Below are 57671 nucleotides of genomic sequence, written 5' to 3'. Positions count from 1 at the left end.
CCGTCGGTTCCGGCGGCACGATGACCGGCGGGTTGTGACGGAACTCCGGATCGCCATCGCTCTGCGGAACGCTGTAGGTCTGCGCCGTCAGCCCGCTGAGCATGGCGTTGCCTGCGGTATCGGTGATCAGCGTGCCGGTGGTGTTCAGGCCGAGGCTGAGAGTGCCAGCACCTGCGACGTTGCTGACCGTGACCAGGAAAGTACGGCTATCCACCTGCACCAGCGATTGCAGGGTGCCGGTGACATTGCCGGTGGTCACCAGGTTGAAGTCGCCGATGTCGATGCCGCTAACGTTCTCGTCGAAGGTCACGGTGTACTGCACGCTGCCGGGTGTGGGCAGCGGCGTGACTGTCGCGCTGGCATTCGGCGCCGTGGTATCGACGATCACACCGCTGGTGTTGCCGACGCCGTTCAGCGTCAGGTTCATCGAGTTGCCGATGGCATCGCGCAGGGTCGCACCGTTGGCCACCAGGCCAGTGACGGCAATGCCGTTGGCATCGTTGTCGCCGGCGCGAACCGTGTACTGGAACACCAGCGTGTTGCTACCCGAGCCCGCCACGTAATCGGCGAAGACCGTAGTGCCGCCCATGTCGATGGCCAGGCGCGGAACGCCGTTGACGATCACCGCTTCGCTGGCGTTGACCACGAAAGTCAGGGTGTCACCGGCGTTGTAGGACACGCCGACCGGCACGCTGACACCGGTGACGGTGGGCACATCGCGGTCGACGCTGTACACAGCGCCGACCAGGCCGCCGCCGACGGCGTTGCCGGCAACGTCGACGATGCCGGTACCGAAACCGTTGAGGTTGAGCCCCAGGGTACCGGTGCCACTCACGCCGCTGACAGTGAGCTGATAGGTGCGGGCGTCGATCTGCACCAGGCCGGTCAGGCTGCCGCCTGCGCTGCCGGTGGTCACCAGGGTGAAGTCGCCGAGGTCCACACCGCTGACGTCTTCGCTGAAGGTCACGGTGTAGCGCACGCTGCCGGCATTGGTCGGCGACGGATCGACGCTGACGATGCCGCTCGGGTTGGGTGCAACGGTGTCGACGATCACGCCACTGGTGTCGCCAACGCTGTTCAGCGTCAGCGTCATGGCGTTGCCAGCGGCGTCCAGCAGGCTGCCGCCATTGCTGGCCAGACCGGTCACGGCGATGCCGTTGGCGTCGTTGTCGCCCGCCTGGATGGTGTACTGGAACACCAGGGTGCTGGTACCGGAACCGGCCACGTAGTTGGCGAAGACCGTGGTACCGCCCATGTCGATGGCCAGGCGCGGAACGCCATTGACGATCACCGCTTCGCTGGCGTTGACCACGAAGGTCAGGGTATCGCCAGCGTTGTAGGGAATGCCCACCGGCACGCTGACGCTGCCCACCACCGGCACTACGGCATCCACCCGCACACCCGTGGTGCTGGCGACATTGTTGAGGGTGGTGTTGGCGTCATTGCCCACGCCATCGCGCAGGGTGCCGCCGTTGGCCTGGATGGCGCCGCCGACGCTGATGCCATTGGTATCCAGCTGGCCGCTGCTGACGGTCAGGCGGAACACCAGGGCGGAGGTGCCGGAACCGCTGAGGTAGTTGGCGAAGACCGTACCCCCGCCGTCCAGGGTGATGGCGATGCGCGGCGTGCCGCCAATGGTGTCAACGATCACCGCTTCGCTGAGGTTGACGGTGAAGTCGAGGTTCTGCCCCGCCACATAGGTGCCGTTGGCCGGCACGCTGACGCTGGTGACTTGCGGCGCCACACCGTCGATGACGATGCCGTGCTGCCCGGCGATGGAATCGGCGCCGCCAGTGGTCGGCAGCGTCAGGATGGCGGTGGCGTTACCGGCATTGCGGATGCTGCCACCGTTCAGCGCCAGGGCGCCGGTGGACTGGTAGTCCAGGTCAGCGCTGAGGTCACCCGCCTGCACGGTGTAGCTGAAGGTCAGGGTGTTGCTGCCCGAGCCGGAAACGTAAGTGGCGGCGCGGTCCAGCAGGCCGGTTTCCAACAGCAGCGAGGGCACGCCGCCGGACGTATCGACGATCACCGTCTGGTCGAAGCTGATGGTGACGGTAATGACGTCGCCTACCTTGTAGCCGCCATCCGGGTTGCTGACGCCGATGTCGGTGATCACCGGGTTGATCGGGTTGACGGTGATGGCGAGGGTGTCGGTGTCGGCCTGGGCCCCGCCGCTGCCTATGCCCCCCAGGTCGCTGGTGCTGATCTGGATACTGGCCGGCCCGTTGTAGCCGGTGGTTGGGCTGAAGGTCAGGCCGTTCAGGGCGTTGTTGATATCCGCCAATGTGCCGGTGAAGGTCATGCTGCCGTCGGCGGTACCGTCGCCGTTGCTGAAGCTGAGACCACTGATACCGCTCAAGGAAATCAGGCCGTTGGTCGCAGTCAGGGTGACCTGCAGGGTGCTACCTCCGACGTCCACATCGCTGATGCTGATCAGGTTGCCATTACCCGCGCTGAACACCAGGTTCGCATCCTGGTTGACGCCCTGCCCCACCGGCAGGCTGTTGACCGGTGCATCGTTAACCGCACTTACCGCCAGGGTGACGGTGGTGCTGCTGGCTTCCGAGGTGCCGGTGCCGGAGTTGCCTGGATCGGTACCCGTATTGCCGCCATCGTCGATGCCAATGGTCAGGGTCACGTTGGCCGTGGCATTGGCTGCGGCGGTGAAGCTCACGCCATTGGCTGCGATGAAGGCATTGATATCGCTGATGCTGCCCACGAGGGTCAGGGTACCGGTGCCGGAACCGGCCACGGTCACACCGCTGCCGCTGATGGCGCCCAGGCTGCCGCTGGCCACGCTGAAGGTCACGGTGAGGCTGCCAGTGCTGGCATCCACGTCGCTGAAGGAGATGCCGGTCAGGGCCTGGGCAACATCTTCGGTGACGCCGATGGAGCCCGGTGCAGTGATGACCGGCGCATCGTTGACCGCCACCACGTTCACGGTGGCCGCAATCGCGAGGCTGCTGGTATCCACCCCGCCATTGCTGGTGCCGCCGTCGTCGCGAATGCTGGTCAGGGTGACCACGCGGCTGCCGGCAGCAGGCGCTTCGCTGCTATTGCGATAGGTCATGCCATCGATCACGCCTTGGGCACTTGCAGTGCTCAGACCGGCATGGGTCAGGGTGATGGTAGCGGTGCCGCCCACCAGACTGACGCTGTAGCCGATGCCATTACTGGCGGTCGTGCCACTGGCGCCGTTGACCAGTAGGACGTCGGTACCGTCGATGCTCAGGATCTCGCTGGCGCCATTGGCGAGGTTGCTGACGGTCAGGGTAAGGCCGGTGATGCTCTGGCCCGCTTCGACCGTGCCGATGCTGATGCCGCTGAACAGATCGACGGCGGCGCCATTCTCGGTATAGGTGGGGTTGCCACCGGTGGCGGTGGCGGTTGGTGCGTTGTTGACCGCCACCAGGTTGACCAGCGTACTGCCGACAGCAGTGGCGCCCAGTTCATCGGCGAAGGTCCAGCTCAGGGCGACGCTGGCGACCGGGTCGTTGGAGCTGTTGGCATAGGTCAGTTGCTGGAGGATGTGGTTCACGTCCGCCGTGGTCGGAATCTGGCCGCTCGCGTCGGTGAAGGTCAGGGTCAGTTGGCCGCTCGTGCTGGTGTCGAAGCTGCCGATCACCTGGCCGTTCTTGACCAGGTTGCTGCCCACCAGGGTGATGCCGTTGCCATCGAGGAAGCCGAACAGGTCGCTGGCATTGGCGCCGCCATTGCGCACCACGACCAGGGAGGCACCGTCGTAGTTGCCGCTGCCACCGTTGAGCAGGTCCAGGTCCGCATCGGACAGGCTGGCATCGGCATCGATCACGATGGCCGCACCACCCTCGGTGTAGCTGCCGCCACCATTGACGTTGCCCAGCACCGGCGGTGCATTGGCTTCCACTGCACCGATATCGACTGCGCTGCCAGTGGCCCGCACGTTGCCTATGGCGTCGATCGGCAGCACCTCGGTGGTATTGCCATCGTCATCCAGGTCGTAGGTGTCGAGCGGCAGGCCGGCATTGCTGCCAGCGTCGAGCAATGCACTGCCCGCCTGGGGCTTGTGGGTCTGCACCGATCCGCCGTTATTGGCCAGGTTACCCAGCAGCAGGTTGGCGGCGCCCTGGTTGTTCAGTACACCGCTGGCAGTGGTGATGCTGACGTTGCTGCCGAAGTAGCTGTTGGTGGCGGTCTCGACTGTCGAGGCCACGTCGTCTGCGATACCGCCCGTAGCCAGCGGCGAACCGCCAATTGCCGCGGCGGCACCGGCACCGGAGGTGTTGCCGGCGACCACGGTGTTGACCAGCGTGTCGGTGCCATTGGCATGAATACCGCCACCGCTGCCGGACGCGGCGTTGCCGACCACTGTGGTGTTGTAAATGAAGGACGTACCGCTGGTGACACGGATACCTCCCCCCAGCGAGCCGGCGCCAAGGGCGGCGTTGCCGCTGAAGGTGCTGTTGATGATCGTCAAACCGCCAGTACCCCCGAACTGGAGGCCGCCGCCGTGGGCGCCAGCGCCGGTGGTGGTGTTGCCGGTGACGGTGCTGTTGAGCATCGTCAGCGTGCCGCCAGCCCCCACCACACGAATACCGCCGCCGAACGTATTGCTGGTATTGCCACTGACGGTGCTGTTGACCATCGTCAGGTTCGCGCTACTCCCAAAGATGCCGCCACCGCCGAGGCCACTATCCGAGCTGTTGCTGACTACCGAATCACGAAGGGTCACGCTGGAGCCGAAGCCGATATTGAGACCAGCGCCGCCCCCGCCCGTATTGCCCTGTGTCAGCACCAGGCCGGAAATCTCGACGCCGGCGAGGCTGTTACCGACTTGCATCACCCGACTGGCGCCGTTGGCGGAGAGGGTCACGTCGGCGACGCCGTCATCGTTCAGGTCACCGTCCAGGCGCAGGTTGCTGTAGTTGATGTCGAGCTGGCTGCCGCCAAGGACGATAGTGCCGCCTTGGTTGCCGGCCAGCGCGCCATTCAGGTCGAAGGTAATGGTGTCGCCCGCGCGCGCCCAGAACAGCGCTTCGCGAATGCTCAGGCCACCGCCGTCAGCCTGATCGGCCGCCATGTTGCTGGACGCGGTCTGGTCGTCACCGGAATCCAGGTTGGACGTCACCAGCAGGGTGCTGTTGTTCACGGTCACGGCGACGCTGTCGCTGTCGATGTTGCCGGCGGCATCGGTGGACTGGATGCTGATGCTGGTAGCACCGGCCGCTGCCGGGGTGTAGACCAGTCCCTCCAGCGCTGTGTTGATATCTGCTGCCGTGCCGCTGATGGTCACGGCGCCGGTGCCATTGTTGCTGATGATCGCGCCGCCACCGGTGGTGGCACTGAGGGTGCCGCTGGCCACCGAAACGACGGTGGTCAGGTTGCCACCCTCGGTCACGGTCAGGGCATTGCCGTTACCGCTGCTGAACACGATCGGAGTCACGGTGTTGGTGACCTGCGCGCCCGGCACTGCGTTCAACGGAGCCTGGGTATCGACGGCATAGTTGTTGGAGTCGGTGCTGCCGGTGCCGATATTGCCAGCGACGTCGATCACACCGGTGTTGTCCAGGCTGATGAGATTGCCGCTGTCTTCGACGTTGGCGCTCGGGGTCAGGGTGGCAGTCCAGGTGGTGCCGCCATCCGCCGAACTCAGGTTGCTCAGGCTGCCATTGGCGACGGTGAAATCGGCCAGATCCAGCCCCGTCACCGCTTCGTTGAAGGTGATGGTGACGGTGGTGGTTTCTCCAACGATCAGCGAGGTGTCGGCCACCACGATGGTCGCGGTAGGACGCAGGGTATCAATGGCGTAGTTGTTGGAATCGGTGGTGCCGGAACCCGTGTTGCCGGCCTGATCGGTGTAGCCGGTGTTGTCCAAGTTGACCAGGTTGCCAGCGTCTTCGACATCGGCCGTCGGCGTCAGGGTGGCGGTCCAGGTGACGCCGCCATTGGACGAACTCAGGCTGCTGAGCGTGCCATTGGCGACAGTGAAGTCGGCGGTGGTGAGGCCCGTCACCGCCTCGCTGAAGGTAATGGTGACGGTGCTGGTTTCGCCTGCGTTCAGTGCGGTGTCGGCCACCACGATGGTGGCTGTTGGGCGCTGAGTGTCGATGGCGTAGTTGTTGGAATCTGTGGTGCCGGCACCGGCGTTGCCAGCCTGATCGGTGTAGCCGGTGTTGTTCAGGGTGATCACGTTGCCGGCGTCCTGGACATTGCTATCCGGCGTCAGGGTGGCGGTCCAGGTGATGCCGCCGTCCGAGGTGCTGAGGTTGCTGAGTGCGCCGTTGGCCACGGTGAAGTCGGCGGTGGTGAGGCCCGTCACCGCCTCACTGAAGATGATGGTGACGGTGCTGGTTTCGCCAGCCCTCAGTGCTGTGTCGGCAACCACGATGCTGACGGTAGCCGGCGCGACGGTCTCGACCACCGCGACCGTTACATCGGCATTGCTGGACGTGGCGCCATCGCCGTCATTGACGGTGATGCGGACCGTACGGTCGGCCTGGCCGATGCCGTTGGTGGCGTTGGTGTTGTTGTAGTTGAGGTTGCGAATCAACGCCTGGACGGCCACTGCATCGGCCGAGCTGTTCAGGCTGATGACCAGATCTGCCCCGGCGCTGCCGCCGGTGAAGCTGCCGATGATGGTCCCCTGGTACGTCACGTTGCTGCCGGAGACGCCGATCTGCCCCGCGCCGGTGCCCTGGTTGCGAATGCCGAGCACATCCTCGCCGGCTACGCCGTTGGTGACGATGGACACGGTGACGTTGCCGCCATCGAAATCGGGTGAATCGGAGTCAGTGACGGTGGCGTTGCTGCCGCCGTCGAGCACGACAGTGCCACTGCCCTGGGTGAAGGTGACGCTGTCGCCGTTGAGGCTGCCGACAACAGGCGCTGCGTTGATCGGCGCCGTCAAGGTGAAGTCGTTCCCGGTGCCGCCGATGTAGCTGGCGGTCAGTACCGTGCTATTGCCACCCGCGGTGGTGGTAGCGCCCTCGGCCAAGCCGCTGAAGGTACCGGTGACGGCATCGGCGGCATCGTTGGCGATGATGGTGTAGGTGTCGCCGTTGCCAGGTGCATAGCCGTGATTGACAGCCAAGGTCGCGCCGGAAACGTCCACTGCGCCAGTGACCACCAGTTGATCGAAGCCGGTACCGGCAGTGGTGCCGTTGATATCCACTGCCAGGGTGCTGCCGGTGGCCATGCCCAGGTTGCCGTTGATGGTCAGCGCGCCTGTGCCGGAATTGCCGGGAGACAGAATGCCGCCGCTCTGGATGGTCACGGCGCCGCCCAGGGTGCCGCTGCCGGCCAGGGTTCCACCGCTGGCTACGGTGGTGGCGCTGGTGGTGCTGCCATTCACGGCAAGCGTGCCCGCCGACACCGTCGTGGCACCGGTGTAGTTATTGGTTCCCGACAGGGTCAGTGTGCCGGTGCCCGTTTTGGTCAGGCCGCCCGAGCCGCTGATGGCGCCGGAGAGGGTGGCCGCCGCGCTGGACGCCAGGCTGGCCGTACCGGCCAGGCCGATGGCGTTGTCGATCGTGGTGTTGCCCGTGATGCTCAGCGTGGTCCCGCCGAGCAGGCTCACGGCGCCGCTGCCCAGGTTCTGGTCACCGGTAATGCTCAGGGTGCCGGCTCTCACTTCGGTAGTGCCGGTGTAAGTGTTTGTGCCACTGAGCGTCAGGGTGCCCGCCCCGAACTTGCTGAAATTGTCACCGCCGCTGATCACACCCGACAGGGTGACCGCGCTGGTGTTGGTGAACGAGATATTGTCCCCCAGGACAATGTTGTTATCGATGGTGGTCGCACCGGTCACCGTCAGCGCCCCGCCGCTGTTCAGGTTCACCACACCACTGCCCAGGTTGGCATCACCGGCAACACTCAGGGTGCCCAAACTCACCGTTGTGGAGCCCAGGTAGCTGTTGGTTCCCGACAGAGTCAGCGTACCGGCGCCTGATTTGTTCAAGTCGCCGCCACCACTGATGGCGCCAGACAGCGTTGCCGCTCCGCTGTTGTTGATGGTGGCGAAGCCATTGAGCGTGATGGCGTTGTCGATGGTAGTGGGGGCCGTGACCGCTAGCGTGGCGATGTTGTTCAGGACGACGCCGCCGCTTCCCAGATTGCCATCGCCACTGATAGACAGAGTGCCCCCATTGACCGTGGTCGTCCCGGCGTAGTTGTTGCTACCGCTGAGCCGCAGGATGGCCGCCGCGGTTTTGGTCAAGCTGCCGGAACCGGAAATCACGCCGCTGAAGTCGGCAATATTGGCGCCGCCGCCACCGCCGACGCTGATCGTGCCGCCGCCCGCCCCCAAGGTGACCGCGTTGGCGACCGTGGTGGTCGTCCCTGCCGCGCCCGTCACAGTCATGGCCAGGGTGCCGCCGTCCAGGGTCAGGCTCCCACTCGACAAGCGCGAGCCGGTATCGGCATTGAGGGTACCGCCGGTTACCGACATGGCACCGGACCAACCACCGTTATTGCTGGTGGAGCCAAGCACCAGCGTGCCCGCGCCGGCCTTGGCCAACGCGCCAGTGCCTGCCAGGGTGCTGTTGAGAGTGACGCTGCCACTGGCGTTGGTGAAACCTGTGGTGGTGCCGCCGCCCAGGGTGATGGTGCTGCCAGTGATGATCAGGCCGGTGGCCGAATCGCCATTGAAGCTCAGGCTCTCGCCCAGGCTCAGGCCACTGCCAAGCGTGATGGTCTGGCCCGCCACGCCGCTACCGAGAATGATGGTCTGCGTACCCGTTGCATCAGCTGCCGCAATGGCTACCGCCTCACGCAGGCCCACGCCATCGCTGGCGCCGATGGTGGCGGTATCACTGGTGTTGGTGACGTAGATAGTGTCGCTGGTGACCGTGACGTTCGCCGTGGCGGTGGAGGCGCCATCGCTCAGGGCGAACTGGACGGTCGCGTCGCCGGCCGGCGTATCGCTTCGGTAGGTGACGCGCTGGGCCACATTATTGATCAGGGCGGTCGTGGCAGTGGTGCCGCTGCTGGTGAAGGTGATCGTCAGCACGCCGCCAGCGGAGGTGAAGGTGGCGAAGGTCTGGCCACCCGACTGCAAGTTGCTGCCGCTGACCGTGAACAACGCACCCGCAGTGTTGAAGTCGAAGGTATCCGTAGTAACGGCTGTACCCGAGCGCTGCACAGTCAGGCTCCCGCCCGCCCAGTTGCCGTTGCCGCTATTGAGCGCGCCCTTCTCGATATCGCTGAATGCAGCGTCGCTGCCCGAATCCAGCGTGACCGTGCTGCCGACTCCTGCCCAGGCGACACTGTCACCGTTGACGTTGCTGATGCCAGGAGCCGAGTCGATCACGATGTTCTTGTTGGCGCCCAGCGAGCCGGCAGCGCCCGGTGACGCCAGGGTCAGGGTGGCATTGTTGGCGGCGGCATCACGAATGGTGCCGCCATTGAGGGCCAGGGCGCCGGTGCTGAGATAGTCCAGGTCGGTGTTGGTATCGCCCGCCTGTACCGTGTAGTTGAAGGTCAGGGTGTTGGACCCGGAGCCGCTGCTGTAGTTGATGACCCGATCGATGGCGCCAGTTTCCAGGGTGAGCCGGGGCGTACCGGAGACCGTGACCACCTCGCTGAAGGTCACGGTGATAGAGATCACGTCTCCCGCTTTGTAAGTACCATTGGCCGTACTGGAACTGACGGACGTCACCGTTGGCGGCGTGGTATCGGGGATAACAGCGTCGCTGAAATCGATGTCGTCGATGTCGACGTCGAGGTCAGCTCCGGTGATCCTGACTTCGTCGATGTACTCCCAATTGCTGTCGCCGCTGACATTGAAGGTCGCGGTGCCCGACGATACATCGACGACTTTGGTATCGATCAGCAGACCATTGCGATAGGCGCTGATGGTGAACGAGTTGTCCGTGCCAAAACCTCGGTCCACGACAAAACCGTTCAGTTTGAATTCCGACCCATCCTGGGTCTTGAATCCGACTTCCGTAGAGGTGTTGGGGCCCGTGCTCCTGTATGCGAGGACATGGTCTGCGCCGCCCGCGATGAAACCGTTATTGACGATCGAAATGTGAATGCTGTCGTTATTGAAGTAGGTGACCCCGCCGATCGTGACGCTGTTGCTCCCCTGGCCCGCGAGAGGAAGCGCGTCGAAATTCTGGTCCGCGGGCGTCGCCAGCAACCCGTTGTAGGTCTCCAGACCAAGCAGCGCGCTGGCTTCGACAGTGCCCTGGCTTCGCTCCAGGGTCCAATCACCGCCCAATCCGGCCGCGCCCGTCATATTGTCCGAGGCGGCGACATCCGCGCCAGTTGAGCTGGCCAGGGTCTGGACAAAATCGATGCCCGCGCCGCCATCTCCCACTCGGCAGCCATAGACCAGGATGTCGCCATCCTGGTCGAGGGATTGGCCAATGGCATCGAGCAACTCGCTACGAGCGGCCAAATCGCCACTGTCCAGCCAGTCGTTACCCAGCTGGATCTTGCCCACATCACCGTGACTTAGGATGTGAATGGCATCGATGCCGCTGCGACCGTCGAGGTAGTCAGCAATCTGCTGCAGCCCGTCCTTGTTCGCATCCAGCACCACGACTTCGGTGCCCGGTTTCAGGCCGCTGACGAGCTGCTGGTAATTCCTGACATTGCTGTCGACGAAGACCACTTCCTGGCGATTGTCGGAGGTGCCCGACGGCGTCGCGGCCAGGTTCTCGCCAGCGCTGTCGTGCTGGGTGGCATCCGCCTGGGAACCCTGGTCACTGGAGGCATCGGCAGCAGGTGCAGCATCCGCCGCTTCCACCGCTTCCACCGCGGTAGCAGCGACTGCGCCGTCGAACATCATTCGGGCTTCGAGCGCCAAGGCAAGCGCCGAGCGAGCCGGCTGAGCGGCCACTTGCTCGCGAGCAGTCTTCTTCCGCCACATGGAACACCTCCTACTGCCATTCAACTAGGGGGGAAGACGAGCCTCGCCTTCCCCCCTGTACTGTTACAACTCCAGCAAGCCGCCTGGGCGGGCCGGGGTCAGTTGCGCGACGGGAAGATGCCCTCGAGCGCGATTACGAAATTGGTGCCCAGGAACGGGTTGCGGATCGCCAGGGGCTGGCTGCCGCCGCTGATGCCGATGTTGATGCCCGGCATGTCGCCCAGCACGCTGACATTGAACGGTGCCAGGGTGGTATCCGGGGTACCGGTGGCGTACAGGCTGCCAGCACGGCCGGCAGCCGCGATCGGGCCCAGGACAGTGGTCGGCCCTGGATTGGCCTGGGTGGTGCCGGTGGTCGCAGCAGGAATGGAGGCCTGACCGGACGCACTGATGGAGTTGCTGACGGGCGTCGCGGTGTGGGTGTGGGCCGGCATCTGGTTGGAGAGAATGGTCACGTTCTCCGTCCCGCTCACTTCACCGATGTCGATCGGGCTCAAGCCTGGGCCCTGCCCCTGCCCCACCGGGCTGCGGCCGCGATAGTCCGGCAGGCCGAAGGTGACCTGGCCATTGCCGCCGTACAGTGTGCCGAGCAGCGAGAACAGGGCGGAGTTCTGCGCGATGGACATCACTTGGCCCTGGCATAAGGCCCACCCACGGGGGGCGAAGTTGAAGCCGACCATACGGATTTCGCCGAGGAAGGGATCACTCATTGCTGTTGCTCCTTGTTGATGCCGCCCAGGCGGCAGGGTGCGCATCGATGCGCGGACAACTCTTTGATCCGGACTGCCCTACAGGGCCTTGCGGCAGTGGAACACTGCCTGCAACAAATGGTGTTCACCGTCCTCGTCCGGCCCGATGGGACTCAGCATCACCGTCCATTCGGCATTGCTGGGGCTACGCAACCGATAGCTGTGTTGTGGCATCTGGATGCCCACCGGCTGCGCGAAGATGGCGCTGTAGCATTCATGGCGCGAGTTCATCGCCTGGCCCTCGCTGACCTCGATCAGCGTCACGGCGACGCCTTCGCCGCTCTCCCAGCTCAGCTGCCATGGCTGATGAAGCTGCTGTTCGAAATCCTGGCGAGTCGGGATCAGGCTCATGCGGAAGCTTCCTGTGCGAGTGAGGTCCTGGCGCTGCGCTGCATCTGCAGATACACGCGGTTATTGCCCGTGACGACGAAGCCGAAACGGCTGTACAGACGCGTGGCCGGGTTACCAGGCTCAACGAAAAGGCGGATCGCCTTGCCGGTCTCATCCGCCTCTTTGGTCAGGGCCTGTAGATAGCGCGTGCCGATACCTTGCCCGCGCCAGTCGGGCAAAAGGGCGATATCGATCAGATTGAGAGTGTTCGGTCCACGGAAGACGTACAGCCGGCCGATGGCCTGACTCCGATGGCAGATCAGCGAGAACTGCGCATCGTGGTAGTGCTCCTGGTAATAACGGTGCTGGGCGTCGAATTGCTGGGCGAGGAAGGCATCGATGGCGGGCTGGCTCCATCCAGTGGAGGCCATTTCATCGGCACGGGTCGTCGAGTAAAGCTCCCGCAGGAACGCCATGTCGGCATTCGCTATGGGGCGAAGATTCAACTCCAGAGTTGGCATGAGACCGTGCGTCCTTGCTGACTGCCCCCAGCAGGGCAAGCCGGCATCCTGTTATTTTGCTATCACGCGAGATCAACGTCGGAAGAGTATCTCAAGGTGCAGGCCACTAGCCACCGTTTAGTTAATAATCAATAGGACTAATTTCTAACCTCTGTATGAAGTGTCTGCTCTATACACCGAATACGCTCCAATCCTTCGTATGAATCCCCCGACCATCGCTCTACAGCCGCGCGCACGTCGTCGCTGGCCTCTTCACGCTTGCGCTGACTGTCAGCGGTGAACCACATGGCCGGCTGCTTGGCATCGAAGGCCGCGATATCCCGCAGCTTCGGCGTATCGGCTTCGCCGAGGCAAAACACGGGAGCCAGGCGGTCCCAGAGCGCGTCAGGCAGCTCGTTGTAGTTCACCGGAATGCCTCCCTGGGCTCGGCACAGCTCGAGCCCTTGCTCGAGAATGCGTCCGATCGTGCGGCTGGTGTATTCCAGGGGCGACATGGCCGCGATGTCCTCCCCGGCGAAATCCAGAGCTGACGGCCCGAGCAGCCCCGGCACCCGATGCATGCCGGGCTGGCGCAGTTGGGAAACGACGATTTCCAGCGGATCGCGGTACAGAAAGATGCGCGGCGTATTCGGGTAAAGGTCCCGTAGCAGCGGCGCTTCGAACACGTTCCAGGCATCCAGCTTGACCATCAGACGCTGCTCGCCCCCGCAACGCCGCTGGCCATAGGCCGACATCAGCGCTGCGATCCATGCTGGCTGCTGCGACGAAGCCGCAGGATCGTGGAAATGCGCGCGCAACAGGCTATCCAGCGGCGGCGGTTCGGACAGCACGACATGCCGCTCAAGGCTCGCCAGCATCTGGGCCATCAGGGTCGAGCCGCAGCGGGAGGCATGAAAGATCAGGGCACTCGGCGCAAATCCCGGACTGGAGATTTGCCAGTCCAGCAGCACATCCAGTCCTGTTTCGCGGCGGAATGCCTGGTTGAAAGGCAACCGCAAAGCCAGGTCAACGTCGTCACGAAAGAAAGGCCGAGTAAGCCGCTGCTCGCCGAACCAGCACCAGTCCAGGCGCCACTCGCCGTCGCGTTGCCAGGCGCGGACCGGCAGCCAGCCGTGAAGATCACCGTGTGAATTCATGCTTTCCATTGCTCACTCCACGCCTGCTTGCCCAGGCGCATGGCGGCACGGACGTCCGCCTCGGAAAAATGCAGGCCGCACGCGGCGGCCAGTTCGACGGTTTCCCGCAAGAAGTCGCGAACCTCGGTCAACGACCGCAGTCGCTGGGCAAGGCTCGCGTCCTGCTCCACCAACTGGCGGAATCGTGCAAAGTCCTGCCCCGCCCTACCCTGTTGCAGCGTGGGAGTGGTGGGCAGCCCCTGGTCGATGGCAGCAACCATCCAGTCATTGGGCTGGCAGTCCAGCACCATATGGATGCGCTCCCCTGGCCCCGGGTTATCCACCCGATGCGGGCGTGACAGGTCAAGAAACCAGCACTCGCCAGGCTGCATGGGCACCTGCAGGCCATCGACGAGGAACTCCACGCCGACCGGGCTCAGCAAGGGGACGTGCAGGCGCACGTCACTGCCTGGCTGGCCCAGATCCAGGTCGCGATGCTCATGGATGCGCGACCCCGGTCCCAGGCGAAGCAGGCGCGCGCTGCGCACTGTGGTGTGGAAGGTGCCGAGCAGTTCATTCCAGGCCAACTCGCGCTGCCACCAGGCGCTGCGGACGGGTGAGCCCAGACCTGGCGCCAACGGCAGGGGCGAATCCTCGGGGGTAATCAGTGCGACGCCACTCCAGTCGCCTTCGTAGTAACCGGTATTGAAGTGGCTCTGCCACGCGTCAGACTCGATGCGCGCCAGGGCTTCCAGCAGCGGGGCCAGTTCGAACCTCAGCGGCAGGCGCGAGCAAATTGGCAATGGGGGGATTGGCATGGAACCGTCCTTGCTCCTTGGAAATCAGAAACCGCTTTCCCTCACACCCAGCGCCGCCAGCCTTCTCCAGGCGAAGCCCAGCAGGGACTGGCCCTCCCCATCCAGCACCACGACGCCACGCAGGGGTTGTGCCGGATGGATGGAATCGTCCAGCAGGCTGAGGCGCACACCGTACTGGGCCTGCACTGGCTCCGCCCGGTGCTGGGCGTCGCGGCGCACGGCAATGGGGCCGTGGTGATCGGAACTCAGGGCTTCCAGTTCCAGATAGGCCACGCCCGTGGCATCCACCTCGTCCAGGCGCACCGACAACGCCGGCCGCGCCGGATCGTCGGCGATGAAGCGGCCTTCGGCACCGACCTGTACCCGCCAGAGTTCTTCTTCGGCCAGATATCCGCGCAGACGCAGGCCCGCTTCAACCACGCGCGCCATGGGTTCACGTGGGCTGAGCCAGCGACCTGGCGTGAGGTCCGGCAGCAGGTCGCGCACCACGCCAGTCTGGGGCGCACGCAATTGCAGGCGTTCGCGCTGCGCGGCCAGCCCGCGGTATTCGGCCACCGCTTCAGCCAAGCGCTGCTCAAGAATGCCGGCATCCGCGGCCGTCTCGCTGCGTCCCGCCTGGCGGCGCAGTTGCAACTGGAGAATCTCGATCTCGCGGCGGACGATCGCCTGGCGGGAGTCCAGGTCTGGGGACTCCAGTTCAAGCAGGAGGTCGCCCTGCTCCACCGCCTGACCATCCTCCACATGCAGCGCCTTCAGCCGCGCCGCCACGGGGGCGTGCAGGGCGGTTGCCCGCGAGGCCTCCAGCAACGCCGGAACCTCCACCGAACTGCGCCAAGGCAACGCCAGCAGGATCAGTACCAGCAACAGGCTGGCAGCGGTCAGCAAGGCCTTGCGAGGCTCGGCCTGATCGCGGCGCTGCCACCACTCGGTCCACTCGCGCCAGATTGGCAGACCGATGAACCAGACCAGTTCCACCAGCATCAGGAAAATGCCCAGCACCTTGAAGAACAGGTGATAGACCGCCAAGGCGATACCGAAGAACAGCACCGCGCGCCACAGCCAGGAGCCATAGCCCCACACGATCAGGCGTCGCGCCATGGCCGGCTGCCAGGGTTCGGGCGCCGGCTCGCCATAACCGAACAGGGCCTCGCGCAGGCGCCAGCGGCACAGGGCAAAAGCTCGCGCCTGGAGGTTTTCCACTCCCCAGAGATCGCTGAGCAGGAAATAGCCGTCGAAGCGCATGAACGGATTGAGGTTGATGATCACCGTAGTGATCCAGGTGGCGCTGGCGAGCATGAATGCCGAGGTGCGCGCCGGTCCGTCCGGCAGTAGCGACCAGGCCAACAGCGCGAGCACCGCCAGCACCAGTTCGGCGAGCACGCCGCCGGCACCGATCAGCAACCGCGAGCGGCGGTCATTGACCCGCCAGGCGTCACTGACGTCGGTGTAGAACATCGGCAGCAGAACCATGAACGCCAGGCCCATGCTCTGCACCCGGCAGCCGGCGCGCTTGGCCATGAAGGCATGGCCGAACTCGTGACAGAGCTTGGCGAAGGTCAAGGCGACGCCAAAGGCCAGGGCGCCGCCAAGGCTGAATAGATGGGGGAAGGTCGCGATGAAGCGCTGCCAGTCCCGCGCCACCAGGAACAGGCCGAGGGCGAACACCAGCGGCAGGCCCCAACGCATCAGCCAATGGCCGTTACGCTCGAGTACGGGCCAGGCGCGGTTGAGGAAGGCGTCGGGCCGCCATAGCGGAATACGGAAGAACAGATACTGGTGCAGCACGCGGTTCCACAGGCTCTGCTTTGCGGCAACAGCCTTCATCCCATAGCTGGCGCGCTGCTCCTCGTCCAGGGCCGCGATCAGATCGTGGCCTCGCAAGAACCGCAACAACTCCTCCACCTCCGGCGAACCCAGGGGCAGACCGGGTTCGGCGTTGGCCGCGTCCAGCACCCGTTGCGGGTCGCCCAGGGCCCAGTGACGCAGCAGGCGCACGGCGGCCGCACCGAGCTTGAAGTAGCGACCGCGCAGGGGGTCGGCCAGGGTCCACTGCGGCGCGCCATCCAGCCCGGGGGCGGCCGGCGACAACTGCAGGTCGGAGCGCAGTGCGGGCAGCATCAGAAGCCCAGGCTCTGTCGAGCCGCGGCCAGGGGCCGACGCAACAGGTAATAGGCAAGCGGCGCGCGATCACCGAAGAGTTTGGCCGTGCCGCGCAGGCCGATGCGCGGCGGGGCGTCAATGAAGGCAGCATCGAGGCGGTAGGCCAGTTGGCCGGCGGCGGTGGTCTGGGCCTCGTAGGCGGCACGTTCCAGACGAGCGCTGTGGCGGTTGAGCGGATCGCTGTCGAGGAACAGCGCCACTTCGGCCCCCGGTTGCAGGGCGATGGCGTCGCCCACTGGCAGCTCGATGCGCAGTTCGGCCTGGGCCGGATCGGCAATCTGCATCAACCGTTCACCGGTCTGCACCGGCTTGCCGGTGAGGCGCTCGGCATCAGCGAAAACCGCAATTCCGCCGCGCTCGGCGCGTACTTCACTACGTGCCAGCAACTGACGGGCATAGTCGCGCTCGGATCTCTTCTGCTCCACCCGCGCCGCCAGCAGGTCGATGCGTGCGCTGGACTCCGCATCGGCAAAGGCACGCTGCGTGTTGGCCTTGAGCTCGGCTTCGGCGACACCAAGGGCGCGCTCGGCAACGTCCGCCTGGGCCTTGAGGCTGGTGGCATCGAAGCGCACCAGCAGGTCGCCTGCGGCCACGCTCTGGTTGGGCTTGACCAGGAACTCGGCGATCACGCCATCCAGCGGTGCTGCCACCACCCGGCCCCCCTGGGGCACCACTTCGGCGGGCGCCAGCACTGACTGACGTACCGGCACCAGGAGCAGCAGGCAGAGCCCGCCGGCGATGGCCATCAGCTTCTTCTTCGGCCAGCGCAGGCGCCAGGGTTTGCGCGGTTGCAGGGCCAGCCAGGCATGGGCGTAGGTGTCGCCGAGCTGGGTCAGGAGGGCCAGTTCGGCTTCATTGAATGGATGCTCGCGAGCCAGCCAGAGTCCACCGAAAACCTCACCCTGACGATCTTTCAGTGGAACCCAGCCAGCATGGGCGGCGGACAGCGCCTGCCAGTCGACGCGAGACTGTTGGTCGAGGGCTTCGGCATCGATGGCGGCGGTTTCATCGAGTCGTTCCTGACGGAGTAACTGCGCGGCGGCACGTTCGACGAATGCCACGAAAGGCGCGTTGGGCTCCACCAGGCTGATACCGGTCAGTGCCCGCACCTTGCCGGCAATCAGCAAAGCGGCATGACGGAATCCGAACAGGGCCTGGCCATCGTTGACCATGGCGAAGGCCAACTGCTCGGTAGTGGCCTTCTGACGGGCCTGTTGCTGCAGCCCGAGAAAGAGCGCGAACACGCGCTCGGCCGCACCCGGCGCGGCTGCGTTCATGGTTTCTCCGGGAAGCGCGCGGTGCCGCTCATGCCAGCCAGCAGGCCCGGTGCGTCGGCTGGCAGACCACCGATCAACAGGAGGGTCTGGCTGCCTTCGTCGATGCGCGCGCCCAGGCGCTTGACCACCGCGTGCAGCGGCTGGCCGGTTTCGTCGGGCACGAATTCGAAGGCCTGATCAGGCTTGAGCTTGTTCAGCCAGCGGGAAGGCACCAGCAGATGGATCTCCAGGGTGCGGTTGTCCACTACGTCCAGCAGCGGCGCGCCACTGGCGACGCTTTCATGGGGTTGGACCTTGCGCGCCACCACCTGGCCGTCGAACGGTGCCTTGACCTGGCAGCGCTGCACCTGCACCTGGTAGACCTGCGCCTCGGCCTGGGACTGAGCCTGGCGTGCTTCGGCCAGGGCGACCTCGAAGCGGCCCACCGAGTTGAGGGCGGCCAACTGCTGTTTGTTCTTCAGCTCCTCGCGGGCGGCGCGCACGGCGGAATTGGCGGCATTCAGTTGGGCCTGGTACGCGCTGCAGTCGAAGCGCACCAGTACCTCTCCCTTCTTGAATGCCTGGCCTTCGGCGTAAGGCATCTCGACGATGCGCCCGGCCAGTTCACTGGCCAGGACTGCCTGGTTGCGGGCCCGCAGGACGCCACGGGCTTCGCCGCCGGGGGACGTGGCCGTGGCCGTGGCGGGCGCATCGAGCAACGGGTCCTGCACGGGCGGTTCCTCGGCCCAGGAAACCGCGACCAGCCCCATCACCCCAAACAGCGTCCACAACGTACGTTTCATCAAGGCCATCCCTGGATAGAAGTGGGCAAGAGTCTATGAGAGCTGTAGGACAATAGGAATCTGGGACGAGGAATTATCTTGCCATCAGTCCGGATTCGCCGCCGAGTGGCGCCATGTAGGAGCTAGCTTGCTAGCGAATCCTGACCATTTCGCCAGCAAGCTGGCTCCTGCAGTTGGGAGCCCCTTCCTGTGGGCGAATTCATTCGCGAATAAATTCGCTCCCACAAGAAGCAGCAGGCCTCAGAGCATTTCCAACGGACGCTTGCGCCGTGGCGGCGGGAAGCTGTGGTCGATCAGGGCGAGGTCGTCGTCGCTGAGTTGGAGCTTGTGGGCCTCGGCGTTCTGCTTCAGGTGCAGCGGATCGACCGCCTTGGGGATAACGATCACACCGTCCTGGCGCAGCGCCCAGGCGAGCGCCACCTGGGCGGTGCTGGCCTGATGGCGGCGCGCGACTTCCTGCATCGCCGCATTACGCAGCAGTTTGCCGCCCTGCCCCACCGGGCTGTAGGCCATGAGCGGCATACCCTGTTGCCGCTGGAAAGGCAGCAGGTCGAACTCGATCCCGCGCGCTTCGGGGTTGTAGAGCACCTGGGTGGCGGCACAACCGGCGGGCAGTTCGTGAAGGTCATCAAGGTCAAGGTTGGACACACCCCAGCGCGCAATCTTGCCCTGCTCGCGCAGGCGCTCGAAGGCTTCCACCGTCTCCTCCAGCGGGTGCTCGCCGCGCCAGTGGAGCAAATAGAGGTCGAGATGGTCGGTACCCAGGCGCTTGAGACTCTGCTCGCACGCCAGGGCCGTGCCCCGGCGGCTGGCGTTCCACGGATAAACCTTGCTGACCAGGAAGACCTGCTCCCGCAGGCCGGCGATGGCTTCGCCCACCACTTGTTCGGCTCCGCCTTCGGCGTACATCTCCGCGGTATCGATCAGGCGCAGGCCCAGTTCCAGCCCCTGGCGCAGTGCCGCGACCTCGCGCTTGCGTTCACTGCGATTCTCGCCCATGTGCCAGGTGCCCTGGCCGATGGCGGGCACCTGGGTGCCGTCGGGGAAGGTGATGCTTTGCATGGCGTATTCCTCGGAATTCCGTTCAGTCGGGATTGCCGGCAGCTGGGGCGCGATCTTCCGGCAATGGACCGAGCGGCTCAAGCCCAGGGATCGTACGAACCAATGCTCCACAAGTGGCCTTCCGGGTCGCGGCAGGTGAAACCTCGCCCGCCGTAGTCCTCATCCTTAAGGGGCAGCACGATGGTGGCGCCGGCTGTCACCGCGCGGGCATGCACGCCATCGACGTCGGCCACCACCAGATAGATGCTCTGCGTACCCAGGCCGCCGGTTTCGTCGGGCTGGCGCATCAGTCGACCGTAGTCGGTGTCGCGCACGGAACCGAGCATGATCATGCCCTCGCCAAGGCTCAGTTGGGCGTGAGAGATGCTGCCGTCCTGCTCGGGCACCACCAGATGCTCGACGAAACCGAAGGTGTGGCAGAGCCAGGCGACGGCGGCGGGTGCGTCGCGGTAACGCAGGCAAGGAACGGCAGTGGAACCGGCCATGGCGATGATCTCCAGAAACAGTGATTGGCTTCAGCCTAGCTGCCCAATCGCGTCGCGCGGGACCGGCGGTCACACTATCAGGTGTACCCCTGACTCCAAGGTCGGGAGCGGAAGCGAATCGTCGGAAGTGGCGGTTTTCCGGGACGTTCGAGGGCACGGGAAAGGTCCAACTGGATGTCGCTGGACGGTTTGGGTACCGGCCCGGCGAACTTCAGGATGAACTGCCAGCTCCGCTGTGGCACCGCCAGTCGGTAGTCCAGCCCGGCGGGGGACTGGTTGATCGCCTGCAAACCGTCCAGAGGGAACTGACCCACATCGCGAACCATGATCAGGGATACCGCCGCCGGCTCAAGGACACGGCCGTCGACCCTTAGCACCACATGCTCGGGACGAAAGTGGAAGTCGGCAGTAGCCGGCTGGATTTCCAGCAGCAGGCGAATCCCGTCCTTCTCGTCATAGCGTGGCTTGTCGATGGGGTCATACATCACCGGCACCACGAACAGGATCACCTGGAAATCGTTCTGCTGGATCTGGTTGTGCAGATCCAGGGTCAGCGCGACATCAGTCAGTTGAATACGGCCACGCTCGTCGGCCGCCTGGTCTTCGACGAAGGCCGCACTCTCCACGCCCGAACGAAAGCCCGCGCACCCGGTCAGCAGCAGGCAAACGATCAGGATGCTCGCAAGCAAAGAGTTGCCGACGGTCAGAAGCCGGGAAGCAATACACAGCATGAACACCTCCTGGGGATACCGGCGCATGGCCAGTTGGCGAAGGATAGTCCGCTGATCGGCCGGTCGCTTCAAGCACCCCGAGAAAGCACCGGGCCCGCACATGGCGGGCCCGATGGTCATCGCGAAGGTCTTTGTCAGGCGGCGTCGCCAACGGGCTCCGAGGCCCTGGTCGGAGCCAGGTTGAGCGCCTTGTACAGCACCACCAGCAGCACCAGGAAGGCCGGGCCCACGTAGAGCGCGACGCGGGTGTCGGGGAAGTAGGCCATCAGGCCCACCACCAGCACCAGGAAGGCCATGGCCAGGTAGGAGCTGAGCGGGAACAGCCACATGCGGTATTGCAGCTTGCCTTGTTCGGCGGGGGTGAGGCTGCGACGGAACTTCAACTGCGCCAGCAGGATCATCGCCCAGGTCCAGATGGCGCCGAAGGTGGCGATGGAGGTTACCCAGACGAACACTTTCTCCGGCACCAGGTAGTTGGCCAGCACACCCAGCAGCAGCGCGGCACCGGACACCAGCAGTGCGCGACGCGGCACGCCGTTGGACGTGACGGCGAAGGCCCGCGGCGCCTGGCCTTGCTGGGCCAGGCTGTAGAGCATGCGGCCGGTGCTGAAGATGCCGCCGTTGCAGGAGGACAGCGCGGCGGTGATCACCACGAAATTGATGATACCGGCGGCGGTCTTGATGCCCAGGCTCTCGAAGGTCATCACGAAGGGGCTGCCCTGAGTACCGATCTCGTTCCACGGATAGATGGAGAGGATCACGAACAGTGCGCCCACATAGAACAGCAGGATGCGCCAGAACACTGAGCCAATGGCCTGGGGAATGGTCTTCTGCGGGTTCTTCGCTTCGCCGGCGGTCAGGCCGATCATTTCCACACCGAGGTAGGCGAACATGACCATCTGCAGCGACATCAGCACGCCCTGCACGCCGTTGGGCATGAAGCCACCGTGTTCCCAGAGGTTGGAAATGCCGGTGGCGATACCGTCGTTGCCGAGGCCAAAGACGATCATTCCGGTACCGGCGACCACCATGGCGATGATGGTGACGATCTTGATCAGGGCGAACCAGAACTCGAACTCACCGAAGGCGCGCACGGCGATCAGGTTGATGCCGCCCATGCTGATCAGCGCCGCGAGGGCCCATATCCAGCGCGGCACCTCAGGGAACCAGACGCCCATATAGATGGCCACGGCGGTGATTTCCGCCACGCAGGTCACCAGCCAGAGGAACCAGTAGTTCCAGCCGGTGAGGAAACCGGCCAGTGGCCCGAGGTAATCCTGGGCGTAGCGACTGAAGGAGCCTGCCACGGGGTTATGCACAGCCATCTCGCCGAGGGCGCGCATGATCACCAGGATGGCAAGACCACCAATGATGTAGGACAGCATGATGGCCGGACCAGCCATCTGGATGGCCTTGGCCGAACCCAGGAAAAGGCCGACGCCAATGCAGGCGCCCAGGGCCATCAGGCGGATGTGACGCTCACCGAGGTCTCGGTGCAGCGATTCATGTTGTGGCTGATGATCAGCAACGGACATGCAGTGGTACCTCATTTTGTAGTTGTCGAGGAGTCAGCCGCGTAGCCGAAAAGCCGGGTCGTGGTAAGACCCTTGGCCGCCTGGAAGTCCCGTCCTTGTGGGGCTGAACAGTCCGGCGGGCGCAGACGCGTCCGAGATCGGCGGCGAGTCTTGCACAAAGACAAGGCAACGTCATGCCTACTTTTGGTGCACGAAAGTGCCGATAAGGGGGAGTGGAGCGAAGTTCGCAGGATGGGTCGGGCGGTGCTCCGTTAGGAACGAAACCCAGCGCGACCGAACGATGGGTATCGCAAGCGCCTCCTTTCCTACTTCCTGGCCTCAAGCAATAGGGACAGCGGCTCGCCGGTATGCGGATGGACCGGTTCGCGCAAGGCCTCGATGCGGTAGCCGCTGACGAGCAGAAGCGCGCACCAGGATTCCAGGGTGCGGAAGTACCAGGGCATGGGCTCGGGGAACTCGCCTTCGAAGGCGGCGAAATCCTCGCGGCGCCAGCCATCTCTGTATCCCTGGTCACCGCGGGCCTGCCAGGGATGGACAGTCTGGATCAGCAACAGCCCATCGCTGGTGAGCTGCTCGCGCAATGCCACCAGCAACGGCTGCAAATGTTCCTCGAACAGCGAGAAGTTGCACACCACGGCATGGAAGCAGCCCAGTTGGCCCGGATCGGCCTGAAAAGTGGTGTAGTCCAGACAGCGGAACTCACCACCGGCCGCCTGCGCCGCCGCCACCAGTGGCGGAGATGCATCGATCCCCAGCACCGCCAGCCCGTGTGCAACCAGCGCACGACTCAGCCAACCTTCGCCGCAACCGAGGTCCAGTACCCTCAACGGCCGATGGGCCAGGACGGCGTCGACAATGGCCTGGTCAGTGGCCAACTGCCTGCTTTCGATGCGACTTTCTCGTACTGCACGTGTCCAACCAGAAGCGTTGGCGCGCCAGCTGTGGTCGAGTTGCTTCCGATTGTCGCCTGTCATTGATTCGCTCCTGTTTTTGCCGCCACTCCACCATGCAGCCAGCCGACTACCTACTAAGATTGCAAGCAAGAGCGGTAACAGGCCAGGCCGGTGGACTATGGGCGCAATATGGCAATCCGACGAAACCAGGAACGAGGTACCCCCAGGTAGTCTCAATGAATCCGGCGTTCCGCCGGAAAAGCCACCACGCCGCAGGCACCGCCTCCTGTTCTGGAGCATTTTCCTGGTGACCTGCGGCATCGTCGTTGCCGCCGCCACTCATGAAATGCAGACGTCGCGCTTCCAGGCACGAGAGCTTAGCCGTTACGCGGCGACCCTCAGCTACAAGCTCGAAGATGGCCCGAGCAAGGCCATCCGCTACCCCGGCGACGGCCCGTTCGACCGCCGGCTGGGCTACGCCTCCCTGCCGGAAATGCTCGAACGCCTGGAAAAACGCGGCTATGCAATCGAACAGCAGACACGCTTCTCCCCCGCGCTGATCAACTACGCCGACCGCGGGCTGTTCCCGCCCTACCGGGAAAAGAGCCAGGCCGGCATCAGCATCTGCGACTGTCGTGGCCTGCCCTTCTATCAGTTCAGCTACCCGCAGCAGCGCTACCCGGAGTTCGCGAGCATTCCACCACTGCTGGTCAACAGCCTGCTGTTCATCGAAAACCGCAAACTGCTGGACCAGGAAACGCCACTGGCCAACCCGGCGGTGGACTGGCCGCGCTTCTCCAAGGCCGCCCTGACCCAGGTGGGCAAGGCCATCGACCTGGACGGCCAGTCGGCCGGTGGCAGCACCCTGGCGACCCAGTTGGAGAAATACCGCCATTCGCCGTTCGGTCGTACCGCCTCGGCCTCGGAGAAGATTCGCCAGATGGTTTCGGCCAGCGTGCGCGCCTACCAGGGCGGCCCGGAAACCCTGGCCGCGCGCGAACGCATCGTCCTGGACTACCTCAACAGCGTGCCGCTCTCGGCCGCGCCGGGACATGGTGAAGTGCACGGCATAGCCGACGGATTGCGGGTCTGGTACGGCGCCGATTTCAATCGGGTCAACCGGATACTGGGGAGCAAGGACAGCGATCTGGACGAACGCGGCCTGGCAATGCGCCAGGTGCTCTCGCTGTTCATCGCCCAGCGCCGCCCTTCCTATTACCTGTCCAGCGCCCATGAAGAGCTGAACGCCCTCACCGACAGCCATATCCGCGTGCTGGCTGGCGCGGGGATCATCGACACGCCACTGCGCGACGCCGCCCTGGGTGCCAAGCTTCGCTTCCGCAACTGGGTGGAAGAACCGGCGCTTCAGGCAGTGGAAGCGAACAAGGGCATCAGCGTGGCCCGGAGTCGCCTCTCGAGCATGCTGAAGATGCCGCTGTACGATCTCGACCGCCTCGATCTCACCGCCAGCAGCACCTTGCAGAGCGAGCTGCAGAACGCTGTGACCGACTACCTGCGCCAACTGGCCGATCCGGCCTTTGCCGAGCAGGTGGGGCTGTATGGCGAACGCCTGCTATCCCCGGAGAAAACCCGTGAAGTGCGCTACAGCTTCACCCTCTTCGAGCGCACCCCGTCCGGCAACCGCGTGCGCGTGCAGACCGACAACACCGACCAGCCCTTCGACATCAATGAAGGTAGCAAGCTGGAGCTGGGCTCCACCGCCAAGCTGCGGGTGCTCGCCACCTACCTGGAAAACGTAGCGACCCTGCACGAGCGCTACGCCGGCCTGCCGGTGGCGGAACTGCGCAAGGTTCCGGTCGACCCACTGGACTTCATCACCAAGTGGGCCATCGACTACCTGATCCAGACCAAGGATCGCAACCTCAGCGCCATGCTCCAGGCAGCCCTGGACCGCACCTACTCCGCCAGCCCCTACGAAGCCTTCTTCACCGGTGGTGGGCTGCACGCCTTCAATAACTTCCGCAAGGAAGACAACGGCCGTCGCCCCAGCCTGCGCGATGCCCTGCGCGAGTCCATCAACCTGCCGTTCGTGCGCCTGCTGCGCGATGTGGTGCGGCATGACATGTACCGTCCCGACGGTGGCAAGATGCAGCTCCTGTCCGACGACAAGGACCCGCGCCGCCAGGGCTATCTGGACCTGTTCGTGTCCCGTGAGAGCCAGACCTATCTGCGCCGCTTCTGGAACAAGTACCAGGGCAAGGACGCGGAGCAGCGCATGTCGACCTTCCTCGACGGCCTCAACCCCTGGGGCGCGCGGATGGCCGCCATCCACCGCTACCTGCAACCGCAGGCTGACCTGGCCACCTTCGCCGCGTTCATGCGCGAGCGGGTGCCCAAGGCCAACCCGCCGCTGACCGACAAGCGCGTGGAAGATCTCTACACCCGCTACGGGCCGGGCGCCTTCGATCTCAACGACCAGGGCTATGTGGCCCGGGTGCACCCGCTGGAGCTCTGGCTGCTCGGCTACCTGCAGGCGCATCCGCAAGCGACCTACCGCGAGGCCGTGGAGGCCAGCGGCGACGAACGCCGCGAGGTCTATGGCTGGCTGTTCAAATCCAAGCGCAAGTACGCTCGCGACAAGCGCATCCGCATCATGATGGAGGTGGAAGCCTTCCTCGATATCCACGAGCACTGGAAATCCCTGGGCTATCCGTTCGACCACCTGGTACCGTCCCTGGCCACCGCCCTGGGCAGCTCTGGCGACCGTCCGGCAGCCCTCGCCGAGCTGATGGGCATCATCCTCAACGACGGCGTGCGCCAGTCCACCCTGCGCATCGAGCAGCTGCACTTCGCCGCCAACACCCCCTACGAAACCCTGGTGGGCCAGCAGACCAGCGAGGGCAAGCGAGTCATGACCTCGGAGGTAGCGGCCACCCTGCGCGACGCACTCTCGAAGGTGGTGGAGGGCGGCACCGCTCGACGCCTGCAAGGCAGCTTCACCCTGCCCGACGGCAAACCGCTGGTCCTGGGCGGCAAGACCGGTACCGGCGACAACCGCATCCAGACCGTCACCCGCTGGGGCACGGTGAAGAGCTCAAAGGCGATGAACCGCACCGCCACCTTCGTCTTCTATCTGGGCCCGCGCCACTTCGGAACCCTCACCGCCTTCGTCGAAGGCAGCCAGGCTGACAAGTTCAGCTTCACCTCGGCTCTGCCCGTGCAGGTGCTCAAGGGCATGGCGCCCATCCTCCAGCCCTACCTCGCCCCCGGCCTGAACACCCAGTGCCAGGACCTGGCGCCGGCAGTGCAGGTGAGCAGGCGGTAAGCCCCTTGCGAATGGATTCGCTCCCACGGCCTTTCGTACTTATCGATCCACCATCGGTGTCAGACCTGGCCAAGCTGGTGGATGTGAAAAGCGACATCCACCCTTCGTGCTGAATTCATTCGCCACGCGGGACGCAGTCCCGCCGTAGGTTGGCGCAGAGCGCAGCGAAGCCCAACGCATCGTGGCTCCGGTCGAACGCCGATGTTGGGCCGCGCTTCGCTTGGCACCCACCTACCGAAGCCCCGACACTCCCGCGACGATCAGCACCACCGACACCAGCTTCGTCGGTGTGAGTGCTTCTCCCAGCAGGAGGAAACCCAGCAGCACCGTTCCCAGGGTGCCGATCGCGGTCCAGATTGGATAGGCGATGCTCACCGGCAGCACGCGCATGGACAGGGTCAGGAACCAGATCCCGGCCACCGCGGCCACCACCACCAGCACGCTGGGCCAGGGCCGGGTGAAACCTTCGGCGTACTTCATGCCCATGGCGAAGAGAACCTCGAAGAACGCCGCCACCAGCAGGTATATCCAGGCCATGACTGCGTCCTCAGAAGGTTTCCGCGAGGTCCGCCAGGGCCCGCTCCGCCCGCTGGTAGGACTGCTCGAACGCCTCGCCGCCGAACTCGTCGTTTTCCACCGCCACCACTGTCACGTCAGTGATGCCGATGTAACCCAACACTGTGCGCAGGTAGGCGTCGGCATGGTTCATGTGGGCATTGGCGCCGCCCGGACTGTAGCCGTGGTCGCCACGGGTGGTGATGATCAGCGCCTTGCGCCCCAGCACCAGCGGGGTATAGGGATTGCCCTGCTTGTTCGGGTCGAAGTCGAAGGTGCGCCGAATCCGCACGATCTGGTCGATCCAGGCCTTGACCCCGCTGGGCACGCCGAAGTTGTACATGGGTGCGGAGATCACCAGGCGGTCAGCGGAGAACAGCTCATCCACCAGCAGGTCGCTCACTGCCAGGTCAGCCTTCATAACTTCGGTGCGTGCCTCCGGCTCCGGATGGAAAGCAGCGGCGATCCAGCCCTCGGTGACGGCGGGAATGGCCACTCGTCCCACTTCACGGCGTAACACCTGGCCGCTCCCCTGGCGCGCCTGCCAAGCCTTGAGGAAAGACTCCTGCAGACGACGGGAATGGGAACGCTCACCACGAGGGCTACCCTGCACAGAAAGAATCGTACTCATCTCAATCTCCTTGATGACTGTGCTTCCAGAAGCACGTTAATTGGCGGAAACTCAGGCTCTAAGCTAGTTACGCCAACCACTTCGGACAAATGAGGATTAATTCATTTGGATGAATTGGATTCATCCGTGGAGTTTTCATGTTTTCCAACCTGCCCCTGACCGCCCTGCGTACCTTCGAATCCGCCGCACGGCTTTCCAGCTTCAAGGCCGCTGCCGAGGAGCTGGCAGTGACGCCCACTGCGGTGTCCCACCAGATTCGCGGCCTGGAAAGCTGGCTGGGGGTACCGCTGTTCCAGCGCCTGCCGCGCAGCGTGCGCCTTACCGAATGTGGACAACGCCTGTTCGGCAGCCTTCACGGCGCCCTGCTGGAGGTCACCCAGACCCTCGACCAGCTACGTCCACAACGCAGCAGCGGCAACCTGACCCTATCCACCACACCGGCCTTCGCCGCGCTCTGGCTGATCCCGCGGCTCGGCCGCTTCTACGCCGAATACCCGGAAATAAGCGTGCGCCTGGACACCAGCAACAGCCTGATCGACCTGCACCAGGACGCCAGCGTCGATTTCGTGATCCGCTACGGCGTGGGTGAACACCCCAACCTGCACAGCCAGTGCCTGCTGGACGAATGCTTCGGCGTTTATGGATCACCTGCGCTGGTGAACGGGCTCGGCAGCGGCCTGCCAACACTGATCACTGTGCGCTGGCGCAACGCCCTGCTCTACGAACTGGGCTGGAAGGCCTGGTGCCAGGCCGCTGGCGAGGAACACCTGCTGGCAAGCGCACCGCAGCGGGAGTACGACGAGGAACACTACGCCTTGCAGGCAGCTATCGCAGGCCAGGGTCTGGTGCTGGCCAGCTCCATCCTGGTTTCGGAGAGCCTCGCCAGTGGCCTGCTGGTGCCATTCCGACCAGAAGTCAGCGTGACCGGCGCGGGTTACTCCACCCTTTGCGTGCCGGGCCGCGAACGCCACCCGCCGGTGAAGGCCTTTTTCGACTGGCTGAGTCGGGAGGTGGGATGATCCGGCCGACTGGCACACCTTGTAGGGGCGAACTTATTCGCCCCTACAAGATTGGTGCCCAGCGCCAACCGAACAAAATAATGAACACAACTTCTCCCTACCCTTCCCCGCGGCACGCCGCCACACCTTTGAATTTGCCTTCTATCGACCTGAACGGCTAATATTGCGTTCATTATGTTGAACACATCGCTTCACCCCTTCCACTTCGCCCGCCTCGCTTCCCGCGAGCGCCACTGGACCGGCGACCTGTAGCCCCTCCCCTCTCCTCATGCCGTGGAAGCGTCGGGTACGCCCCGCAATGCCATGGCCAGGATTTCCTGCAAACGCGTCATTCGCCTCCGGGCGAAGGGCTCTGCATGCCCAAGGGAGGGCACCATGCGTTCCTGGTTCTATCTGTTGGCCGCGATCCTTTTTGAAGTCGTCGGCACCACTTCAATGAAATTTTCCGCCGAACACGCCCCAGTGCTCGGCCACCTGTTGATGTACGGCCTGATCGGCCTGTCGTACTTCTTCCTCTCGCTGGCAATCAAGCGCGTGCCGGTCGGCGTGGCCTACGCCCTCTGGGAAGGCATCGGCATCGTGCTGATCACTCTCGTCAGCGTTACCTGGCTGGGCGAGAGCATCGGCCTGTACAAGGCGCTCGGCCTGACCGTGATGATTGTCGGCATCCTGCTGATCAAATGCGGCACCCGCGCCGCACCCGTGGCTCGCAGCCAGGAGGTGCTGGCATGAACGGCGTGACCTGGATTCATTTCGCCTGGCTCGGCGCCGCCATCGCCCTGGAGGTGCTGGCCAACGTACTGCTGAAGTATTCCGACGGTTTTCGTCGTCGGTTGCTGGGGGCCGCAGCGATTCTCTGCATCCTGCTGGCCTTCACGGCCCTGGCGCAGGCCGTACGCGGCATCGACTTGTCACTGGCCTATGCCATCTGGGGCGGCTTCGGCATTCTCGCCACCGTTGCGGTGGGCTGGACGCTGTTCGGCCAGCGCCTGGCCGGCCGTGGCTGGCTGGGATTGGGGTTGCTGCTGGTGGGGATGGCGTTGCTGAAACTGGCGTGAAGACTGGAATTTCCGGAAGACTGGCCCCGTCAGGTAAATCACGCGTCACAGATCCACCTTACGGGGCCAGGCCTGATCCGCAGCACCGTCGTTGGGTTTCGTTCCTCTACCCAACCTGCGACAACACCCAACCGTCGCACCTCCCAGAAATTCCGGGCAAAAAAATGGGCGACCATCTGGTCGCCCGCCCAATCATTCCGGGAGAGGAATGTCAGAAACGCTTGTGTCCGCATCACGCAAGATTCAGACAGGACCCTTTTTACGCTCCGATATCTCCCCGGACCATTCAACGATGGTCTAACTCTCTTCCTTGCCCAATCCGTGCAACTTCAGTTTGTTGGCAATGGTGGTATGGGACACCCCGAGCCGTTTGCCCAGCAGGCGGCTGCTCGGATGCTCTGCGTAGAGCCGTTCAAGCACCGCCTTCTCGAAGCGGCCAATGATCACGTCCAGCCCGCCGTCCAGGGAGAAATCACCCAACGGCTGCGGCGCGCCATAGTCCGGCAGGCGAATATGTTCGGGACGAACGGTGCCGCCGTCGCACAGGGAGACTGCCTGGAACAGCACGTTCTCCAACTGCCTCACGTTGCCCGGCCAGTGGTAGTGGCCGAGTTTGTCCAGCACCTGCGGCGCCAGTTTCGGCAGACTGCAGCCGATCTGCCGGCTGGCCGAATCGAGGAAGTGCTCCACCAGCGGCGGCAGGCCATCCAGGCACTCGCGCAGCGGAGGTATGTGCAGCGACAGCACGTTGAGGCGGTGGTAGAGGTCCTGGCGGAATTCGCCCTTGGCGCAGAGCTCGGACAGGTCCACCTGGGTGGCGCAGATCACCCGCACATCCAGATAAACCTCCTCATCGCTGCCCACCCGGCGGAAGCAGCCGTCCTGCAGGAAACGCAGGAGCTTGGCCTGAAGGCGCGGGCTCATCTCGCCGACTCCATCGAGGAACAGCGTGCCGCCGGCGGTGAGTTCCAGCAGGCCCAGCTTGCCCTCCGGCCGCGCACCCTCGAAGGCACCGGGGCCGTAACCGAACAACTCGGTCTCAGCCATGGATTCGGGCAGACCGGCGCAGTTCAGGGCCATGAACGGCGACTGCCCGCGGGGGCTGGCCAGGTGGCAGGCGCGCGCCAGCAGTTCCTTGCCGGTGCCGGTCTCGCCCTCGATCAGCAGCGGCGCATCCAGCGGAGCCATGCGCCGGGCCTCACGCACCACCGCAGCCATCACTCTCGAACTCTGGAAAATACTGTCGAAGCCACGCAGCTCGTGCTTGCGGACGTTGTAGATGCGCTCACCCACGCGGTCAGCGCGATGCAGGGTCAGCACCGCGCCGGCCAAGGCTTCGCTTTCGTCATGCTCGGACTGTAGCGGCGCAATATCGGCAAGGTAGGTGTCGCCCTTGACCTTGATGCGCAGCCCGTTGATCCGCGCCTTGTTGGCGCGTACCAGTTCCGGCAGGTCGAAATCCTCGACATAACGCGCCAGCGGGATTCCCGGCACCTCGTCCACGCGCACGCCGAGCAACTGGGCGGCCGCGCGATTGGCCGCGACGATGGAGCCGCCCATGTCGATGGACAGCACCGGGAAATCCAGCGCGCCCAGCAGCGCGTTCAGCTCCAGGTGACGCCGCTCGCTGGGCATCAGGCCCACGCGCTTGACGCCGAATACGCCGGGAATGGCTTCCAGCTTAGGTCGCAGCGATTGCAGCTGCAGGTTGATCATGTTCGGGCAGAGCAGGTAGATCGCGTTTCCCTGGTCGCCACCGACTTCGCCGCGATTGACGTTGATGCCGTAATCGACGAGCAGGTTGAGGATGTCACGCAGGATTCCCACGCGGTTCTGGCAATGGACTTTGATACGCATCAGGCACCCCTGGGTCGGGCATTTCCTTGGTTAGTCGACGAAAGAATCCGTTCTCGACCCTATTTTTCCGTCAAGAATATGTGACATATCGTCGCTCCGACAAGGCGACTCCTGGCGTTCCCGCCGCCACCGTAAAAATTTCCTTACGCTTTGACCGCACTACCTGGGGCTATGCAGGCCGCGCGCCTGCTGCGTTGCGGGCCCATCTGCGCTATCGATATGGCAACACAACAACGAAGCCCCATCCCCAGGAGGCCGAATGAAGACGACGCAGTACGTGGCCCGCGAACCCGATGCCAACGGTTTCATCCACTATCCGGAAACCGAGCATCAGGTATGGAACACCCTGATCACCCGCCAGTTGAAAGTGATCGAAGGCCGCGCATGTCAGGAATATTTCGACGGCATCGAGCAGCTCGGCCTGCCCCATGACCGCATCCCGCAACTGGGCGAGATCAACAAGGTGCTCCAGGCGACCACCGGTTGGAGCGTTGCCCGCGTCCCGGCGCTGATCCCCTTCCAGACCTTCTTCGAGCTGCTGGCCAGCCAGCAATTCCCGGTGGCCACCTTCATCCGCACGCCGGAAGAACTGGACTACCTGCAAGAGCCGGACATCTTCCACGAGATCTTTGGCCACTGCCCGCTGCTGACCAACCCCTGGTTCGCCGAATTCACCCACACCTACGGCAAGCTCGGCCTCAAGGCCACCAAGGAAGAACGCGTCTACCTCGCCCGCCTGTACTGGATGACCATCGAGTTCGGCCTGATGGACACCCCGCAGGGCCGACGCATCTATGGCGGCGGCATCCTCTCCTCACCAAAGGAGACGGTCTACGCTCTGTCGGGTGAGCCCGAGCACCAGGCTTTCGACCCGCTGGAATGCATGCGTACCCCTTACCGCATCGACATCCTGCAACCGTTGTACTTCGTGCTGCCGGATCTCAAGCGCCTGTTCGACCTGGCACACGAAGACATCATGGCGCTGGTGCACAAGGCAATGGGCATGGGCCTGCACGCACCGAAGTTCCCGCCGAAGCCGAAAGCCGCCTGATCTATTCGTAGGTTGGGCCACAAGGCCCAACATTCATCGTCTGGAAGTCCACTCGCTGGGCTTCGCTGCGCTCTGCGCCAACCTACAAACGAATGCTGGAGAACGACTATGACCGCCCTGTCCCAAGCCCATTGCGAAGCCTGCCGCGCCGATGCCCCGCTGGTGTCCGACGAAGAACTGGCCGAGCTGATCAAGCAGATCCCCGACTGGAACATCGAAGTGCGTGACGGCGTCATGCAGCTGGAGAAGGAATTCCGCTTCAAGAACTTCCGCTATGCCCTGGCCTTCACCAATGCCGTCGGCGCCATTGCCGAGGAAGAAGGTCACCACCCGGGGCTGCTGACCGAGTGGGGCAAGGTCACCGTGACCTGGTGGAGCCACGAGGCCAAGGGCCTGCACCGCAACGACTTCATCATGTCCGCCCGTACCGATCAGGTGGCGGCGAGCGCAGAGGGCCGTAAATGAGCCACTTCGCCAAGGTCGGCCGGGTGCCCGGCGATCCCATCCTCGGTCTGATGGATGCCTACCGCCTGGACCCCAACCCGGCCAAGCTCGACCTTGGCGTGGGCGTTTACAAGGACGCCCGTGGCCTGACGCCCATTCCCCGTGCGGTGAAGCTCGCTGAGCAGCGCCTGGTGGATATCGAAACCACCAAGACCTACGTCGGTGGCCACGGTGACGCGGTCTTCGGTCGCCTGCTGCTGGACCTGGTGCTAGGCACCGGCAACCCGCTGGAATCCGCTGGCCGCGCCGGCGCCACCCAGACGCCGGGCGGCACTGGCGCCCTGCGCCTGGCGGCGGAGTTCATCGCCAGCAACCTGCCTGGTCGCGGCGTATGGCTGAGCGATCCAACCTGGCCGATCCACGAAACCATCTTTGCCGGTGCCGGTATCGCGGTCCGTCACTATCCCTACGTGGATGCGGCCAATCGCCTCGACGTGAGCGCCATGCTCGCGGCCCTGGAGCAAGTGCCCAAGGGCGATGTGGTTTTGCTGCACGCCTGCTGCCACAACCCCACCGGTTTCGACCTTGCCCAGGACGATTGGCGCAAGGTGCTGGAAGTGGTCAAGGCGCGTGAATTGCTGCCGCTGATCGACTTCGCCTACCAGGGCTTCGGTGATGGCCTGGAGCAGGACGCCTGGGCCGTGCGCCTGTTCGCCGAGGCGCTGCCGGAACTGCTGGTCACCAGTTCCTGCTCGAAGAACTTCGGTCTCTACCGCGAACGCACCGGTGCGCTGATCGTCTGCGCCACCGATGCAGAAAAGCTGACCGACGTACGCAGCCAGCTGGCCTTCCTCGCCCGCAACCTCTGGTCCACCCCGCCCGCCCATGGCGCCGCGGTGGTCGCCACCATCCTTGGTGACGCTGCCCTAAAGGCACAGTGGGTGACGGAACTGGAAGCCATGCGCTCGCGCGTTGCCGACCTGCGTCGCGGGCTGGTGGAAGCCCTGCAGCCTTATGGCCTCGCAGAACGCTTCGCGCACATCGGCGAGCAACGCGGCATGTTCTCCTACACCGGTCTTTCGCCTGAGCAGGTGGCACGTCTGCGTGCGGAGTTCAGCGTGTACATGGTGAGCACCGGACGGGCCAACGTCGCCGGGCTGGACTTCAGCCGCATCGCCGACCTGGCCGCAGCCATCGCCAAGGTCTGCTGAGCCAAGCGTCACAGAACGCGTAGGAGCGAGGGGGACGCCTGGTTCTTGCTCGCGAAGGGTCCGCGAAGAATCATTCGCGAGCAAGCTCGCTCCTACAGCCGCTCCAATGAACCGCCCTACTCCGGCTGCTGGCCACCCATGCGCCGGCTGATGGCCTCTGCCGCCTGGTGCAGTCGTTCGGCGGCCGAGCCCTGGGTGTCGGCACGGAACACGCTGGCGGCGCCGACCACGGTGATCACGCCCGCCAGCTTGTTGCCAGTGGCGAACAGCGGCGCCGAAAGCGCGTTGACCCCTGGCATCAGCAGACCGTGCACCGGATGCATCCCGGTGGCGCGGATCTGTGCCATCTGCTCCTGCAATTCAGCGCTGCCGGGCGCGCCCGGCTGGGACATTTCCTCGTCACGCAGGAAGGCTGTTTCACCTTCCGGCAGATAGGTGTTGAACACCATGCCGGTGGACGAGCCCAGCAATGGCAGCACCGAGCCCACCTGGGTGACCAGGGTCACCGCGCGCAAAGCCTGTTCGACGTGGACCACGGTCGGCCCCTTGTTGCCCCACACGGCGAGGAAGCAGGTTTCGTTGAGCGCATCGCGCAACTCCACCAGATGTGGCATCGAGACTTTCACCACATCCAGCCGTCCGATGGCGGCCAGCCCAACCAGCAGCGCTTCGCGGCCAAGGCCATAGTGGTTGGTGGTGGCGTCCTGCTCGGCGAAACCGCTGGCGATCAGCGCTTGCAGGTAACGATGGACCTTGCTCGCCGGCATCCCGACGTGTTCGGCCAGTTTCGACAGCGAGGTGGCCGGCGCCAGCTCCGCCAGCCCCTTGAGGATGTCGGTGCCCACTTCCGCAGCCTGCACCTTCTGCCGGCGCGGTGCGCCTGCGCTGTCGTTGTCGTTCGTCATGTCCTGGCCTTGGTCGGAGTGGAGGGCGCTGTTATAGCTTGACCCCTTTTGCCTTTCAAATTACGTTATGCGTAATCAAATTACAAAAAACGTCGAGGTCGCCATGGTCTCCCCCACGCAGCTCACTTACCAATCCGGTTTCGATAACGAATTCAGCAGCGAAGCGCTGCCTGGCGCCCTGCCCGTTGGCCAGAACTCCCCGCAGAAAGTGCCCTACGGCCTTTATGCCGAACTGCTTTCCGGAACCGCCTTTACCGTTCCGCGCAGCGAAGCCCGGCGGACCTGGATGTACCGCATCAAGCCCTCGGCCAATCATCCGAAGTACCAGCGCCTGGAGCGCCAGATCGCTGGCAACCGCCTGGGTCCGGTGACGCCCAATCGCCTGCGCTGGAATCCGCAGGACATCCCCGCCGTTCCCACCGACTTCATCGACGGCCTGCTGACCATTGCAGCCACCGCCGATGCCGAACAGGCATCGGGCATCAGCGTGCACCTGTACTGCGCCAACATCTCGATGCAACGGGTGTTCTTCAATGCCGATGGCGAGCTGCTGATCGTTCCGGAACAAGGCCGACTGCGCATCGCCACCGAGCTGGGCCTGCTGGACGTGGAGCCGCTGGAAATCGCGGTAATCCCGCGTGGCATGAAGTTCCGTGTCGAACTGCTGGATGCCACCGCCCGTGGCTATATCAGCGAGAACCACGGCGCTGCGCTGCGCTTGCCGGATCTCGGCCCTATCGGCAGCAACGGCCTGGCCAACCCGCGCGACTTCCTCGCCCCGGTGGCCCACTACGAAGACAGCGACACGCCGGTCACCCTGGTGCAGAAGTTCCTCGGCGAACTCTGGGCCACCGAGCTCGACCACTCGCCCCTGGATGTGGTCGCCTGGCACGGCAACAACGTGCCCTACAAGTACGACCTGCGCCGCTTCAACACCATCGGTACCGTGAGTTACGACCATCCGGACCCATCGATTTTCACCGTGCTCACCTCGCCCAGTGACACCCACGGCCAGGCCAACATCGACTTCGTGATCTTCCCGCCGCGCTGGATGGTTGCCGAGAAGACCTTCCGTCCGCCGTGGTTCCACCGCAACCTGATGAACGAATTCATGGGCCTGATCCAGGGCGCCTACGACGCGAAAGCCGAAGGCTTCTCCCCAGGCGGTGCCTCCCTGCACAACTGCATGAGCGCCCACGGCCCGGACAACGCCACTACCACCGGTGCCATCGCCGCGGATCTGAAACCGCACAAGATCGACAACACCATGGCCTTCATGTTCGAGACCAGCCGCGTGCTGCGCCCCAGCCAGTACGCGCTGGAATGCCCGCAATTGCAGAGCGACTACGATGCATGCTGGGCCGGCATGGCCAAGACTTTCGACAAGGGCAGGATTTGATATGACCCAAGCAGACAACCGCCGTAGCTGGATCGCCTCCGCCAACGGCCACCCGGACTTCCCGCTGCAGAACCTGCCGCTCGGTATCTTCAGCCCGGCTGGCGCCTCGCCGCGCGCTGGCGTGGCCATCGGCGACGCCATCTTCGACCTCAAGGTCGCCGCTGATGCCGGCCTGTTCAGTGGTGAAGCGGCTGAAGCCGCGCTCTCCGCCAGCGGTGACAGCCTCAATGCCTTCTTCGCCCTCGGGGCCTCCGCCCGCCGCGCCCTGCGCACCCAGCTGCAAGACCTGCTGGCCGAAGGCAGCAGTGCCCGCGAGCGCCTGGAAGCCGTGGGCCAGGCGTTGCTGCCGTCCGCCGCCACGTGCCAGCTGCACCTGCCGGCCAGGGTTGGCGACTACACCGACTTCTACGTGGGCATCCACCACGCCAACAACGTCGGCCGCCTGTTCCGCCCGGACAACCCGCTGCTGCCCAACTACAAGTACGTGCCCATCGGCTACCACGGCCGTGCATCCACGGTGTGCGTCTCCGGTACCCCGGTGCGCCGCCCTGTCGGCCAGACCATGCCGCCGGGCCAGGAAGTACCGAGCTTTGGCCCCAGCAAGCGCCTGGACTACGAACTGGAACTGGGCATCTGGATCGGCCAGGGCAACGAGATGGGCGAGTCCATCGCCATCGCCGATGCCCAGCAGCACATCGCCGGCTACTGCCTGCTCAACGACTGGTCTGCCCGTGACGTGCAGGCCTGGGAATACCAGCCGCTCGGCCCCTTCCTGGCGAAGAACTTCGGCACCACAGTGTCGCCGTGGGTAGTCACAGCTGAAGCCCTGGAGCCCTTCCGCACAGCCCAGCCGGGGCGGCCGGAAGGTGATCCGCAACCGTTGCCCTACCTGCTGGACGAAGCGGACCAGGCCAAGGGCGCGTTCGATATCGAGCTGGAAGTGCTGATCCTCACCGCAGCCATGCGCGAGCAGGGCCTGGCGCCTCACCGACTGGCGCTGAGCAACACCCAGAACATGTACTGGACCGTGGCGCAGATGGTCGCCCACCACAGCGTAGGCGGCTGCAAGCTGCAAGCCGGCGATCTGTTCGGCTCCGGCACGCTCTCCGGTCCGCAACCCGAGGCCTTCGGCAGCCTGCTGGAGAGCACCTTCGGCGGCAAACAGGCCATCAGCCTGCCCAACGGCGAACAGCGCACCTTCCTGGAAGACGGGGATGAAGTGATTCTGCGTGCCCGTTGCCAGCGGGAGGGCTACCCCAGTATCGGCTTCGGCGAATGCCGTGGGGTATTGCTGGCGGCACGTTGAGATGAAAAAGGGGCAACCGATTGGTTGCCCCTTTCATGTTTAGCGATGGCTCTTGCCGTCGTTCTTGCTCGAAGACGCTTCAGCCCGATCACGGCCGCGGGCGTTGTGGTCGCCCGGCGTGGTCTCGGACACGGCGCGGGCGTTGGCCAGGCCGCGGCTGTCCTTGTCGCGGGCAACAGCGGACGTTGCATAGCCATGGCCATTGTCATCGTTGCGCAGGCTGCCGTAGCGGTTGCCCTTGTCCTCGCCATTGCGGGTCGCCTTGCCTGCATGATCGGCGCTCTTGCCGTAGCCGTGGCCCTTGCCGTCGTGGCTACCGGCATGACCGCCACCAACGCCGCCACCGAAGCCGCCGCCATGGCCACCGCCATGACCGCCACCGTTACCACCACCATTGCCGCCGCCGTTCCCGCCACCATTGCCGCGGGCATAGGCGGAGTCGACCAGGGATACGCCGCTTGGCAGCACGGTACTCGCCGCAAGGACCATCGCACAGGTGGCCGCGGCCAACAGGGTCTTCTTATTGATCAATTTGGAGCCTCCACAGGCTTCTTCACGATATGTGGTGAGACTCCGGGACCATGCGCCGGTTCAACTCCGGACGACGAGTGGAGGTCCCCTTCACAGCCAGGTTTCCGGGCTTTGAACCGGTTCATGTTTCGGCCTGCTCGCAGCAGCGGAATTTCTGCAATAGTTGCGGCACTCATCCCTGCATTCGCAGTCAATCAGCAAAGGGAAAAGCCCTTCATGGAGGCCACGGAAATGACCAGAACCCGCACCCTGATCGCCACCCTTGCCAGTATCGCCCTAATCACCAGCTCACCGGCCCTGCTCGCGGACCCGGGTAAAGGCAAGGGGCACGACAAGGGCCAGTCCAGTTCCCAAGGCAACAACTGGTCCGGCGGCCCGCAGGTGGATATCGGCGGCATCCGCATCATCCTCGACGACAACCGCGACTACTGGGGCCCAACCCAAGCCTTGCCTCCGGGCATCCAGAAGAACCTGGCGCGCGGCAAGCCGCTACCTCCGGGGATCGCCAAGAAACTCGACGGCCGACTGGTGAGCCGTCTACCGCACTACGAGGGCTACGACTGGGTCCGCGCCGGCACCGACCTGATCCTGGTCGCAGTGGCCACAGGGATCATCTATGAAGTGCTGCAGGACGTGATGGATTGACCCCCACAAGCCCCTCTTCCTGAAAGGGAGAGGGGTAATTCGCCCCCCCCGGAGCGAATTCATTCGCAAAATTCCCGCTAGCTTGTTTACCCCTCTGATTAAAAAGCCCCTCACACACTATCAACAGTGTCGATGGCCCCTATCGAGAGTGATCACTTTTTAATCAATGCCCCATCCGTAAAATTGGCTCCGTACCCGGTTTCCAGCCCCGTTGAGGAGCCCACGATCATGAAAACCCAAGCCTTCGCCGTCCTGTTCATCGCCGCCCTGAGCACCAGCGCTTTCGCCCTGCCGGCCGCTTACCAGCCGGTACTGGGTGAATCGAAGGACAGCTCCAGCATCCAGATCATCGAACCGGTGGCCGAGGGGGGTTCCGACCGCACCGGCGCCAACCGCATCGCTGAAGGTGGTTCGGATCGCACCCATGGCTTCCGCGTAGCTGAAGGCGGCTCCGACCGCACCAACGCCCTGCGCGTTGCCGAAGGTGGCGCCGACCGCGTGCCTCAAGCCCAGCGCATCAGCTGATCGCACCTACCTGCGTACAAAAAGCCCGGCAAATGCCGGGCTTTTCATTTGTGGGTATCCACCATCCCTCACCCCTACCCTCTCCCAGAGGGAGAGGGAGCCGCCCGCGCCCAGGCCAATCCGGGCACTTCCCTTTGGGAGCGAGTTCATTCGCGAACAGTCGGCTGCGGCGCGCTAAGTACGCTTGTTCAGCAACCGCGCCAGGCGGTCCCCGCCGAACTGGATCATCGTCACCAGCACCACCAGCAGAATGATCACGGTCAACATGATCTGCGTATCGAAACGCTGGTAGCCGTAGCGGTAGGCCAGGTCGCCGAGACCGCCCGCGCCGATGGCACCCGCCATGGCGGATGAGTTGATCATGGTCACCAGGGTGATGGTGAAGCCACCTACGATGCCCGGCCGCGCTTCCGGCAGCAGCACATTCCAGATGATGTGGCGCCGTTGGCAACCCATCGCCTGGGCCGCCTCAACCAGGCCGAAATCCACTTCCCGCAAGCTGACTTCGGCAATGCGTGCGAAGAACGGCGTAGCGGCGATGGTCAGCGGCACCACGGCAGCCCAGACGCCATAGCTGGTGCCGACGATCAGGCGGGTGAAGGGAATCAGCGCCACCATCAGGATCAGGAACGGGATCGAACGCAGCACGTTCACCACACTGCCCAGCGCACGGTTCAGCGTGCGGGCTTCGAAGATACCGCCGGGACCTGTGGTGACCAGCACCAGGGCTAGCGGTATTCCCACCAGGAACACGACCAGCGACGAAGCACCGATCATCAGCAGGGTGTCGAGGAAGCCCTGTAGCAGCCGGTCAAGCATGGGCGACATAGCCGAGCACCTCCGCCTTGTCCGCCAGGGGCCGCGCCCGCTCCAGCAGATCCAGCCCACCCTGCCCCGCCAGCGCCGCACTGAGCAGCAGATGGCCCTGGGCGCGCCCCTGGATGCGGTCGATACCGCCGTGCACCAGGCTCACACGCGTGCCGAGGGCCTGGGCGATGGCCAGCAGGTCCGGCTCACGGCCACTGGCGCCGGTGTAGTGCAGGTCCAGCAGCAGCGCGTTCGCGCCATCACCAGGCTGGTTGACCAGCCGCGCCAGCAAGTCGTCCGGCAAATCGTGACGCAGGGTGCCCAGCAGGGTGCGAGTGACATCGTGCTGCGGGTCACCGAACACCCGCCAGACCTCGCCCTGCTCCACCACCTGGCCGCGCTCCAGCACCACCACGCGGTCACAGATCTCGCGGATCACCGCCATCTCGTGGGTGATCAGTACGATGGTCAGCCCCAGCCGCTGGTTGATATCTCGCAGCAGGGCCAGGATGGCCTGAGTGCTTTCCGGGTCCAGCGCCGAAGTGGCTTCGTCGCAAAGCAGGATCTCCGGCTGATGCACCAGGGCACGGGCGATGCCAACGCGCTGCTTCTGCCCCCCGGAGAGTTGCGCCGGATAGGCATCGCGCTTGTCCGCGAGCCCTACCAGCTCCAGCAGTTCGCTGACCTTGCGCTCGATATCGGCCTTGGGCACGCCGGCAACTTTCAGCGGCAGCGCGACGTTCTGCCAGACAGTCTTGGCCGACATCAGGTTGAAGTGCTGGAAGATCATGCCGACCCGACGGCGCAGCAGCACGAGCTGCTTCTCGTCGAACTGGCCGATGTCTTCCTGGTCGATCACCACCTGGCCGCTGGTGGGCTTTTCCAGGCGGTTGAGGGTGCGGATCAACGACGACTTGCCCGCGCCGCTGCGGCCGATGATGCCGAACACTTCACCCCGACGGATCTCCAGGTCGATGCCCTGCAACGCCTGCACCGGCCCCTTGCTGCCCTGATAGGCCTTGCCCAACCCCTGCAGGCGGATATGCGGCAGGTCCAGGCTGATGTTGAGATTGAAACTGACCATATAGGGCCTCTCGTGATGCTGCTGTCTTTCCGTAGGAGCGAATTCATTCGCGATCAGGGCTTGCCCGGTAGCGCTTCGCGCTCCATTCGCGAATGAGTTCGCCCCTACAAGGATTCATCCTCGGACTCCAGGAGCGATCCCGGTGGTGCCAGGCAAGGCGCGAGGTTCGCGAAATTCATGAGCATGGTTCATCCATGTGATTGGATTTCGCGGTTCTCGCAACGCCGCATGGCGCCTCCGGGGACGTTCCCGTGCCTCATTCCCAGCCCGGTTGGTAGAGCTTGCCGTGTGCCTTATCCAGTGCAGCGCGCACCTGGGGCGAGTGCTGGTAGATGTCCACGAACTCGCCCAGGCGGCCGTCGTCCTGGTAGTCGGCCCGGGTGACGAACTGGATGATGTATTCCTTGTTTTCGATGCCGTCGAACAGCAGCGCACTGTTGGGATCGATGGTGCCGGCAAGTCGGATGTAGTGCGGGTAGCCCTGGGCCAGGTCGACGTCATCCAGGGCTCGCACCAACTGCACGGCTTCCAGTTCGATGATGTCGATCTTCTTCGGGTTCTCGACAATGTCGTCCAGCGTCGCCTTGTAGCCCACGCCTTCCTTGAGTTTCAGCAGCCCGGCCTTCTGCAGCAGTTGCAGGCCACGACCGCCGTTGATGGGGTCGTTGGCGATGGCCACCTTGGCTCCTTCCGGCAGGTCAGCTAGGCCCGCGTACTTCTTCGAGTAGAGGCCGACGTTGTTGATCACGCCGGGCGCGAAGGTCTTGAGCTGGAAGCCGCCCTCCTTCCTGGCGTTTTCCAGGAACGGCGTGTGTTGGAAGTAGTTCACGTCGATGTCGCCCGCGGCGAGGGTGATGTTCGGCGAGTTCCAGTCGGTGAACTCCACCAGCTCCACTTTCAGGCCTTTCTTCGCGGCCTCTTCCACCGCCACTTCCAGCGGCGGGGCGAAGGCGGCGGTGGTGCCGACCTTGAGTGTCTTGGAGTCGGCGGCATGGGCGATACCGGAGGCCAGCAGCAGGCCGAGGGTGAGGGTCTTGAGGAGGTGTTTGGGCATGTCTGTAGTCCTTGGACAGTGGAATTCAGTGTGTAGGAGCGAATTCATTCGCGAAGGAAGGCGCAGCCTTTCCCTGGGAATCCGGGGTCAGCCCTAGGGACCGATTCGCGAATGAGTTCGCTCCCACAGAAAAGGCGGTGCCGCGGTGGTCAGCCGGCAGCCGGTCACCCGCACCAAACAACTTCTGGCGCAACGTGCCTTCGGCATACTCCGTCTTGTAGGCGCCGCGTGCCTGAAGCTCCGGCACAACAAGATCGATGAAGTCGGCATAGCTTTCCGGGGTGACGATGCGGGTGAGGTTGAAACCGTCGAGGCCGGTCTCGTCCACCCAACTGAGCAGTTCATCGGCCACTTGTGTGGGCGAGCCCACCAGCAGGATGTAGCGCCCACCCAAGGCGTGCTGCTCCAGCAACTGGCGGCGCGTCAGGCTGTTGTCCTTGAGCTTGCTGGCGGCCGACTCGATGGCGTTGGTCTTCACGTAGGGGATCGGCTCATCCAGCCCGAAGCGGGAGAAGTCGATGCCCGTGGAGCTGGCGAAGTGCGCCACACCCGCCTCGGCACTGGCATGGGCCAGGTACTCGGCATGCTTGGCGCGTGCCTCGGCTTCCGTCGCGGCGACTATCACGCTGATGCCCATGAACACCTTCACCGACTGCGGATCACGGCCGGCGGCCTGGGCCGCCGCGCGTACCTTGTCCACCTGGGCACGGGTGGCGGCCTTGCTGTTGCCGCTGATGAACACGCACTCGGCATGCTCACCGGCAAAACGCAGCCCGCGAGTCGAGGCACCCGCCTGGAACAGCACCGGCGTGCGTTGCGGCGAGGGTTCGCAGAGGTGATAGCCCTCGACGTTGAAAAACTCACCTTCGTGACGAACCTTGTGCACCTTGTCCGCCTGGGCGTAGATGCGCCGCTGCCGGTCATTCAGCACGGCGCCCTCTTCCCAGCTGCCTTGCCAGAGCTTGTAGAGGACCTCCAGGTACTCGTCGGCCTGGTCATAGCGGCGGTCGTGCTCCACCTGCTGCGTCAGTCCCATGGCTCGGGCGGCGCTCTCCAGGTAGCCGGTGACGATGTTCCAGCCCACCCGGCCATCCGTGAGGTGGTCCAGCGTCGACATGCGCCGGGCGAACAGGTACGGCGCGTCGTAGCTGAGGTTCGCGGTCAGGCCGAAGCCGAGGTGGCGGGTCACGCCCGCCATGGCCGAGACCAGCAGCAGCGGATCGTTGACCGGAAGCTGGATGCTTTCCTTGAGGGTCAGGTCGACGTTGCCCTGGTAGACGTCGTAGACGCCGACGATGTCCGCCAGGAACAGGCCGTCGAACAATCCTCGCTCCAGCAACTGCGCCAGTTCGGTCCAGTAGGACAGCTTGCGATAGTCGGCCGAACGGTCGCGCGGGTGTGTCCAGAGCCCGTGATTGATATGCCCTACGCAATTCATGTTGAAGGCATTGAGGAGAATCTGCTTGCGCGCCATCAGATCGTCCCCCGGCGCGGTGGCAGTTTCTCGTTGAGATAGAAGTTGCCCACCGCGTGGTACTTCCAGCGCACCGGGTCGTGCAGCGTGTGCACGCGGGCGTTGCGCCAGTGGCGGTCGAGGTTGTGTTCGGCCAGGCTGGCGCGCGTGCCGGACAGCTCGAACAACTTGCTGCCGGCAGCCAGCGACACCTCGGTAGTCAGGGCACGGGCCTCGGCCACGCCAATGGACGCAGCCGCCACGCTGTCGGCGTCAGGTTGGGTGGTGGCGGCATCCAGCAGGCGGCCGGCGCGGTCGAGGATCGCTTCGGCAGCATGCAGGCGGATCGCCAGGCGGCCGAATTCCTGGATGGTCAGCGGATCGTCGCTGGCCTTGTCCACCCCCGAGTCGATCCAAGGTCGCGAGCGGGTACGCACGAACTCCAGTGCATCCTCATAGGCAGCGCGGGCGATGCCGGCGTCGATGGCGGCGTGCAGGATCTGCGCGAAGGGGCCGACGGTGGTAGGACGCTCGAAGGCATCCTGGAAGGACACCAGGTCCTCGGTGCGCACCGGCACGTTCTCGAACACCACCGAACCACTGCCGGTAGTGCGCTGGCCGAAGCCGGACCAGTCATCGATGACCGTCAGGCCGGGCGCGTTGCGCGGCACGAAGGCGAGGTACTGGTGCCCGTCCTCGGCCACCACCAGGGTGGGCACCCGGTCGGCATAGAGGGCGCCGGTGCAATAGAACTTGCGGCCATTGATGCGGTATCCCGCGCCTTCGCGGATCAGCCGGGTATTGCGGTCATTGGCGGTGCGCGTGCCGATTTCCGCCAGAGCGTTACCGAAGCGCTGGCCTGCCAGGGCTGCGGCGAACAGGCGCCGTTGCTGCGCCTTGCTGCCATTCACGCGGAGGACTTCCAGGGCGTAGAAATGGTTCTGCGGGATCTGCCCGAGGGAGGCGTCGGCGGCGCTGATGATGGCGATGACCCGGGCCAGGGTCACCCGCGATACACCAGCGCCACCGAATTCGCGCGGCACGCTGATGCCCCAGAGGCCGGAGCGGCTGAAGGCGTCGAGTTCCTCATGGGGCAGGCGACGGTCACGGTCACGCTCGGCGGCGCCGGGCTTGAATTCGGCGGCGATGCGGCGGGCCACGTCGATGGCCTCGGCATCGTCGCGAATGATGGCGACGCTGAAGGCCGGGGCGGGTTGCGGCAATGTCATGGAGAACTCCTCAAATCCAGGAATGACGGGCCGGCCGGGCACCGTTGAGATGCCAGGCTCCGACGGCCTGGACCTTCCAGCGCACCGGGTCGTGCAGTGTGTGGACGCGGGCGTTGCGCCAATGGCGGTCGAGGTTGAACTCGGCGAGGCTGGCGCGGCTGCCGGCCAGTTCGAAGAGCTTTTCGCTGGCGAGCAGGCTGATCTCCGTCGTCAGCACCTTGGCCTCGGCCACGGCGATGGAGGCGCGGGCGGCGGCCTCGTCATCGATCGGCCCGGCGGCCACTTCGTCGAGTACCTGGCCGGCGCGTTCCAGCAGGGCGTTGGCAGCATTCAGCTCGGTCTTCAGGCGGCCGACCTCGGCGATGGTGTAGAGCTCCTCGCTGGCGCGTTCGACGCCGGCATCCACCCAGGGCCGCGAGCGTTCGCGGATGAAGGCGATGGTGTCGTCGATGGCCGCCTCGGCGATACCGGCGTCGATGGCGGCCTGGATCAGTTGCGAAACTGCACCCTGGATGCTCGGCACTTCGGCCAGTCGGCTGTTGTGGAAAACCAGGTCGTCAGCGACGGGCGCCTGGTCCAGCAACACGGTGCCGCTGGCAGTGGTGCGCTGGCCGAATGCGGACCAGTCATCGACTATGCGCAATCCCGGCACACCGCGCTCCACGAGGCCGAGCACGCCGACGCCGTTGTCGTCGATGGCCTTGACTGCCACCCAATGGGCGAACAGCGCGCCAGTGGAATAGAACTTCTCGCCGCTGACCTTCAGGCCCTCGCCGGTACGGGTGACGCGAGCCTTGATCTCCAGGGTGTGTTTCGTATTGCGCTCGGGGCCGGCATTGGCCAGCCGGCGCCCCGCGAGGATGCCGCCGAAGACCTTGCGCTTTTGCGCTTCGCTGCCGACGTTCTCGACTACGTTGAGCAGGCCAAACTGGTTCTGCGGAATCTGCCCCAGGGCCGGGTCGGCGGCGCAGATGATGCGGAACACTTCGGCCAGGGTGACGTGGGACACCTCGGGCCCGCCGTATTGGCGTGGAATGCGAATGCCCCCCAGTCCCAGGCGGGTGAAGAGTTCCAGCTCGCGCCAGGGCAGCAGGCGGTCGCGGTCGCGTTGTGCGGCATTTTCCCTGGCCTGCCTCGCCACCTCGTGAGCGGCTTGCAGGGCCTGTGCATCGTTTTCGATCAGCGCCGCCGGGAGTAGTGACGGGGCTTCATCACGAAATGCGTTGTGGGCGGTTTCGTTTGTCATGCGGTATGGCCTTCAGCAATGGAGCGAGTCGGGTTTCCCTCACCCCAGCCCTCTCCCAAAGGGAGAGGGGGTCGTATCTGCGCCAGGGGAGGCAATGCGCGAGTCAGAACGCCGGGGCGATCTGGCCCTTGTAGCGGGTGACGATGAACTGGCGGACTTCCGGCGAGTTCAGGGCCTTGGCCAGCTTCTGCAGGCCGGGGTCCTGGAGGTTGTCCGGACGGGCGACGAGGAATTCGGCGTAGAGGTCCTTGCCCTTCTCGACGATCAGCGCGCTGTTGGTGTCGATGCCGGCTTCCAGGGCGTAGTTGGCGAAGACGAAGGCCAGGTCCACCTGGCTGACGGAACGGGCCAGCAGTGCGCCTTCCAGTTCACGGATCTTCAGCTTCTTGGGGTTTTCGGCGATGTCGCGCTGGGTGGCCAGGGTGTTGCTCGGGTCCTTGAGCTTGATCAACCCGGCCTCGTGCAGCAGCACCAGTGCGCGTCCGGTGTTCACGGGGTCGTTGGGAATGGCCACTGACGCGCCGTCCTTCAGCTCGTCGAGTTTCTTGATCCTGGTGGAGTACGCGCCGAAGGGTTCGATGTGAATGCCCACCACCGGTACCAGGTTGGTGTGACGGCTCTTGTTGAACTCATCGAGGAAGGGTCGGTACTGGTAATAGTTGGCGTCGAGATTCTTCTCGGCCAATTGCACGTTGGGCTGGATGAAGTCGGTGAAGACCTTGATGTCCAGGTCCACGCCTTCCTTGGCCAGGGTGGGTTTGATGAACTCGAGGATTTCCGCGTGGGGGACCGGGGTGGCGCCGACCACCAGCTTCTCGCCGGCTTGGGCAGAGAAGGCGACGACGGCGGCGAGAATGGCGATAGCCTTTTTCATTGCAAGTGCTCCTGGGCAGATTTGGATTGGCCGTCGTGGGGTCAACGTGGGGCCTTGGGTGGGCAGCGAAAGCCGGCTGCCCTGCGGCGGGATTTCAACGGCGGCTGTAGCGGATCACGAGACGGTCGCCGCTCGTCTGCAGCGCCTGCACCAGCAGGACCAACAGGGCCACGGTGACCACCATTACGTCGGTCTGGAATCGCTGGTAGCCGAAGCGGATGGCCAGGTCGCCCAACCCACCGCCACCGATCACACCGGCCATGGCGGTGTAGTCCACCAGCACGATGGCGGTGACGGTTACGGCGGCGATCAACCCGGTGCGGGCTTCCGGTAGCAAGGTGTGCCAGATGATCTGCCAGGTGCTGGCACCCATGGCCTGAGTAGCCTCCACCAGTCCGCGGTCCACTTCGCGCAGGGCGGTTTCCACCAGCCGCGCGAAGAACGGCGTGCAGCCGGCCACCAGCGGCGGAATGGCCCCGGCGACGCCGAGGGAGGTGCCGGTGAGCAGCGTGGTCAGCGGGATCATCACGATCAGCAGGATGATGAAAGGCAGCGAGCGCAGCGTGTTCACCACCGCCGAAGCGAAGCGATAGAAACCAGGCTTCTCATGCATCTGCTTCTTGCCGGTGAGGTAGAGCAGTACGCCCAGCGGCAGGCCGAGCAGCACGGTAAAACCAAGCGCCAGGGCGAGCATGGTCAGGGTGTCGATGCAGGCCTGGCCGATCTCAACCCAATCGAGGTTGGCGAGCAGTTCGTTCATTGCCCCACCTTCCTGCGCAATCGCGCGGCCGGATGCGGCTCGACAAGACGGTCACCTTGGCCGAACAGCTTGTGGCGCAGGCTGCCGTCTTCGTACTCGCGCTTGAACAGGCCACGGGCCTGAAGCTCCGGCACCAGCAGGTCGACGATATCCACAAAGGTTTCCGGCGCGACGATGCTGGACAGGTTGAAGCCGTCCACGTCGGTCTCTTCCACCCAGCCCTGCAGCTCATCGGCCACGGACTGCGGCGAACCCACCAGCAACGGGCCGTCACCGCCCAGGGCGCAGTAGTCGGCGATCTCGGCGGTGGTCCAGGTGCGGCTCGGGTCAGCGGCCGTGAAGGCATCCACCGCCGACTGGATGGCGTTGCTCTGGACCTGGCGCAGCACCTGGTCCGGCGCGTACGGGCCAAAGTCGATGCCGGTCCAGCCGGACATCAGCGTCAGGGCACCGTCATGGCTGGCGAACTCGCGGTACTCGCGCCACTTCGCCTGGGCCTCGGCATCGGTCCGCGCGACGATCACCGTGAGCTGGTTGAACACCTTGATGTCGCTGCCCTTGCGCCCGGCGTCTTCGGCCTGGCGGCGCAGGTCTGCCACCTGGTTGCGCAGGATGTGGCGGGTGGGCGCGGCGACGAACACGCACTCGGCATTACCGGCGGCGAAGGCCTTGCCCCGACTGGAAGCGCCGGCCTGGTAGAGCACCGGAGTGCGCTGCGGCGACGGCTCGCTGAGGTGGAAGCCGGGCACCTGGAAGTGCGCCCCCTCATGGGCAATCGGATGCACCTTCGTCGGGTCGGCATAGACACCGTGCTCGACGTCGGCGACCACTGCGTCCTCGTCCCAGCTGGCTTCCCAGAGCTTGTAGCAGACCTCCAGGTATTCCCCTGCCAGGGCATAACGCTGCTCATGATTGAGCTGCTGCTTGAGACCGATGTTGCGTGCGCCGCTCTCCAGGTAGGAGGTGACGATATTCCAGCCGGCACGACCGCCGGTGAGGTGATCCAGCGTGCTCATGCGCCGGGCGAACGGGTACGGGTGTTCGAAGGACACCGACGCGGTCACGCCGAAACCCAGGTGCCGGGTAGCGGCGGCCATTGCCGGCACCAGCAGCAGCGGGTCATTCACCGGCACCTGGGCGGCGGTGCGCAGCGCCTGCTCCGGTCCACCCTGGTAGACGTCGTAGACGCCCAGCACATCGGCGAGGAACAGGCCGTCGATCTTGCCGCGCTCCAGGGTTTGCGCCAGCTCGATCCAGTAGTGGATATCGGTGTAGCGCCGTGCCTGATCGCGCGGGTGGCGCCAGAGGCCGGGGGAAAGGTGGCCCACGGCGTTCATGGCAAAGGCGTTGAGGCGGATCTGCTTGCTCATGTCGCGCGCCTCAGGACCAGTCGTGACGCGGAGGCTTCACGCCGTTGAGCAGCCAGTTACCCACTACGTGGTACTTCCAGCGCACCGGGTCGTGCAGGGTATGCACGCGGGCATTTCGCCAGTGGCGATCATGGTTGTAGCGCGCCAGGGTGGATCGAGTGCCACCCAACTCGAACAGCTTGTTGGAGGCTTCGATGGCGACTTCGGTGGTCAGCACCTTGGCCTTGGCCACGGCTACCGAGGCGGCGGCCACATTGTCCTCGTCCGGTGCCGGGCGAGCGGCATCCATTACCTTGCCGGCACGCTCCAGCAGCGCTTCGGCGGCTTCCAGGCGAATCCCCAGGTTGCCCACCTGGATGATGGTCAGCGGGTCATCGCTGGCCTTCTCCACACCGGCATCGATCCACGGGCGCGCATGCTCACGGACGAAGGCGATGGTGTCGCGCAGGGCCGCACGGGCGATCCCGGCATCGATGGCAGCGGTGGTGATCTGGGCGAACGGGCCGGCCAGCGTCGGGCTCTCGTAGGAACGGTAGGTGGGGAACAGGTTAGTCGCCGGCACCCGCAGGTCCTGGGCCAGCACCGTGCCGCTGGAGGTGTTGCGCTGACCGATGCTGGACCAGTCGTCGACTATCACCAGCCCGTCGCTGCCACGCGGGACGAAAGCCAGCTGGGCCTTGTCGTCTTCGTCCACGGCCAGCACCGCCAGCCAGTGGGCGTAGAGCGAGCCGGTGCAGTAGCCCTTGCGACCGTTGATGACATGGGCATCACCGTCACGGCGGATGCGGGTCTGGATGTCCTGGACGTTCTTGCCGCCGGTTTCCGACAGGGCATTGGCGAAGCGGTTGCCCTTCAACGCCAGGCCGAAGAAGAGGCGCTTCTGTTCATAGGTGCCCTGCAGGCGAATGTCTTCCAGCAGGCAGTAGTGGTTCTGCGGGATCTGCCCGAGAGACGCATCGGCGGCCGAGATGATGGCGATCACCTCGGCCAGCGTGGCGTAGCTCACCTCGGCGCCGCCGAACACCTTGGGCACGGTAATGCCCCAGAGGCCGCTGTTGGAGAACACGTCCACGACTTCTGACGGAACCTGGCGAGTGCGATCGCGCTCGGCATCGCCCTCGAGCAGGAAGGCTGCAACGCGATGGGCCACTTCGATGGCTTGCGCATCGCTGCGAATGATCTGGGCGTCGGGGATACCAATGAGGTACTGGGCGGAAATCGGGGATTGCGACATGGGGCTCTCTGCACTGCTGTTTCGCCGCGAACAGTCGCGACCTTGCTTGCAGAGGGATAAAGCAGCACCCGTGCCAGTTTTGTTTTTATTTATAAATCAACGAGTTAGTAATTTCAGCAAACAGCCAAGCCTGAATTAAGCAGGCAACTTGCTGCTCAGGTGTTGCTGGAGCAACACCTGGGAAGGGAAGAAAGAATCAGGAATTCATCTCCAGGTCCCAGTGCTTTAGTGCACTTTTTTTGCACTACACAAGCAATAACATTCATTAGTCTTCTATTTTTTCACCCCTTAGCATGCCCCCATCCCCGACGCCCGGCCCGGTGTGGCCTGCGCAAGCAGGCTCCCGAGGAACCGTGCGCGAGAGAAAACATTTCCATATCCAGGGATGGAGCTTCCCACTCCGGTGGGATTGAGAGGACCAGGGGTCTGTACGAAAAGCCGCCCGGCTCCGGCACTTTCCGTACAGCGCCTCCGGCCTCTCCCTTTATCAACTGCCTAGTGTCATGCCCATGCCCCAGAACCCATTGCGTCTCTGGCTGCAGCGACTGCTGCCGGACGCCAGTAATGCCCCTCCACGGGAGTGGCTGCGCGCTGCCATTGGTGGCTGCATCGCCGTCTTTCTCGCCGCGCTGGTTTGCAATCAGCTTTTCGGTACCGACCTGGCGTTGCGCCTGATCGCACCGTTCTCCGCCTCCGCGCTGCTGCTGTTTGCCGTCACCTCCAGTCCGGTTGCCCAGCCATGGCCAGTGGTCGCCGGCAATGTGCTGGCGGCAGCCATCGGCTTGCTGGTCAGCCACTGGGGCCTGCCCCCGCTGGCCGCCGCTGCAACCGCCTTCGGCCTGGCCCTGGTGGGTATGCAGGCGCTGCGTTGTCTGCATCCCCCCAGCTGCGCCATCGCCCTGGGGGCCGCGCTCGGTGGACCAGTCTTCTCCGCGCTCGGCTGGCATCTGCTGTTGCCCGTACTGTTGGGGTCGCTGGTACTGGTGAACACCGCACTGCTGTTCAACAACCTCAGCGGCGTCCCCTACCCGCGCAAGGTCGCGCACCCTGCCAGCGGCCCGCACCTGACCGCCGACCCCTTGCCCGGCGAGCGCAATGGCATCGCCGAGGTTGATCTGGACCGCGCACTGGCTGAGTTCGGCAGCTTCGTCGACGTCACCCGCGATGATCTCCAGCGCCTGCTCCAGCTCGCCGAAAAGCACGCGCTGCGCCGCACCATGGGCGACCTGCGAGCGGCACGGATCATGTCCCGCGACCTGCGCACCATCGGCCCCGAGGCCCCAGTCAGCGAGGCCTGGCGCCTGCTTGACCAGCATCATCTGAAAGCCCTGCCGGTACTGGACGACAAGCAGCACCTGGTGGGCATCCTGACCCTCTCCGACCTGCTCGGCCACGCGGCCAGCACGGCACCCCGCAGCCTCGCCGAACGCTTCCGCGCCCGCCGCGAAGCGCCCGTGTCGCGGCTGATGAGCCGGCCGGTGCGCTGCGTGACCGTGGACACGCCGTTGGTGGAGTTGGTGTCGCTGCTTTCCGGCCAGGGCCTGCATTGCCTGCCGGTGCTGGACGACAGTGGCCGCGTGGCCGGGATCATCAGCCAAAGCGACCTGATCGCTGCGCTCTACCGCAACTGGCTGCAGGACCTGCAACAGCAGCCGGTACTGCAGCTGGCGAGTTGAGTCCCGCAAACACCTGTGGGAGCGATTTCAATCGCGAATGAATTCGCTCCCACAATCGCTGCCCAGCTCCGTAGGGTGCGCCGCGCGCACCAACAATCCCGTGCTGGAACACTGGTGCGCATGGCGCACCCTACGGATTGACCTTGGCGGGATCGGCTCAGATCGGGTCCCAGCGCCGGGACCAGTCGATGTCCTCGGTCACCACGTCGCGCAGCACGTCGATGGCCTGGCGCAGGGCCGGGGAATCCTTCTCGCGGGAGTAGACCAGGTAGGTGGGATAGGTGAATTCCGGCGCCTTCTCCACCCGTTCCAGCTCGCCATTCTCCAGGTGCCCCTGCACCACGCGGGCCCGGAAGTAGCCGGAACCGCCGCACTGGAGGATGTAGTGGAGCGCCAGCGGCCCGAGATTGGTGGACAGCACGGCGCTGGCCTTTTCCGGTAGCGCGGCGTCATGGCGCTGGCGGAATTCCTGGCCCCAGTCGTTGTAGATGTAGGGCTCGGGATTGGTCGTCGAACGCACCTGGATCAGCTTCTCTTCCAGCAGCAACTCCACTTGCAGGCCCGGCCAGTAATCCGGGCGGTAGACCAGCGCGGCATCCAGCAGGCCGCGCTGCAGTTGCTGTTGCAGGTGGCCCGCCTCACCGACTTCCGCACGGACCGCATGGGATGGCATGCGCTCGCGCAGGCGGATTACCCAACTGAGCACCAGCGGACTGCACAGGCTGACTTCGCCGCCCAGGTTGAGCACGTCGCGAAAACCCTCGGGCAGCGGCAAATCGCGCCTGGCAGCCTCCCATGTCTGCACCAGTTGGCTGGCATAGGCAACGAACACTTCGCCATCGGCGGTCAGCCGCGCCCCCGCGCGATTGCGCACGAAGAGCCGGCAATCCAGTTGCTGCTCGAGGTTGTGCACCCGCGCGGTGATTGTGGTCTGGGTGACGTGCAGGCGCTCGGCCGCGGCGACGAAACTGCCGGTACGAACGATCTCCAGGAAGGTGCGCGCCAGGTCGATATCCATGGGTGTGCTCGGTGCGGAAAGAATGGCCGAGTTTAACGGCTGACGAAGCGCCTCGCGTCGACTTGTGGGGGCGAGTTCATTCGCCAATGGGCGTCCCCGTCTCCACCAGCCTCAGCAACCGTAAGGCACTGGCGCGAACTTCCTCACGCAAGGCCTCAGGTTCGCGCACCTCGAAATCGCAAGGCAGCTTCATCAGCTGTCGGGCGAACCAGCTCATGCTGTCGGTGCGGGTACGCAACAGCACGCCCTCCTCCTGCGGCTCCAGCAGGCCCATACCGCTGCTTAGCTCCTCGGCGGCACGGGCAAGGTCGCACTTGAGCAGCACTTCGACCGCCGTCGAACGGGGCAGTTGGGCGATGCTTCCGGTGAGGAAGGCGGCGGCGTCGAAGTCATGCGGACGTTCGAAGCGGGCGTCCAGAAGCAGCAGAGCCTGCATCCGGTCCAGGCGAAAGCTGCGTAGATCCCGGCGCAGATGACAGTAGCCGCTCATGTACCAGCGCCCGGCGCGATAGACCAGGCCATACGGATCGGCCTCGCGCTCGCTGCTTTCGCCATCGCTGGCGCTGTAGGTGAAACGCACCCGCTGGCGCATCTGCGTAGCGGCCGCGAGATCCAGCAACCAGCGCTCACTGGCATTGGCGCGCGATCCCGGCAAGTCCAGGGTGGCGGCTTCGCCCAGGGCCCGCAGCCGTGGCTTGAGGTTGGCCGGCATCACCCGCTCCAGCTTTGCACGGGCACTGGCCACCGCTGGCGCCGCCTGATCCAGACCAAGGTTCTGCACCGCCAGCAGACCGAGGGACAGGGCCAGGGTTTCCTCGTTGGTGAACATCATGGGTGGCAGTTTGAAACCGGCTACCAGACGGTAGCCACCATGGCGGCCACGCTCGGCGGTCAGGGGAATGCCGATTTCCTCGAGGGTGGCGATGTAGCGCCGAAGGGTGCGGCTATCCACCTCCAGTCGCCGGGCCAGTTCGCTGCCACTGAGCTGGCCGTGGGTCTGCAGCAGCTCGAGTACGGCGAGCATGCGGGTGGTTGGATTAGGCATGGCCAGGCTCCCTGAAAAAAGTTCCAGGCACGAAATTAATTAGGGCGGAATATAGCCTGATTCACTCCTAAGGTGGTTCCACGGCCGCTCAGCAAGGCCTTTCACCCCCCACTACAAGGAGCAAGACTATGGAACCCGTTCTCTTCTATGGCGTACCGCAAGGTTGTTCGTTCGGCTCGATCGTGGCCCTCGAGTGGCTCGGCCTGCCCTACCGCCTGTGCCGCGTGGAGATGCTGGAGCAGCCTTGGGACCCGCTGTTCGCCCGCATCAATCCGTTGAACAAGACACCCGCCCTCCTGACCGAAAGCGGTCAGCCGGTCAGTGAAAGCCTGGCCATCCTGCTCAGCCTTGCCGGTCGGAATCCGGGCAGCGAGCTGTGCCCGATCCAGGGCAGTCCGGAATACGACCGCCTGAGCCAGATGCTGGCCTACCTGGTGACTGATTTCTTCGGCTCGTTCGCACCGCTCTGGGCGGCCTACGAGATGGCCGATGGCGATGACACCACCAAGGCCGTGCTACGCAAGAAAGGCACTGCGGACGTGAGAGTGCAATGCGCTTATCTGGATGGCCTGCTGCAGGATCGGGACTGGCTGCTAGGTGAACAACGCAGCCTGGCGGACGCTTACTTCGCCGGTGTCAGCCGCTGGGTGGAGTACATGAAGCTGTTCGACCTTGGCCGGGAGTGCCCGCACCTGCAACGCTACCTGCTGAAGCTGAAGGCCGACCCGGCCATCACCTTCGCCCGCGCCATCGAAGACGGCGAGCCGGCGCTCAGCGATGGAGGCTTCAAGGGGCATGTGACGCTGGAGCAACTGGCGCCACGCCTGGCGGCCTGATCCACCCTCGCGGGAGCGAGCCTTCGCGAGCAGAGGTCGCTCCTGCGGGGGATGGCGGTCAGGGCTGCAGATCGAACAGTGCGTTGCCGCTTTCGATATCGAAGGGCGCAGAGAAGTGCTCGTGGACGATCTTCCACTGTCCGCCACGCTTGACATAGCACTGGGTGCCGCGCATCCAGCTGGTCTTCACTTCCCCGTCCTGCTCACCGCCGCAGCGCACCAGGCAGTGCAGGAAGGCGACATTGGCATCAGCCTGGATGGTCGGGTCGGCCGGTTCGAAGATGCCGTCGCCAGCACACATCTCCATGCAGTAACGCCAGTGCTGGCCGTAGTCCTGGAGTCCCTTGAACTGCAACTTGAGGATCGCGTCATAGGCGATCACGTCGTCCGCATAACAGGTCAGGATGGCGTCCACGTTCTTGGCGCGGGCGGCTTTCAGCCACTGGTTGAAGACTTCGTGGACTTCCAGCTCTGCGGTGGCCTTGAGGGTTTCGCTGCTCATGGTGCGTCTCCTTGGTTCCGAAAAGGGGTTCCGTCGGCGGTTTGCCGGTGGGTTCACCCTTGGTCGTGGGCCGCTGTCCGGCTTCGACAAAGCGCTCGCCGGGATCGACGAACGGTGACGTCACTCCTCCAGTTCATGCAGGCGCATCTCGATGAAGCGCCGCTCGGGTTCCTGGCGTACCAGCGCCAGTGCGTTCTGGTACGCCGCACGCGCCTCGGCCTTGCGTCCGAGACGACGGCAGAAGTCAGCGCGGGTGGTATGCGCCAGGTGGTAGTCGCTGAGCTCGCCGGCATCCAACAAGGCGTCCACCTCGGCAAGCCCCGCTTCGGGACCATCGCGCATCGCAATGGCCACGGCGCGATTGAGCGCCACTACCGGCGACTGGACCAGCCGTTGCAGCACATCGTATAGCCCGACGATCTGTCCCCAGTCCGTTTGCGCGGCGCTCGCCGCCTGGGCATGCACGGCGCTGATCGCGGCCTGTAGCACATAGACGCCGACGCGCCGGCTGGCCAGGGCTTGCGTAACCAGGGCGAGGCCTTCGGCTATCTGCGCCCGGTCCCACAGGGAGCGATCCTGTTGATCCAGCAGGATCAGGTCGCCGTTGTCGGTGGCACGGGCGGAACGGCGCGAGTCGTGCAGCAGCATCAGCGCCAGCAGGCCCATCACTTCCGGGTCCGGCAGCAACTCCAGCAGCAGCCGCGCCAGCCGGATGGCTTCGGCCGAAAGATCGGTACGGGTCAGGGAGTCGCCGGAGGACGCCGAATAGCCCTCGTTGAACACCAGATAGACGACCCGCAGGACGTTATCCAGCCGCTCCGGCAACTCGGCCAGCGACGGCACCTGATAGGGAATGCGCGCGTCGCGGATCTTCGTCTTGGCGCGGACGATGCGCTGGGCAATGGTGGATGGCGTACTCAGGAAGGCGCGGGCGATTTCTTCGGTCTTCAGGTCACAGACTTCACGCAGGGTCAGCGGTACCTGGGCATCGGCGGGCAGTGCCGGGTGGCAGCAGGTGAAGATCAGCCGCAGACGGTCGTCCTCCACATCCTCGCCCTCCTCGAACTCACTGGCAGCCTCTTCAAGTTCGGCCAGCAGGTGACGCTTCGACGCGTCGAAGCGGGCGCGCCGGCGCAGGCCGTCGATGGCCTTGAAGCGGCCGGCCGAAACCAGCCAGGCGCGCGGATTGGTCGGAATGCCGTCCCGCGGCCACTGCTGCACGGCGGCGATGAAGGCATCGTGCAGGGCTTCCTCGGCCAGGTCGAAATCCCCCAGCAGACGGATCAGCGTGGCGAGGACGCGGCGCGAGTCGCTGCGATAGATCGCCTCGACCCGCTTGTGCAGTTCGGCCTCGTCCATCAGGCTCCCCGTTGCATCAGGAAACGGCACCCAGGGTCGGCCGGACCTCGGGCTCGCGCACAGGTCGCACCTCGATGCAGCCCAGGCGTGCCGGCGGGATCTTCGCGGCGATCTGCAGCGCCTCGTTGAGGTCGCGCGCCTCGATCAGGTAGAAGCCGCCGAGCTGCTCCTTGGTTTCCGCGAAGGGGCCGTCGGTCATCGATACGCGACCGCCCTGCAGGCGCAGTGTGGTGGCGGTCCGTACCGACTCCAGCGCATTGGACGCCAGGTAGTGGCCGCTGGCGGCGAGTTGCTCGGTGTATTCCACGCACTCACTGGCGATCGCCTGGTAGTCGGCGTCGGTCAGGGTGGCGAGCTTGGCTTCTTCGATATAGATCAGGCACAGGTATTTCAT

The 57671-nt window shown here is 64.6% G+C and carries 47 protein-coding genes (1 of these 47 running past the window's edge); 13 read left to right on the top strand and 34 right to left on the bottom strand.

The window, feature by feature from the left end; all coding sequences use genetic code 11:
• The 14 genes from SA496_RS05595 to SA496_RS05530 all read right to left on the bottom strand — a co-directional run.
• Nucleotides 1-10849, bottom strand: the 5' portion of a protein-coding gene (locus SA496_RS05595) for an Ig-like domain-containing protein (protein ID WP_330115143.1). Its footprint begins 476 nt before the window's first position; the window shows 10849 of its 11325 coding nt (coding positions 1-10849); it begins with the start codon at nucleotides 10847-10849; the stop codon falls past the left edge of the window.
• 98 nt (nucleotides 10850-10947) lie between these two features.
• Nucleotides 10948-11559, bottom strand: a complete 612-nt coding sequence (locus SA496_RS05590) for a phage tail protein (RefSeq protein WP_153917768.1) — start codon at nucleotides 11557-11559, stop codon at nucleotides 10948-10950.
• A gap of 78 nt (nucleotides 11560-11637) precedes the next feature.
• Nucleotides 11638-11949, bottom strand: coding sequence for a DUF6916 family protein (locus SA496_RS05585; protein ID WP_153917766.1), 312 nt, complete (start codon nucleotides 11947-11949; stop codon nucleotides 11638-11640).
• Nucleotides 11946-12449, bottom strand: coding sequence for a GNAT family N-acetyltransferase (locus SA496_RS05580; RefSeq protein ID WP_330115142.1), 504 nt, complete (start codon nucleotides 12447-12449; stop codon nucleotides 11946-11948). The genes SA496_RS05585 and SA496_RS05580 overlap by 4 nt, the downstream gene beginning before the upstream one ends.
• Before the next feature lie 137 nt (nucleotides 12450-12586).
• Nucleotides 12587-13594 carry a sulfotransferase family protein gene (locus tag SA496_RS05575; protein ID WP_153917764.1) on the bottom strand — a complete coding sequence of 336 codons (1008 nt, stop codon included), beginning with the start codon at nucleotides 13592-13594 and terminating at the stop codon, nucleotides 12587-12589.
• Nucleotides 13582-14382, bottom strand: a complete 801-nt coding sequence (locus SA496_RS05570) for an aspartyl/asparaginyl beta-hydroxylase domain-containing protein (protein ID WP_330115141.1) — start codon at nucleotides 14380-14382, stop codon at nucleotides 13582-13584. Before SA496_RS05570 ends, SA496_RS05575 begins: the two co-directional genes overlap by 13 nt.
• A gap of 24 nt (nucleotides 14383-14406) precedes the next feature.
• Nucleotides 14407-16503: an efflux RND transporter periplasmic adaptor subunit gene (locus tag SA496_RS05565; protein WP_174235603.1), complete on the bottom strand. Its 2097-nt coding sequence runs from the start codon at nucleotides 16501-16503 to the stop codon at nucleotides 14407-14409.
• Complete coding sequence (locus SA496_RS05560; protein ID WP_120652263.1) at nucleotides 16500-17819, bottom strand: efflux RND transporter periplasmic adaptor subunit; 1320 nt, start codon at nucleotides 17817-17819, stop codon at nucleotides 16500-16502. Before SA496_RS05560 ends, SA496_RS05565 begins: the two co-directional genes overlap by 4 nt.
• Complete coding sequence (locus SA496_RS05555; protein ID WP_442965089.1) at nucleotides 17816-18568, bottom strand: efflux RND transporter periplasmic adaptor subunit; 753 nt, start codon at nucleotides 18566-18568, stop codon at nucleotides 17816-17818. The genes SA496_RS05560 and SA496_RS05555 overlap by 4 nt, the downstream gene beginning before the upstream one ends.
• A 273-nt stretch (nucleotides 18569-18841) precedes the next feature.
• Complete coding sequence (locus SA496_RS05550; RefSeq protein ID WP_330115139.1) at nucleotides 18842-19663, bottom strand: aldo/keto reductase; 822 nt, start codon at nucleotides 19661-19663, stop codon at nucleotides 18842-18844.
• A gap of 77 nt (nucleotides 19664-19740) precedes the next feature.
• Nucleotides 19741-20148, bottom strand: coding sequence for a VOC family protein (locus SA496_RS05545; protein WP_120652266.1), 408 nt, complete (start codon nucleotides 20146-20148; stop codon nucleotides 19741-19743).
• Between the two features lie 77 nt (nucleotides 20149-20225).
• A complete protein-coding gene (locus tag SA496_RS05540; protein ID WP_153917758.1) occupies nucleotides 20226-20879 on the bottom strand; it encodes a hypothetical protein in 654 nt (217 codons plus the stop codon).
• 134 nt (nucleotides 20880-21013) lie between these two features.
• Nucleotides 21014-22414 (bottom strand): amino acid permease, encoded by a 1401-nt coding sequence (locus tag SA496_RS05535; protein ID WP_153917756.1) that lies wholly within the window; start codon nucleotides 22412-22414, stop codon nucleotides 21014-21016.
• Between the two features lie 305 nt (nucleotides 22415-22719).
• Complete coding sequence (locus SA496_RS05530) at nucleotides 22720-23388, bottom strand: class I SAM-dependent methyltransferase (RefSeq protein WP_330115138.1); 669 nt, start codon at nucleotides 23386-23388, stop codon at nucleotides 22720-22722.
• A gap of 97 nt (nucleotides 23389-23485) precedes the next feature.
• Here SA496_RS05530 and SA496_RS05525 point away from each other — a divergent pair, with 97 nt between their 5' ends.
• Complete coding sequence (locus tag SA496_RS05525) at nucleotides 23486-26593, top strand: transglycosylase domain-containing protein (protein ID WP_120652272.1); 3108 nt, start codon at nucleotides 23486-23488, stop codon at nucleotides 26591-26593.
• A gap of 231 nt (nucleotides 26594-26824) precedes the next feature.
• On the opposite strand, the gene SA496_RS05520 is transcribed toward SA496_RS05525, so the two are convergent.
• Both SA496_RS05520 and SA496_RS05515 read right to left on the bottom strand, forming a co-directional pair.
• Entirely contained in the window at nucleotides 26825-27130 is a 306-nt protein-coding gene (locus SA496_RS05520) for a DMT family transporter (RefSeq protein WP_120652274.1), read from the bottom strand.
• 10 nt (nucleotides 27131-27140) lie between these two features.
• Complete coding sequence (locus tag SA496_RS05515; RefSeq protein WP_120652276.1) at nucleotides 27141-27779, bottom strand: FMN-dependent NADH-azoreductase; 639 nt, start codon at nucleotides 27777-27779, stop codon at nucleotides 27141-27143.
• Between the two features lie 137 nt (nucleotides 27780-27916).
• On the opposite strand from SA496_RS05515, the gene SA496_RS05510 reads away from it, so the two are divergent.
• The 3 genes from SA496_RS05510 (at nucleotide 27917) to mdtI (ending at nucleotide 29856) form a co-directional block, all read left to right on the top strand.
• The gene (locus tag SA496_RS05510; RefSeq protein WP_120652278.1) at nucleotides 27917-28798 is read left to right on the top strand and encodes a LysR substrate-binding domain-containing protein; all 882 of its coding nucleotides are present in this window, start codon (nucleotides 27917-27919) and stop codon (nucleotides 28796-28798) included.
• Nucleotides 28799-29173: 375 nt separating this feature from the next.
• Nucleotides 29174-29530 (top strand): SMR family transporter, encoded by a 357-nt coding sequence (locus tag SA496_RS05505; protein ID WP_330115137.1) that lies wholly within the window; start codon nucleotides 29174-29176, stop codon nucleotides 29528-29530.
• Nucleotides 29527-29856 (top strand): multidrug/spermidine efflux SMR transporter subunit MdtI, encoded by a 330-nt coding sequence (gene mdtI, locus SA496_RS05500; RefSeq protein WP_120652282.1) that lies wholly within the window; start codon nucleotides 29527-29529, stop codon nucleotides 29854-29856. Before SA496_RS05505 ends, mdtI begins: the two co-directional genes overlap by 4 nt.
• 297 nt (nucleotides 29857-30153) lie before the next feature.
• On the opposite strand, the gene SA496_RS05495 is transcribed toward mdtI, so the two are convergent.
• Entirely contained in the window at nucleotides 30154-31713 is a 1560-nt protein-coding gene (locus tag SA496_RS05495) for a sigma-54-dependent transcriptional regulator (RefSeq protein ID WP_120652283.1), read from the bottom strand.
• 259 nt (nucleotides 31714-31972) lie between these two features.
• On the opposite strand from SA496_RS05495, the gene phhA reads away from it, so the two are divergent.
• The 3 genes from phhA (at nucleotide 31973) to SA496_RS05480 (ending at nucleotide 34419) form a co-directional block, all read left to right on the top strand.
• Nucleotides 31973-32764, top strand: a complete 792-nt coding sequence (gene phhA, locus SA496_RS05490; protein ID WP_120652285.1) for a phenylalanine 4-monooxygenase — start codon at nucleotides 31973-31975, stop codon at nucleotides 32762-32764.
• Nucleotides 32765-32872: 108 nt separating this feature from the next.
• Entirely contained in the window at nucleotides 32873-33229 is a 357-nt protein-coding gene (locus SA496_RS05485; RefSeq protein ID WP_120652287.1) for a 4a-hydroxytetrahydrobiopterin dehydratase, read from the top strand.
• On the top strand, nucleotides 33226-34419 hold the full coding sequence (locus SA496_RS05480) for an amino acid aminotransferase (RefSeq protein ID WP_330115136.1): 1194 nt from the start codon (nucleotides 33226-33228) through the stop codon (nucleotides 34417-34419). The genes SA496_RS05485 and SA496_RS05480 overlap by 4 nt, the downstream gene beginning before the upstream one ends.
• Before the next feature lie 116 nt (nucleotides 34420-34535).
• Here the strand turns inward: SA496_RS05480 and SA496_RS05475 are convergent, their stop codons facing one another.
• On the bottom strand, nucleotides 34536-35324 hold the full coding sequence (locus SA496_RS05475) for an IclR family transcriptional regulator (RefSeq protein ID WP_120652291.1): 789 nt from the start codon (nucleotides 35322-35324) through the stop codon (nucleotides 34536-34538).
• A gap of 103 nt (nucleotides 35325-35427) precedes the next feature.
• Here SA496_RS05475 and hmgA point away from each other — a divergent pair, with 103 nt between their 5' ends.
• Together hmgA and fahA are read left to right on the top strand one after the other, a co-directional pair.
• The gene (hmgA, locus tag SA496_RS05470; protein WP_153917746.1) at nucleotides 35428-36723 is read left to right on the top strand and encodes a homogentisate 1,2-dioxygenase; all 1296 of its coding nucleotides are present in this window, start codon (nucleotides 35428-35430) and stop codon (nucleotides 36721-36723) included.
• Nucleotide 36724: 1 nt separating this feature from the next.
• Nucleotides 36725-38029: a fumarylacetoacetase gene (gene fahA / locus SA496_RS05465; protein ID WP_330115135.1), complete on the top strand. Its 1305-nt coding sequence runs from the start codon at nucleotides 36725-36727 to the stop codon at nucleotides 38027-38029.
• A 39-nt stretch (nucleotides 38030-38068) separates the two neighbouring features.
• Here the strand turns inward: fahA and SA496_RS05460 are convergent, their stop codons facing one another.
• The gene (locus tag SA496_RS05460) at nucleotides 38069-38560 is read right to left on the bottom strand and encodes a hypothetical protein (protein ID WP_256660996.1); all 492 of its coding nucleotides are present in this window, start codon (nucleotides 38558-38560) and stop codon (nucleotides 38069-38071) included.
• Between the two features lie 231 nt (nucleotides 38561-38791).
• On the opposite strand from SA496_RS05460, the gene SA496_RS05455 reads away from it, so the two are divergent.
• Both SA496_RS05455 and SA496_RS05450 read left to right on the top strand, forming a co-directional pair.
• Nucleotides 38792-39205 carry an anti-virulence regulator CigR family protein gene (locus SA496_RS05455; protein WP_120652297.1) on the top strand — a complete coding sequence of 138 codons (414 nt, stop codon included), beginning with the start codon at nucleotides 38792-38794 and terminating at the stop codon, nucleotides 39203-39205.
• 228 nt (nucleotides 39206-39433) lie between these two features.
• Nucleotides 39434-39730 (top strand): hypothetical protein, encoded by a 297-nt coding sequence (locus SA496_RS05450; RefSeq protein ID WP_120652298.1) that lies wholly within the window; start codon nucleotides 39434-39436, stop codon nucleotides 39728-39730.
• A 174-nt stretch (nucleotides 39731-39904) separates the two neighbouring features.
• Here the strand turns inward: SA496_RS05450 and SA496_RS05445 are convergent, their stop codons facing one another.
• The 10 genes from SA496_RS05445 to SA496_RS05400 form a co-directional block, all read right to left on the bottom strand.
• Nucleotides 39905-40558: a methionine ABC transporter permease gene (locus SA496_RS05445; RefSeq protein WP_153917742.1), complete on the bottom strand. Its 654-nt coding sequence runs from the start codon at nucleotides 40556-40558 to the stop codon at nucleotides 39905-39907.
• A complete protein-coding gene (locus SA496_RS05440; RefSeq protein WP_120652303.1) occupies nucleotides 40542-41621 on the bottom strand; it encodes a methionine ABC transporter ATP-binding protein in 1080 nt (359 codons plus the stop codon). Before SA496_RS05440 ends, SA496_RS05445 begins: the two co-directional genes overlap by 17 nt.
• Before the next feature lie 256 nt (nucleotides 41622-41877).
• A complete protein-coding gene (locus SA496_RS05435; RefSeq protein WP_153917740.1) occupies nucleotides 41878-42675 on the bottom strand; it encodes a MetQ/NlpA family ABC transporter substrate-binding protein in 798 nt (265 codons plus the stop codon).
• A gap of 25 nt (nucleotides 42676-42700) precedes the next feature.
• Nucleotides 42701-44149, bottom strand: coding sequence for an LLM class flavin-dependent oxidoreductase (locus tag SA496_RS05430; protein WP_330115134.1), 1449 nt, complete (start codon nucleotides 44147-44149; stop codon nucleotides 42701-42703).
• Nucleotides 44149-45357 (bottom strand): SfnB family sulfur acquisition oxidoreductase, encoded by a 1209-nt coding sequence (locus tag SA496_RS05425; protein ID WP_153917735.1) that lies wholly within the window; start codon nucleotides 45355-45357, stop codon nucleotides 44149-44151. Before SA496_RS05425 ends, SA496_RS05430 begins: the two co-directional genes overlap by 1 nt.
• Before the next feature lie 10 nt (nucleotides 45358-45367).
• Entirely contained in the window at nucleotides 45368-46603 is a 1236-nt protein-coding gene (locus SA496_RS05420; protein ID WP_330115133.1) for an SfnB family sulfur acquisition oxidoreductase, read from the bottom strand.
• Between the two features lie 103 nt (nucleotides 46604-46706).
• A complete protein-coding gene (locus SA496_RS05415) occupies nucleotides 46707-47477 on the bottom strand; it encodes a MetQ/NlpA family ABC transporter substrate-binding protein (RefSeq protein ID WP_120652312.1) in 771 nt (256 codons plus the stop codon).
• A 94-nt stretch (nucleotides 47478-47571) separates the two neighbouring features.
• A complete protein-coding gene (locus tag SA496_RS05410; RefSeq protein WP_120652314.1) occupies nucleotides 47572-48237 on the bottom strand; it encodes a methionine ABC transporter permease in 666 nt (221 codons plus the stop codon).
• Nucleotides 48234-49607 (bottom strand): LLM class flavin-dependent oxidoreductase, encoded by a 1374-nt coding sequence (locus tag SA496_RS05405; RefSeq protein ID WP_330115132.1) that lies wholly within the window; start codon nucleotides 49605-49607, stop codon nucleotides 48234-48236. Before SA496_RS05405 ends, SA496_RS05410 begins: the two co-directional genes overlap by 4 nt.
• 10 nt (nucleotides 49608-49617) lie before the next feature.
• Nucleotides 49618-50841: an SfnB family sulfur acquisition oxidoreductase gene (locus tag SA496_RS05400; RefSeq protein ID WP_120652317.1), complete on the bottom strand. Its 1224-nt coding sequence runs from the start codon at nucleotides 50839-50841 to the stop codon at nucleotides 49618-49620.
• 509 nt (nucleotides 50842-51350) lie between these two features.
• Here SA496_RS05400 and SA496_RS05395 point away from each other — a divergent pair.
• A complete protein-coding gene (locus tag SA496_RS05395) occupies nucleotides 51351-52517 on the top strand; it encodes an HPP family protein (protein ID WP_330115131.1) in 1167 nt (388 codons plus the stop codon).
• A gap of 157 nt (nucleotides 52518-52674) precedes the next feature.
• Here SA496_RS05395 and SA496_RS05390 read toward each other — a convergent pair whose 3' ends face one another.
• Both SA496_RS05390 and SA496_RS05385 read right to left on the bottom strand, forming a co-directional pair.
• Nucleotides 52675-53535 (bottom strand): LysR family transcriptional regulator, encoded by an 861-nt coding sequence (locus SA496_RS05390; RefSeq protein WP_120652321.1) that lies wholly within the window; start codon nucleotides 53533-53535, stop codon nucleotides 52675-52677.
• A gap of 76 nt (nucleotides 53536-53611) precedes the next feature.
• Complete coding sequence (locus tag SA496_RS05385) at nucleotides 53612-54580, bottom strand: helix-turn-helix transcriptional regulator (RefSeq protein ID WP_330115130.1); 969 nt, start codon at nucleotides 54578-54580, stop codon at nucleotides 53612-53614.
• A gap of 128 nt (nucleotides 54581-54708) precedes the next feature.
• Between SA496_RS05385 and SA496_RS05380 the strand changes: the two genes are divergently transcribed.
• Nucleotides 54709-55416 carry a glutathione S-transferase family protein gene (locus SA496_RS05380; RefSeq protein ID WP_120652325.1) on the top strand — a complete coding sequence of 236 codons (708 nt, stop codon included), beginning with the start codon at nucleotides 54709-54711 and terminating at the stop codon, nucleotides 55414-55416.
• Nucleotides 55417-55474: 58 nt separating this feature from the next.
• Here the strand turns inward: SA496_RS05380 and SA496_RS05375 are convergent, their stop codons facing one another.
• The 3 genes from SA496_RS05375 to SA496_RS05365 all read right to left on the bottom strand — a co-directional run bounded on the left by SA496_RS05375 (nucleotide 55475) and on the right by SA496_RS05365 (nucleotide 57671).
• Complete coding sequence (locus SA496_RS05375) at nucleotides 55475-55918, bottom strand: YybH family protein (protein WP_120652327.1); 444 nt, start codon at nucleotides 55916-55918, stop codon at nucleotides 55475-55477.
• A 120-nt stretch (nucleotides 55919-56038) separates the two neighbouring features.
• Nucleotides 56039-57262: an RNA polymerase sigma factor gene (locus SA496_RS05370; RefSeq protein WP_153918004.1), complete on the bottom strand. Its 1224-nt coding sequence runs from the start codon at nucleotides 57260-57262 to the stop codon at nucleotides 56039-56041.
• A gap of 31 nt (nucleotides 57263-57293) precedes the next feature.
• On the bottom strand, nucleotides 57294-57671 hold the full coding sequence (locus SA496_RS05365) for a YciI family protein (RefSeq protein ID WP_120652328.1): 378 nt from the start codon (nucleotides 57669-57671) through the stop codon (nucleotides 57294-57296).

This window comes from Pseudomonas sp. JS3066 (genome assembly GCF_036328175.1).
In the GTDB taxonomy this organism is placed as follows: domain Bacteria; phylum Pseudomonadota; class Gammaproteobacteria; order Pseudomonadales; family Pseudomonadaceae; genus Metapseudomonas.
Note: the sequence above shows the minus strand (reverse complement) of the source record. Positions and strands in the feature narration are given on the sequence as shown.

Coding starts and splice junctions, on each gene's coding strand:
- SA496_RS05530 (WP_330115138.1), bottom strand. CDS start 23,388: ATGACAGGCGACAATCGGAAGCAACTCGACCACAGCTGGCGCGCCAAC.
- SA496_RS05580 (WP_330115142.1), bottom strand. CDS start 12,449: ATGCCAACTCTGGAGTTGAATCTTCGCCCCATAGCGAATGCCGACATG.
- SA496_RS05445 (WP_153917742.1), bottom strand. CDS start 40,558: ATGTCGCCCATGCTTGACCGGCTGCTACAGGGCTTCCTCGACACCCTG.
- SA496_RS05535 (WP_153917756.1), bottom strand. CDS start 22,414: ATGTCCGTTGCTGATCATCAGCCACAACATGAATCGCTGCACCGAGAC.
- SA496_RS05395 (WP_330115131.1), top strand. CDS start 51,351: ATGCCCCAGAACCCATTGCGTCTCTGGCTGCAGCGACTGCTGCCGGAC.
- SA496_RS05420 (WP_330115133.1), bottom strand. CDS start 46,603: ATGACAAACGAAACCGCCCACAACGCATTTCGTGATGAAGCCCCGTCA.
- SA496_RS05450 (WP_120652298.1), top strand. CDS start 39,434: ATGAAAACCCAAGCCTTCGCCGTCCTGTTCATCGCCGCCCTGAGCACC.
- SA496_RS05385 (WP_330115130.1), bottom strand. CDS start 54,580: ATGCCTAATCCAACCACCCGCATGCTCGCCGTACTCGAGCTGCTGCAG.
- SA496_RS05540 (WP_153917758.1), bottom strand. CDS start 20,879: ATGCTGTGTATTGCTTCCCGGCTTCTGACCGTCGGCAACTCTTTGCTT.
- SA496_RS05430 (WP_330115134.1), bottom strand. CDS start 44,149: ATGGCGCGCAAGCAGATTCTCCTCAATGCCTTCAACATGAATTGCGTA.
- SA496_RS05550 (WP_330115139.1), bottom strand. CDS start 19,663: ATGCAAAGCATCACCTTCCCCGACGGCACCCAGGTGCCCGCCATCGGC.
- SA496_RS05545 (WP_120652266.1), bottom strand. CDS start 20,148: ATGGCCGGTTCCACTGCCGTTCCTTGCCTGCGTTACCGCGACGCACCC.
- SA496_RS05475 (WP_120652291.1), bottom strand. CDS start 35,324: ATGACGAACGACAACGACAGCGCAGGCGCACCGCGCCGGCAGAAGGTG.
- mdtI (WP_120652282.1), top strand. CDS start 29,527: ATGAACGGCGTGACCTGGATTCATTTCGCCTGGCTCGGCGCCGCCATC.
- SA496_RS05375 (WP_120652327.1), bottom strand. CDS start 55,918: ATGAGCAGCGAAACCCTCAAGGCCACCGCAGAGCTGGAAGTCCACGAA.
- phhA (WP_120652285.1), top strand. CDS start 31,973: ATGAAGACGACGCAGTACGTGGCCCGCGAACCCGATGCCAACGGTTTC.
- SA496_RS05480 (WP_330115136.1), top strand. CDS start 33,226: ATGAGCCACTTCGCCAAGGTCGGCCGGGTGCCCGGCGATCCCATCCTC.
- SA496_RS05485 (WP_120652287.1), top strand. CDS start 32,873: ATGACCGCCCTGTCCCAAGCCCATTGCGAAGCCTGCCGCGCCGATGCC.
- SA496_RS05405 (WP_330115132.1), bottom strand. CDS start 49,607: ATGAGCAAGCAGATCCGCCTCAACGCCTTTGCCATGAACGCCGTGGGC.
- SA496_RS05410 (WP_120652314.1), bottom strand. CDS start 48,237: ATGAACGAACTGCTCGCCAACCTCGATTGGGTTGAGATCGGCCAGGCC.
- SA496_RS05515 (WP_120652276.1), bottom strand. CDS start 27,779: ATGAGTACGATTCTTTCTGTGCAGGGTAGCCCTCGTGGTGAGCGTTCC.
- SA496_RS05505 (WP_330115137.1), top strand. CDS start 29,174: ATGCGTTCCTGGTTCTATCTGTTGGCCGCGATCCTTTTTGAAGTCGTC.
- SA496_RS05520 (WP_120652274.1), bottom strand. CDS start 27,130: ATGGCCTGGATATACCTGCTGGTGGCGGCGTTCTTCGAGGTTCTCTTC.
- SA496_RS05575 (WP_153917764.1), bottom strand. CDS start 13,594: ATGGAAAGCATGAATTCACACGGTGATCTTCACGGCTGGCTGCCGGTC.
- fahA (WP_330115135.1), top strand. CDS start 36,725: ATGACCCAAGCAGACAACCGCCGTAGCTGGATCGCCTCCGCCAACGGC.
- SA496_RS05365 (WP_120652328.1), bottom strand. CDS start 57,671: ATGAAATACCTGTGCCTGATCTATATCGAAGAAGCCAAGCTCGCCACC.
- SA496_RS05585 (WP_153917766.1), bottom strand. CDS start 11,949: ATGAGCCTGATCCCGACTCGCCAGGATTTCGAACAGCAGCTTCATCAG.
- SA496_RS05555 (WP_442965089.1), bottom strand. CDS start 18,568: ATGGGGCTGGTCGCGGTTTCCTGGGCCGAGGAACCGCCCGTGCAGGAC.
- SA496_RS05380 (WP_120652325.1), top strand. CDS start 54,709: ATGGAACCCGTTCTCTTCTATGGCGTACCGCAAGGTTGTTCGTTCGGC.
- hmgA (WP_153917746.1), top strand. CDS start 35,428: ATGGTCTCCCCCACGCAGCTCACTTACCAATCCGGTTTCGATAACGAA.
- SA496_RS05415 (WP_120652312.1), bottom strand. CDS start 47,477: ATGAAAAAGGCTATCGCCATTCTCGCCGCCGTCGTCGCCTTCTCTGCC.
- SA496_RS05590 (WP_153917768.1), bottom strand. CDS start 11,559: ATGAGTGATCCCTTCCTCGGCGAAATCCGTATGGTCGGCTTCAACTTC.
- SA496_RS05510 (WP_120652278.1), top strand. CDS start 27,917: ATGTTTTCCAACCTGCCCCTGACCGCCCTGCGTACCTTCGAATCCGCC.
- SA496_RS05435 (WP_153917740.1), bottom strand. CDS start 42,675: ATGCCCAAACACCTCCTCAAGACCCTCACCCTCGGCCTGCTGCTGGCC.
- SA496_RS05495 (WP_120652283.1), bottom strand. CDS start 31,713: ATGCGTATCAAAGTCCATTGCCAGAACCGCGTGGGAATCCTGCGTGAC.
- SA496_RS05425 (WP_153917735.1), bottom strand. CDS start 45,357: ATGACATTGCCGCAACCCGCCCCGGCCTTCAGCGTCGCCATCATTCGC.
- SA496_RS05570 (WP_330115141.1), bottom strand. CDS start 14,382: ATGCCAATCCCCCCATTGCCAATTTGCTCGCGCCTGCCGCTGAGGTTC.
- SA496_RS05440 (WP_120652303.1), bottom strand. CDS start 41,621: ATGGTCAGTTTCAATCTCAACATCAGCCTGGACCTGCCGCATATCCGC.
- SA496_RS05390 (WP_120652321.1), bottom strand. CDS start 53,535: ATGGATATCGACCTGGCGCGCACCTTCCTGGAGATCGTTCGTACCGGC.
- SA496_RS05400 (WP_120652317.1), bottom strand. CDS start 50,841: ATGTCGCAATCCCCGATTTCCGCCCAGTACCTCATTGGTATCCCCGAC.
- SA496_RS05455 (WP_120652297.1), top strand. CDS start 38,792: ATGACCAGAACCCGCACCCTGATCGCCACCCTTGCCAGTATCGCCCTA.
- SA496_RS05525 (WP_120652272.1), top strand. CDS start 23,486: ATGGGCGCAATATGGCAATCCGACGAAACCAGGAACGAGGTACCCCCA.
- SA496_RS05560 (WP_120652263.1), bottom strand. CDS start 17,819: ATGAACGCAGCCGCGCCGGGTGCGGCCGAGCGCGTGTTCGCGCTCTTT.